At 59.1% G+C, this 56,879-nt stretch carries 55 protein-coding genes and 1 pseudogene (1 of these 56 running past the window's edge); 35 read left to right on the top strand and 21 right to left on the bottom strand.

Annotated elements, in window-relative coordinates:
- The 4 genes from DU29_RS0118545 to gap form a co-directional block, all read right to left on the bottom strand.
- The coding region annotated (locus tag DU29_RS0118545; protein WP_028623021.1) for a TonB-dependent receptor crosses the window boundary (this coding region is incomplete at its 3' end): on the bottom strand, positions 1-191 show 191 of its 1,308 nt. 1,117 nt of the annotated region lie to the left of the window's left edge.
- A 121-nt stretch (positions 192-312) separates the two neighbouring features.
- Positions 313-1,278 carry a FecR family protein gene (locus tag DU29_RS0118540; protein WP_028623020.1) on the bottom strand — a complete coding sequence of 322 codons (966 nt, stop codon included), beginning with the start codon at positions 1,276-1,278 and terminating at the stop codon, positions 313-315.
- A gap of 119 nt (positions 1,279-1,397) precedes the next feature.
- Positions 1,398-1,916: an RNA polymerase sigma factor gene (locus DU29_RS0118535; protein ID WP_028623019.1), complete on the bottom strand. Its 519-nt coding sequence runs from the start codon at positions 1,914-1,916 to the stop codon at positions 1,398-1,400.
- Positions 1,917-2,140: 224 nt separating this feature from the next.
- Positions 2,141-3,142, bottom strand: coding sequence for a type I glyceraldehyde-3-phosphate dehydrogenase (gene gap / locus DU29_RS0118530; RefSeq protein WP_028623018.1), 1,002 nt, complete (start codon positions 3,140-3,142; stop codon positions 2,141-2,143).
- Between the two features lie 220 nt (positions 3,143-3,362).
- On the opposite strand from gap, the gene edd reads away from it, so the two are divergent.
- The 11 genes from edd to DU29_RS0118475 all read left to right on the top strand — a co-directional run bounded on the left by edd (position 3,363) and on the right by DU29_RS0118475 (position 17,055).
- On the top strand, positions 3,363-5,189 hold the full coding sequence (edd, locus tag DU29_RS0118525; protein ID WP_028623017.1) for a phosphogluconate dehydratase: 1,827 nt from the start codon (positions 3,363-3,365) through the stop codon (positions 5,187-5,189).
- Entirely contained in the window at positions 5,186-6,145 is a 960-nt protein-coding gene (locus tag DU29_RS0118520) for a glucokinase (protein ID WP_028623016.1), read from the top strand. Before edd ends, DU29_RS0118520 begins: the two co-directional genes overlap by 4 nt.
- Before the next feature lie 179 nt (positions 6,146-6,324).
- On the top strand, positions 6,325-7,056 hold the full coding sequence (locus DU29_RS0118515; protein ID WP_028623015.1) for a response regulator: 732 nt from the start codon (positions 6,325-6,327) through the stop codon (positions 7,054-7,056).
- Complete coding sequence (locus tag DU29_RS0118510; RefSeq protein WP_028623014.1) at positions 7,046-8,515, top strand: ATP-binding protein; 1,470 nt, start codon at positions 7,046-7,048, stop codon at positions 8,513-8,515. The genes DU29_RS0118515 and DU29_RS0118510 overlap by 11 nt, the downstream gene beginning before the upstream one ends.
- Before the next feature lie 271 nt (positions 8,516-8,786).
- Entirely contained in the window at positions 8,787-10,046 is a 1,260-nt protein-coding gene (locus DU29_RS0118505; RefSeq protein WP_028623013.1) for a D-mannose isomerase, read from the top strand.
- A gap of 116 nt (positions 10,047-10,162) precedes the next feature.
- Positions 10,163-11,461 carry an ABC transporter substrate-binding protein gene (locus tag DU29_RS0118500; RefSeq protein WP_028623012.1) on the top strand — a complete coding sequence of 433 codons (1,299 nt, stop codon included), beginning with the start codon at positions 10,163-10,165 and terminating at the stop codon, positions 11,459-11,461.
- Between the two features lie 156 nt (positions 11,462-11,617).
- Positions 11,618-12,526: a carbohydrate ABC transporter permease gene (locus DU29_RS0118495; RefSeq protein WP_028623011.1), complete on the top strand. Its 909-nt coding sequence runs from the start codon at positions 11,618-11,620 to the stop codon at positions 12,524-12,526.
- A complete protein-coding gene (locus DU29_RS0118490) occupies positions 12,519-13,364 on the top strand; it encodes a carbohydrate ABC transporter permease (protein WP_028623010.1) in 846 nt (281 codons plus the stop codon). Before DU29_RS0118495 ends, DU29_RS0118490 begins: the two co-directional genes overlap by 8 nt.
- Positions 13,365-13,367: 3 nt before the next feature.
- Positions 13,368-14,528, top strand: coding sequence for an ABC transporter ATP-binding protein (locus tag DU29_RS0118485; protein ID WP_028623009.1), 1,161 nt, complete (start codon positions 13,368-13,370; stop codon positions 14,526-14,528).
- Positions 14,529-14,747: 219 nt separating this feature from the next.
- Positions 14,748-16,094: a carbohydrate porin gene (locus tag DU29_RS0118480; protein WP_028623008.1), complete on the top strand. Its 1,347-nt coding sequence runs from the start codon at positions 14,748-14,750 to the stop codon at positions 16,092-16,094.
- Between the two features lie 106 nt (positions 16,095-16,200).
- Positions 16,201-17,055 (top strand): D-hexose-6-phosphate mutarotase, encoded by an 855-nt coding sequence (locus tag DU29_RS0118475; RefSeq protein ID WP_028623007.1) that lies wholly within the window; start codon positions 16,201-16,203, stop codon positions 17,053-17,055.
- 1,423 nt (positions 17,056-18,478) lie between these two features.
- On the opposite strand, the gene DU29_RS0118460 is transcribed toward DU29_RS0118475, so the two are convergent.
- Complete coding sequence (locus DU29_RS0118460; RefSeq protein ID WP_175649041.1) at positions 18,479-19,339, bottom strand: MurR/RpiR family transcriptional regulator; 861 nt, start codon at positions 19,337-19,339, stop codon at positions 18,479-18,481.
- A gap of 225 nt (positions 19,340-19,564) precedes the next feature.
- Between DU29_RS0118460 and zwf the strand changes: the two genes are divergently transcribed.
- From zwf to DU29_RS0118440, 4 genes are all read left to right on the top strand, one after another.
- Positions 19,565-21,034 (top strand): glucose-6-phosphate dehydrogenase, encoded by a 1,470-nt coding sequence (zwf, locus tag DU29_RS0118455; protein WP_028623005.1) that lies wholly within the window; start codon positions 19,565-19,567, stop codon positions 21,032-21,034.
- Positions 21,021-21,734: a 6-phosphogluconolactonase gene (gene pgl / locus DU29_RS0118450; RefSeq protein WP_028623004.1), complete on the top strand. Its 714-nt coding sequence runs from the start codon at positions 21,021-21,023 to the stop codon at positions 21,732-21,734. The genes zwf and pgl overlap by 14 nt, the downstream gene beginning before the upstream one ends.
- Before the next feature lie 17 nt (positions 21,735-21,751).
- Positions 21,752-22,417 (top strand): bifunctional 4-hydroxy-2-oxoglutarate aldolase/2-dehydro-3-deoxy-phosphogluconate aldolase, encoded by a 666-nt coding sequence (locus DU29_RS0118445; protein WP_028623003.1) that lies wholly within the window; start codon positions 21,752-21,754, stop codon positions 22,415-22,417.
- A 183-nt stretch (positions 22,418-22,600) separates the two neighbouring features.
- Positions 22,601-23,326 (top strand): intradiol ring-cleavage dioxygenase, encoded by a 726-nt coding sequence (locus tag DU29_RS0118440; protein ID WP_028623002.1) that lies wholly within the window; start codon positions 22,601-22,603, stop codon positions 23,324-23,326.
- A gap of 2 nt (positions 23,327-23,328) precedes the next feature.
- On the opposite strand, the gene DU29_RS0118435 is transcribed toward DU29_RS0118440, so the two are convergent.
- Positions 23,329-24,510 carry an aminotransferase class V-fold PLP-dependent enzyme gene (locus DU29_RS0118435; RefSeq protein ID WP_028623001.1) on the bottom strand — a complete coding sequence of 394 codons (1,182 nt, stop codon included), beginning with the start codon at positions 24,508-24,510 and terminating at the stop codon, positions 23,329-23,331.
- 20 nt (positions 24,511-24,530) lie between these two features.
- Positions 24,531-24,767 (bottom strand): DUF3820 family protein, encoded by a 237-nt coding sequence (locus DU29_RS0118430; RefSeq protein ID WP_007949456.1) that lies wholly within the window; start codon positions 24,765-24,767, stop codon positions 24,531-24,533.
- A gap of 203 nt (positions 24,768-24,970) precedes the next feature.
- Here DU29_RS0118430 and DU29_RS0118425 point away from each other — a divergent pair, with 203 nt between their 5' ends.
- From DU29_RS0118425 to DU29_RS0118410, 4 genes are all read left to right on the top strand, one after another.
- Positions 24,971-25,438, top strand: a complete 468-nt coding sequence (locus DU29_RS0118425; protein ID WP_028623000.1) for a ferritin-like domain-containing protein — start codon at positions 24,971-24,973, stop codon at positions 25,436-25,438.
- Between the two features lie 157 nt (positions 25,439-25,595).
- Positions 25,596-27,584, top strand: a complete 1,989-nt coding sequence (locus DU29_RS0118420; RefSeq protein WP_028622999.1) for an FUSC family protein — start codon at positions 25,596-25,598, stop codon at positions 27,582-27,584.
- On the top strand, positions 27,571-27,777 hold the full coding sequence (locus DU29_RS0118415) for a DUF1656 domain-containing protein (RefSeq protein ID WP_028622998.1): 207 nt from the start codon (positions 27,571-27,573) through the stop codon (positions 27,775-27,777). Before DU29_RS0118420 ends, DU29_RS0118415 begins: the two co-directional genes overlap by 14 nt.
- Before the next feature lie 10 nt (positions 27,778-27,787).
- Positions 27,788-28,648 (top strand): efflux RND transporter periplasmic adaptor subunit, encoded by an 861-nt coding sequence (locus tag DU29_RS0118410; RefSeq protein WP_028622997.1) that lies wholly within the window; start codon positions 27,788-27,790, stop codon positions 28,646-28,648.
- A 53-nt stretch (positions 28,649-28,701) separates the two neighbouring features.
- Here DU29_RS0118410 and DU29_RS0118405 read toward each other — a convergent pair whose 3' ends face one another.
- Together DU29_RS0118405 and DU29_RS0118400 are read right to left on the bottom strand one after the other, a co-directional pair.
- Positions 28,702-29,172 carry a MaoC family dehydratase gene (locus tag DU29_RS0118405; protein ID WP_020295762.1) on the bottom strand — a complete coding sequence of 157 codons (471 nt, stop codon included), beginning with the start codon at positions 29,170-29,172 and terminating at the stop codon, positions 28,702-28,704.
- 42 nt (positions 29,173-29,214) lie between these two features.
- Complete coding sequence (locus DU29_RS0118400; RefSeq protein ID WP_028622996.1) at positions 29,215-30,159, bottom strand: alpha/beta hydrolase; 945 nt, start codon at positions 30,157-30,159, stop codon at positions 29,215-29,217.
- A 225-nt stretch (positions 30,160-30,384) separates the two neighbouring features.
- On the opposite strand from DU29_RS0118400, the gene fadD2 reads away from it, so the two are divergent.
- Both fadD2 and fadD1 read left to right on the top strand, forming a co-directional pair.
- Complete coding sequence (gene fadD2, locus DU29_RS0118395) at positions 30,385-32,073, top strand: long-chain-fatty-acid--CoA ligase FadD2 (protein ID WP_028622995.1); 1,689 nt, start codon at positions 30,385-30,387, stop codon at positions 32,071-32,073.
- 356 nt (positions 32,074-32,429) lie between these two features.
- Positions 32,430-34,127: a long-chain-fatty-acid--CoA ligase FadD1 gene (fadD1, locus tag DU29_RS0118385; protein ID WP_028622994.1), complete on the top strand. Its 1,698-nt coding sequence runs from the start codon at positions 32,430-32,432 to the stop codon at positions 34,125-34,127.
- A gap of 667 nt (positions 34,128-34,794) precedes the next feature.
- Here the strand turns inward: fadD1 and DU29_RS0118380 are convergent.
- Positions 34,795-35,172, bottom strand: coding sequence for a hypothetical protein (locus DU29_RS0118380; protein WP_028622993.1), 378 nt, complete (start codon positions 35,170-35,172; stop codon positions 34,795-34,797).
- Positions 35,173-35,370: 198 nt separating this feature from the next.
- Between DU29_RS0118380 and DU29_RS0118375 the strand changes: the two genes are divergently transcribed.
- The 3 genes from DU29_RS0118375 (at position 35,371) to def (ending at position 37,229) form a co-directional block, all read left to right on the top strand.
- Entirely contained in the window at positions 35,371-35,562 is a 192-nt protein-coding gene (locus DU29_RS0118375) for a CsbD family protein (RefSeq protein ID WP_028622992.1), read from the top strand.
- A 171-nt stretch (positions 35,563-35,733) separates the two neighbouring features.
- Positions 35,734-36,693, top strand: coding sequence for a YihY/virulence factor BrkB family protein (locus DU29_RS0118370; RefSeq protein ID WP_028622991.1), 960 nt, complete (start codon positions 35,734-35,736; stop codon positions 36,691-36,693).
- Positions 36,690-37,229, top strand: a complete 540-nt coding sequence (gene def, locus DU29_RS0118365; RefSeq protein ID WP_028622990.1) for a peptide deformylase — start codon at positions 36,690-36,692, stop codon at positions 37,227-37,229. The genes DU29_RS0118370 and def overlap by 4 nt, the downstream gene beginning before the upstream one ends.
- Before the next feature lie 62 nt (positions 37,230-37,291).
- Here the strand turns inward: def and DU29_RS0118360 are convergent, their stop codons facing one another.
- A complete protein-coding gene (locus DU29_RS0118360; RefSeq protein WP_028622989.1) occupies positions 37,292-37,708 on the bottom strand; it encodes a GNAT family N-acetyltransferase in 417 nt (138 codons plus the stop codon).
- A 726-nt stretch (positions 37,709-38,434) separates the two neighbouring features.
- On the opposite strand from DU29_RS0118360, the pseudogene DU29_RS1000000133795 reads away from it, so the two are divergent.
- Both DU29_RS1000000133795 and DU29_RS1000000133790 read left to right on the top strand, forming a co-directional pair.
- A pseudogene (locus DU29_RS1000000133795) lies at positions 38,435-39,205 on the top strand (PAS domain-containing protein); the annotation flags it as partial.
- Positions 39,182-39,754, top strand: a complete 573-nt coding sequence (locus DU29_RS1000000133790) for a methyl-accepting chemotaxis protein (RefSeq protein WP_442961316.1) — start codon at positions 39,182-39,184, stop codon at positions 39,752-39,754. The pseudogene DU29_RS1000000133795 and the gene DU29_RS1000000133790, both read left to right, overlap by 24 nt.
- Positions 39,755-39,973: 219 nt before the next feature.
- On the opposite strand, the gene DU29_RS0118345 is transcribed toward DU29_RS1000000133790, so the two are convergent.
- Entirely contained in the window at positions 39,974-40,606 is a 633-nt protein-coding gene (locus DU29_RS0118345) for a glutathione S-transferase family protein (RefSeq protein WP_028622987.1), read from the bottom strand.
- A gap of 63 nt (positions 40,607-40,669) precedes the next feature.
- The gene (locus tag DU29_RS0118340) at positions 40,670-41,101 is read right to left on the bottom strand and encodes a PACE efflux transporter (RefSeq protein ID WP_028622986.1); all 432 of its coding nucleotides are present in this window, start codon (positions 41,099-41,101) and stop codon (positions 40,670-40,672) included.
- 119 nt (positions 41,102-41,220) lie between these two features.
- Between DU29_RS0118340 and DU29_RS0118335 the strand changes: the two genes are divergently transcribed.
- Positions 41,221-42,090 carry a LysR family transcriptional regulator gene (locus tag DU29_RS0118335; protein ID WP_028622985.1) on the top strand — a complete coding sequence of 290 codons (870 nt, stop codon included), beginning with the start codon at positions 41,221-41,223 and terminating at the stop codon, positions 42,088-42,090.
- A gap of 48 nt (positions 42,091-42,138) precedes the next feature.
- Here DU29_RS0118335 and DU29_RS0118330 read toward each other — a convergent pair whose 3' ends face one another.
- Positions 42,139-43,170, bottom strand: coding sequence for a LacI family DNA-binding transcriptional regulator (locus tag DU29_RS0118330; RefSeq protein ID WP_028622984.1), 1,032 nt, complete (start codon positions 43,168-43,170; stop codon positions 42,139-42,141).
- A gap of 223 nt (positions 43,171-43,393) precedes the next feature.
- On the opposite strand from DU29_RS0118330, the gene DU29_RS0118325 reads away from it, so the two are divergent.
- Together DU29_RS0118325 and DU29_RS0118320 are read left to right on the top strand one after the other, a co-directional pair.
- Positions 43,394-43,924: a gluconokinase gene (locus DU29_RS0118325; protein WP_028622983.1), complete on the top strand. Its 531-nt coding sequence runs from the start codon at positions 43,394-43,396 to the stop codon at positions 43,922-43,924.
- A gap of 103 nt (positions 43,925-44,027) precedes the next feature.
- On the top strand, positions 44,028-45,380 hold the full coding sequence (locus DU29_RS0118320; protein WP_028622982.1) for a GntP family permease: 1,353 nt from the start codon (positions 44,028-44,030) through the stop codon (positions 45,378-45,380).
- A 113-nt stretch (positions 45,381-45,493) separates the two neighbouring features.
- Here DU29_RS0118320 and alaC read toward each other — a convergent pair whose 3' ends face one another.
- Positions 45,494-46,711 (bottom strand): alanine transaminase, encoded by a 1,218-nt coding sequence (gene alaC / locus DU29_RS0118315; RefSeq protein WP_028622981.1) that lies wholly within the window; start codon positions 46,709-46,711, stop codon positions 45,494-45,496.
- Between the two features lie 139 nt (positions 46,712-46,850).
- On the opposite strand from alaC, the gene DU29_RS0118310 reads away from it, so the two are divergent.
- Both DU29_RS0118310 and DU29_RS0118305 read left to right on the top strand, forming a co-directional pair.
- Positions 46,851-47,513, top strand: coding sequence for a LysE family translocator (locus DU29_RS0118310; RefSeq protein ID WP_028622980.1), 663 nt, complete (start codon positions 46,851-46,853; stop codon positions 47,511-47,513).
- Between the two features lie 68 nt (positions 47,514-47,581).
- Positions 47,582-48,067 carry a GyrI-like domain-containing protein gene (locus DU29_RS0118305; RefSeq protein ID WP_028622979.1) on the top strand — a complete coding sequence of 162 codons (486 nt, stop codon included), beginning with the start codon at positions 47,582-47,584 and terminating at the stop codon, positions 48,065-48,067.
- Here DU29_RS0118305 and DU29_RS0118300 read toward each other — a convergent pair.
- The 4 genes from DU29_RS0118300 to DU29_RS0118285 form a co-directional block, all read right to left on the bottom strand.
- Positions 48,064-48,672 (bottom strand): hypothetical protein, encoded by a 609-nt coding sequence (locus DU29_RS0118300; RefSeq protein ID WP_028622978.1) that lies wholly within the window; start codon positions 48,670-48,672, stop codon positions 48,064-48,066. The two genes, DU29_RS0118305 and DU29_RS0118300, sit on opposite strands and share 4 nt — an antisense overlap.
- A 183-nt stretch (positions 48,673-48,855) precedes the next feature.
- Entirely contained in the window at positions 48,856-49,905 is a 1,050-nt protein-coding gene (locus DU29_RS0118295) for an alkene reductase (RefSeq protein ID WP_028622977.1), read from the bottom strand.
- 21 nt (positions 49,906-49,926) lie between these two features.
- Positions 49,927-51,093 carry an MFS transporter gene (locus DU29_RS0118290; RefSeq protein ID WP_028622976.1) on the bottom strand — a complete coding sequence of 389 codons (1,167 nt, stop codon included), beginning with the start codon at positions 51,091-51,093 and terminating at the stop codon, positions 49,927-49,929.
- Between the two features lie 3 nt (positions 51,094-51,096).
- Positions 51,097-51,417 (bottom strand): ArsR/SmtB family transcription factor, encoded by a 321-nt coding sequence (locus DU29_RS0118285; protein ID WP_028622975.1) that lies wholly within the window; start codon positions 51,415-51,417, stop codon positions 51,097-51,099.
- Between the two features lie 156 nt (positions 51,418-51,573).
- On the opposite strand from DU29_RS0118285, the gene DU29_RS0118280 reads away from it, so the two are divergent.
- Positions 51,574-52,152, top strand: a complete 579-nt coding sequence (locus DU29_RS0118280; RefSeq protein WP_028622974.1) for an acyl carrier protein phosphodiesterase — start codon at positions 51,574-51,576, stop codon at positions 52,150-52,152.
- Positions 52,153-52,260: 108 nt separating this feature from the next.
- Here DU29_RS0118280 and DU29_RS0118275 read toward each other — a convergent pair whose 3' ends face one another.
- Both DU29_RS0118275 and olsB read right to left on the bottom strand, forming a co-directional pair.
- On the bottom strand, positions 52,261-53,052 hold the full coding sequence (locus DU29_RS0118275; protein WP_028622973.1) for a lysophospholipid acyltransferase family protein: 792 nt from the start codon (positions 53,050-53,052) through the stop codon (positions 52,261-52,263).
- Positions 53,052-53,807, bottom strand: coding sequence for an L-ornithine N(alpha)-acyltransferase (gene olsB, locus DU29_RS0118270; RefSeq protein WP_028622972.1), 756 nt, complete (start codon positions 53,805-53,807; stop codon positions 53,052-53,054). The genes DU29_RS0118275 and olsB overlap by 1 nt, the downstream gene beginning before the upstream one ends.
- Positions 53,808-53,961: 154 nt before the next feature.
- Here olsB and DU29_RS0118265 point away from each other — a divergent pair, with 154 nt between their 5' ends.
- From DU29_RS0118265 to DU29_RS0118255, 3 genes are all read left to right on the top strand, one after another.
- Positions 53,962-54,849, top strand: a complete 888-nt coding sequence (locus DU29_RS0118265) for an acyl-CoA dehydrogenase family protein (RefSeq protein ID WP_028622971.1) — start codon at positions 53,962-53,964, stop codon at positions 54,847-54,849.
- A gap of 435 nt (positions 54,850-55,284) precedes the next feature.
- Complete coding sequence (locus DU29_RS0118260) at positions 55,285-56,379, top strand: serine hydrolase domain-containing protein (protein WP_028622970.1); 1,095 nt, start codon at positions 55,285-55,287, stop codon at positions 56,377-56,379.
- Complete coding sequence (locus tag DU29_RS0118255) at positions 56,376-56,699, top strand: hypothetical protein (protein WP_028622969.1); 324 nt, start codon at positions 56,376-56,378, stop codon at positions 56,697-56,699. The genes DU29_RS0118260 and DU29_RS0118255 overlap by 4 nt, the downstream gene beginning before the upstream one ends.
- Positions 56,700-56,879 lie beyond the last annotated feature (180 nt).

The raw sequence follows: 56,879 nt of genomic DNA, 5'->3' as shown, positions 1-56,879 counted from the left end.
GTGAACGCGTTAAGTGCCGAGACCAATGATTGCTGGGGAATGGCAAATGCGTAGTCGCCCATGGAGCGTGTTGGTTGTCCCGCGGCGGTGGCTGCCAGGAGCGGCGCGCTGCCAGCCGTGAGAATGGCCGCAGTCAGCAGCGACAGCATGCGCGACGGTGAAGAAGAGTGGCGGGTGAGGCGAGAGGACATCGATAGCGCTCCGTGTCGCACGAATCTTTATAGGTGCTGATTGGCATGCGAGATGCGAATCAATTGCATTGGCTATAACGAGACGAACGAGCTTCAGCTATCGAGTAAAAATAATTCTCATTCAGTTCAGGATCACCAGCGCAGGAAATTCCTGCAGGCGCGCCGAGGTGATGTGCGCGAGCGAGCGAACCGCGTCCAGCGGCTGATCGAGGCGGTAATTGCCCGTCACGGCAACATTCGCCAACTGCTGGTTGTTATTGATGATCCAGCCAGGGTAGTAGCGGCGCAGCTCCGCCAGCACTTCGTGCAACGGGCAGTTCTCGAATATCAGGCGACCCTGGACCCAGGCCAGGTCTGTTGCCGCATCAAGTTTGCCAGGCCGGTCAAAACCGTTAGGGCCGATGCGGATGCTTTCGCCGGCGGACAAGCGTATGCGCGCGTCGTCGCGGGTTGCCTGCAAATCGATATCGCCGCGCTGCACCCGGACCTGCGCCACACCGTCGAGGTATCGCACGGCGAACGCTGTATCGCGGACACTGACCTTGACCGGGCCGGCATCGATTTGCAGGGGCCGGTCACGGCTGGCGGGCACGTCGAAAAAAGCCTCGCCCTGATACAGACGGGCAACACGCTGCTGGTTGTTGATGGTGCTTGAAAAGGCCGAGTCGGTGTTCAGCAGCACTTTCGAACCGTCCTCCAGCTGCAAGCGCTGGCGCTCGCCGACCACGGTCAGATGATCCGCCTGAAGGCGCAAGGGCACGTTGCTGAAACTGAACAAACCGAGGATCAGCACGGCGGCGGTGGCCAAAGGTTTCCAGTGCGGACGCAGTCGTGAAAGCACGCTGACTTTGGCCGGCAGGTCGGCCAGGCGTTGCGCGGATTGCGCCACTTGCGGGCCGTCCCAGATCGCCAGGGCCTTGGCGAAGGCTTGCTCATGCAGCGGATCGACGGCCAGCCAGGCGTGGAACTGTCGTGTCTGCTCCTCGTCGGGATTGCCCAGCACGATCAGCCAGTCCAGGGCCTCGTCCATCGCACGGGCAGTGTCTCGCGCCGCGTCAGGCGGAGGGGGGCGGTAGGGGTCCGTCACGGTGTTTCCTCGGCAGTGTCTATGCACGGCTGTTTTATAAGTGAAGCCCGGACTGAGCGGCAAGGGTAGCAAAGTAACCGGGCTGTCGACCCCGATCATTGGATAGCCCGCTTACAGACTCAGTCTCCGTTCAAACGTTCGGCGACGCCGACGCAGATGGCCATGATCAGTTTCAGTTCCTTCTGCACGGTGCTCAACGAGACATCGAGCTTGTCGGCAATCTCCAGATAACTGTGCCCGTGCAGCCGGCTGAGGATAAAAATCTGCTGCTGACGCTGGCTGAGTTCACTGAGGCTCACGTTCAAACGCTCCAGTAATCGCTCGGCATGGGCGGCGTCTTCGGCGCTGCTGACCGGCGCGGCAATACTTTCCACGACGTCCAGCGGCACATCGTCGAGCATCGTTCGCGACTGAATGCGCCGCGCACGCAGATGGTCCAGCGCGAGGTTGCGGGCGGTCTGGAAGACGAAGGGTTCAAGGTGATCGATGGCACGCTCGCTGAGGGCACGGGTGACCCGCAGGTAGGTTTCCTGGAGAAGATCTTCAGCGGTGCTGTGGTTGTTGACCATCCGCTCCAATGTTCGCAGCAGGGACATCCGCTGTGCGATGAAGACATGATTGAAGCGCGATTGACTCACGGTAAGACCTGATCCATTTCAAGCGAATGATAATGCTTATCATCTGCATGAGTGGTCAAGCGCTCAATTGTGAAAAACTGCGCAGTGCGATTATTCGGCGTCACACAACGCCCTGTAGGAGCGAGCCTGCTCGCGAAAGAGGTCTGAACTACGCGTTAATCCAGAAAGCACGCGTTATCGTTTACCGCTATCGCGAGCAGGCTCGCTCCTGCAGGGGAGGGTGTTTATTCGGCGTTGCACAGCGCCAGGCAGTTATCCAGCATGCGGTTGGAGAATCCCCATTCATTGTCGTACCACGCCAGCACTTTCAGCAGTTTGCCGCTGGACTTGGTGTGGTTGGCATCGAAGATCGATGACAGCGGGTTGTGGTTGAAGTCGCTCGAGACCAGCGGCAGGGTGTTGTAGCCGAGGATCTTTGAATGCTGGCTCGCTTCTTTGAGCAGCGCATTGACTTCATCGGCCGAGGCTTCGCGCTTGAGTTGCACGGTCAGGTCGACCAGCGAAACATTGATCACCGGCACGCGCACCGCCATCCCGGTCAGCTTGCCCGCCAGTTCCGGCAGGACCAGACCAACCGCTTCAGCGGCCCCTGTTTTGCTCGGGATCATGTTCTGCGTGGCCGAGCGCGCGCGGTAAGGGTCGGTGTGGTAGACGTCGGTCAGATTCTGATCATTGGTGTAGGCATGGATCGTGGTCATCAGACCGCTTTCGATGCCCAGCTCGCGGTGCAGCACCTGAGCGACCGGAGCCAGGCAATTGGTGGTGCACGACGCATTGGAAATAATTTGATGCGATTGACGCAGAATGTCGTGGTTGACCCCGTACACCACCGTGGCATCGGCGCCTTTGGCCGGGGCCGAGATGATCACTTTGCGTGCGCCGGCGGTAATGTGCGCAGCGGCCTTCGCGCGGTCGGTGAACAAACCGGTGCACTCGAACACGACGTCGATTTTTTCCGCTGCCCATGGCAGTTCGGCAGGGTTGCGAATGGCGCTGACAGCAATACGATCGCCATTGACGGTCAGGCTCTCCTGATCGTGCTGCACCTGGGCGTCGAAAGTGCCGTGAACGGTGTCGTATTTGAGCAGATGCGCATTGATGGCACTGTCGCCCAGGTCATTGATTGCAACAATCTGCAAATCCTGGCGGTAGCCTTGGGTATACAGTGCGCGCAGGACGTTGCGGCCGATACGGCCAAATCCATTGATTGCGATGCGAAGAGTCATTTAACTAGGCCGCCGTCGATTTGTTGTTGGAATTACAAGATTATTCGCATAAAAATAGAAAACAAGCCTTTTTAGTGGCAATATTTTGTTCAATCTACAACGAGTGACCTGAATCAACTGGTCCGACCGATCAAGTAAACCGTCCGTCATCTCATCGACAGGCGCCCTTGGTCAGCATAGACAATCAGGTCGCCACATCCGTTAGCCTGGAGTTCTACACATGCATCCCCGCGTCCTTGAGGTCACCGAACGGCTCATCGCCCGTAGCCGCGCAACTCGTGAGGCTTACCTTGCGCTTATTCGCGGGGCAGCCAGCGACGGTCCGATGCGCGGCAAGCTGCAATGCGCCAACTTTGCCCATGGCGTGGCCGGTTGCGGCAGCGATGACAAGCACAGCCTGCGGATGATGAACGCTGCGAACATCGCAATTGTTTCGTCATATAACGACATGCTCTCGGCGCACCAGCCGTACGAAGTTTTCCCTGAACAAATAAAGAATGCCCTGCGCGAAATCGGCTCGGTCGGGCAGTTTGCTGGTGGCACGCCGGCCATGTGCGATGGCGTGACCCAGGGCGAGCCGGGCATGGAGCTGAGCCTGCCGAGCCGTGAAGTGATCGCGATGTCTACCGCCGTCGCGCTCTCGCACAACATGTTCGACGGCGCGCTGATGCTCGGCATCTGCGACAAGATTGTCCCGGGGCTGATGATGGGCGCGTTGCGTTTCGGTCACCTGCCAACCATCTTCGTGCCGGGCGGGCCGATGGTCTCGGGAATTTCCAACAAACAGAAAGCCGATGTGCGCCAGCGCTACGCCGAGGGCAAGGCGACGCGCGAAGAGCTGCTTGAATCGGAGATGAACTCCTATCACAGCCCTGGCACGTGCACGTTTTACGGCACCGCCAACACCAATCAGTTGTTGATGGAAGTCATGGGCCTGCACTTGCCGGGCGCTTCTTTCGTCAACCCGAACACTCCGCTGCGTGATGCCCTGACCCGTGAAGCGGCGCAGCAAGTCACACGGCTGACCAAGCAGAACGGCAATTTCATGCCGATCGGTGAAATCGTCGACGAGCGCTCGCTGGTCAATTCCATCGTCGCGTTGCACGCCACCGGCGGCTCGACCAACCACACCCTGCACATGCCGGCCATCGCCATGGCGGCGGGCATTCAATTGACGTGGCAGGACATGGCTGACCTCTCCGAAGTCGTGCCGACCCTGAGCCACGTCTACCCGAACGGCAAGGCTGATATCAATCACTTCCAGGCGGCGGGCGGCATGTCTTTCCTGATCCGCGAACTGCTCGCGGCAGGGTTGCTGCACGAAAACGTCAACACCGTGCTTGGCCATGGCTTGAGCCGGTACACAAAGGAACCGTTCCTCGATAACGGCCAACTGGTCTGGCGCGAAGGCCCGGTCGACAGCCTCGACGAAGAAATTCTGCGTCCGGTTGCCCGCGCATTTTCACCAGAGGGCGGCTTGCGGGTGATGGAAGGCAACCTCGGTCGCGGGGTGATGAAGGTTTCCGCGGTGGCGCTGGAAAACCAGATTGTTGAGGCCCCGGCCATGGTGTTCCAGGATCAGCAGGATCTGGCCGATGCGTTCAAGGCCGGTCTGCTGGAGAAGGATTTTGTCGCGGTCATGCGTTTCCAGGGCCCGCGCTCCAACGGAATGCCGGAATTGCACAAGATGACGCCATTCCTCGGCGTGCTGCAGGACCGTGGTTTCAAAGTCGCTTTGGTGACGGACGGACGCATGTCCGGCGCATCGGGGAAAATCCCGGCGGCCATTCATGTCAGTCCCGAAGCTTATGTAGGTGGCGCTTTGGCGCGGGTGCAGGAGGGCGATATCATCCGCGTCGATGGCGTCGAAGGCACACTTGAGCTTAAGGTAGACGCCGACGAATTTGCAGCGCGCGAACCTGCCAAAGGGCTGTTGGGCAACAACATCGGCAGCGGTCGCGAACTGTTTGGTTTCATGCGCATGGCCTTCAGCTCCGCAGAGCAGGGCGCCAGCGCCTTTACTTCTGCCCTGGAGACGCTTAATTGAAACTGGCTTTGGTCGGGGACATCGGTGGGACCAACGCACGATTTGCGTTGTGGAAAAACCAGCAGCTGGAATCAATTCAGGTGCTGGCGACGGCAGACCATGTCAGCCCGGAGGAGGCCATTGCGGTCTACATGACCGGGCTGGGTCTGGAGCTGGGCTCGATCGGCTCGGTGTGCCTGTCGGTGGCCGGTCCGGTGGGCGGTGACGAGTTCAAGTTCACCAACAATCACTGGCGGCTCAGCCGCAAGAATTTCTGCCGGCTGCTGCAGGTTGATCACCTGACGTTGATCAATGATTTTTCGGCGATGGCGCTCGGCATGACCCGTCTGCAGCCGGACGAGTTTCGCGTGGTGTGCGAAGGCACGCCGGAACCGTTGCGGCCAGCGGCGGTGATTGGTCCGGGCACGGGGCTTGGCGTGGGCACGTTGCTTGACCTCGGCGATGGCCGTTTCGCAGCATTGCCGGGCGAGGGCGGGCATGTTGACCTGCCGCTGAGCAGTCCGCGTGAGACCCAGTTGTGGCAGCACATCTTTGACGAGATCGGCCACGTCAGCGCTGAAACGGCCTTGTGCGGCAGCGGTTTGCCGCGTGTCTACCGGGCTATCTGCGCGGTCGACGGTCATGAGCCGGTGCTCGATTCGCCGGAATCGGTGACGGCGGCCGGTCTGGCCGGCGACCCGATTGCGCTGGAAGTGCTGGAGCAGTTCTGCTGCTGGCTCGGGCGCGTGGCGGGCAATAACGTGCTGACCACGGGTGCGCGTGGTGGCGTGTACATCGTTGGTGGCGTGATTCCGCGATTTGCCGATTTTTTTGTCGAAAGCGGTTTCGCCAGGTGCTTCGCCGACAAGGGCTGCATGAGCGATTACTTCAAAGGCATTCCGGTGTGGCTGGTGACGGCGCCGTATTCCGGGTTGATGGGCGCGGGTGTGGCGCTCGAGCAATCCGTCCCCGCTTGAAATGCGATCAAAATGTAGGAGTGAGCCTGCTCGCGATGACGGTGTGTGCAGTCGACAGAAATGTTGAATGTAAAACCTCAATCGCGAGCAGGCTCACTCCTACAGTGGTTTTGTGGTGTTTGTAAAATCGGTGCTTAAGGCATAATCCGCCCCAATTCAAACAACAAGGACGCCGCCCCGTGAGCTCAGTCAACAAGTCGATTTTGTTGGTCGATGACGATCAGGAGATACGCGAGTTGCTGGACACCTACCTGACCCGCGCCGGTTTTCAGGTACGGACCACGCCCGACGGCGCAGGCTTTCGCCAGGCCCTGAACGAGGCACCGAGCGATCTGGTGATCCTCGACGTGATGCTGCCGGACGAAGATGGTTTCAGCTTGTGTCGCTGGGTTCGCCAGCACCCGCGTCAGGCACAAGTGCCGATCATTATGCTCACCGCCAGTTCCGACGAAGCCGACCGCGTCATCGGTCTTGAGCTGGGCGCCGATGATTACCTCGGTAAACCTTTCAGTCCGCGTGAACTGCAGGCGCGCATCAAGGCGCTGTTGCGCCGTGCCCAGTTCGGTCAGGAACGCTTCGGCGGGGAAGTACTTGCCTTTGACGACTGGCGCCTGGACATGGTCAGCCATCGACTGTTTCACACAGACGGCGAGGAAGTGATTCTCTCCGGCGCCGATTTTGCCCTGCTGAAACTGTTCCTTGATCACCCGCAGGAAATCCTCGACCGCGACACCATCGGCAATGCCACCCGTGGCCGCGACCTGATGCCGCTCGATCGTATCGTCGACATGGCCGTCAGCCGCTTGCGCCAACGCCTGCGCGACACCGATAAGCCGCCACGCCTGATCCGTACGGTGCGCGGCAGCGGCTATCAATTGGCAGCCAATGTGGTTGCCAGCAATGGTCACTGATTTTTTACGCAAACTTGCTGGCAAAGTGCCGGTGCCTCGCTCCCTGCTCGGACGGATGTTGCTGCTGACGCTGCTGGCGGTGCTGTTTGCCCAAGCACTGTCGAGCGTGATCTGGGTCTCGCAATTGCGCGCCACCCAGCTTGAGGGGTTGGTCACCAGCGCCCGCAGCCTGGCTCATTCGATGACCGCCAGCGTCAGTTATTTCCGATCGCTGCCGGTGGCCTTCCGGCCGCTGGTGCTCGATCAGTTGCGCAGCATGGGCGGCACCCGATTCGTGGTGACGCTCAACGACAAACCGCTGGGCATGGAAGTGCTGCCGACGACCCCGCGCAAAGCGGCGGTGCTCAAAGCTGTGGACGAAGTGCTGCGTCAGTCCCTGGGCCAGGACGCCGACATTTCCGTGACCTTCGTCAGCCCCGAGGACCTGCGGATATTCAACGGCGGATTGAAACTCGATGAACTGCCGCGCTCGTGGGCGCACTACGCGCTGACCCTGGAGCCGGTCAATCCGCCGGTGCTGGTCACGCAAATCCAGATGGCACCAGGGGAATGGCTGTACATCGCTTCGCTGCTGCCCGAACCCTACACCAGCCTTGAAGAGCAAGGCCTGCCCAAGCAACAAGTCTGGTTCATCATCCTCACCAGTGGTTTTTTGCTGTTGTTTATCGGCGTGCTGGTGCACTGGCAGAGCCGGCCGCTCAAGCGTCTGGCCCGTGCGGCGCGTGAGATGTCGCTGGGCGCCGACGTGCTGCCCGTGGCCGAGGGTGGTGGCAGTGAAGTGGTGGAAGTGGGGCGCGCGTTCAATGCCATGCGCGAACGCATCAGCCGTTATCTGACCGAGCGCAGTCAACTGTTCAGCGCGATTTCCCATGACCTGCGCACGCCGATCACGCGCCTGAGGTTGCGTGTCGAACTGCTGGAAGACGAGAAGCTGCAAGCCAAGTTCGGTCGCGATCTGGATGAGCTGGAACTGCTGGTGAAGGGCGCTCTGCAATGCGTCAAAGACACCGACATTCACGAAAACATCGAGCCGGTGGACCTCAATCATGTGCTCGATTGTCTGGTGGAGCCCTACCTGGCGCCCAATGGCAACGGCCGCGTCACCCAGCACGGGAGGGCACTGGCGGCGTATCCCGGCAAACCGCTGGCGCTGAAGCGTTGCATCGGTAACCTGATCGACAACGCGTTGAAGTACGGGCAAAACGCGCACCTGCATATTGATGATGACGAAAACGCCTTTGTCCTGCATGTCGACGACGAAGGCCCGGGGGTACCTGAGCAACGCATGGAGCAGGTGTTCGAACCGCATTTTCGCCTTGCCGGACAGCAGCAGGGTTACGGGTTGGGACTGGGCATTGCGCGCAACATTGCCCACAGTCATGGCGGCGAAGTCAGCCTGCAGAATTTGCGCGAAGGCGGGTTGCGGGTGACGTTGCAGTTGCCACGCTCCATCGACTGACGCCACTCTGTGGCGAGGGGGCTCGCCCCCGTTGGAGCGCGAAGCGGTCCCCAAAACCATCACCCACAGACTGCCTGTAAAAATCAGGTCGCAGATTTTACGACTGCTGCGCCACTCAACGGGGGCAAGCCCCTCGCCACAGGTCATCGCTCACTTAAGGATCGGGCTGAATGTCACAGGCCAGTGACAAAACCTGCCCGCTTCGTTACAAGCTCGCCACTGCCCGTTGTTTAGACTGCCCCTCAGTCATAACAACAAAAACAGGCACCTCATGGACTCCTTCAATCCGGACTTCAGCAGTTGGCTGAACGCACCTGCCCACCAGCAATGGCTCGCCATCGAGGGCTTGCGCCTGCTGGACTTCGCCAAGGCATCGAAGCTTGCGGAAGGCTTCGGCAATCTCGATGAAAAGGGCCGGCTCCCGCCCAACGCCCACGCCGAAACCATGAACACCGCGCGCATGACCCACAGCTTTGCCATGGCCCACATCCAGGGCTTGCCGGGTTTTGCCGGGCTGGTCGACCACGGCATTCAGGCCCTGCGCGGGCCGTTGCGCGACGCCGTACACGGGGGCTGGTTCGCCACCGCCGAGCACCGCGACGGCAACACCGGCAAGAATGCTTATCTGCACGCGTTCGTCGCACTCGCCGCGAGTTCCGCTGTGGTCGCGCAACGCCCCGGTGCCCAAGTGTTGCTGGATGACGCCATCGACATCATCGACACCTGGTTCTGGAGTGAAGAGGAGGGCGCGATGCGCGAATCCTTCAATCGTGACTGGAGTGAAGAAGAAAGCTACCGCGGCGCCAACAGCAACATGCACGCCACCGAAGCCTTTCTCGCTTTGGCCGATGTCACCGAAGACAATCACTGGCTGAGCCGTGCGCAACGTATCGTCGAGCGCGTGATCCACGGCCACGCCGCCGCCAATGATTACCTGGTGGTCGAACATTTCGACCGCGACTGGAACCCGTTGCGCGACTACAACCGCGACAACCCGGCCGACGGTTTCCGTCCCTACGGCACTACGCCGGGCCATGGTTTCGAATGGGCGCGGCTGTTGCTGCACCTCGAAGCGTCGCGGGTGCGGGCCGGCATGCTGACGCCCGGCTGGCTGGCCACCGACGCGCAAAAGCTGTTCGACAACAACTGCCGGCACGCCTGGAACATCGACGGCGCGCCGGGAATTGTCTACACCCTCGACTGGGACAATCGCGCGGTGGTTCGCCATCGTCTGCACTGGACCCATTGCGAAGCCAGCGCCGCAGCCAGCGCCTTATTGAAGCGTACAGGCGGTGCGCAATACGAATCCTGGTATCGCCTGTTCTGGGATTTCTGCGAACAATATTTCATCGACCGCTGCGATGGCAGCTGGCACCACGAACTCGATCCGCTCAACCGACCAAGTGATGATATCTGGCCGGGCAAGCCTGACCTGTATCACGCCTGGCAAGCGCTGTTGATCCCGCGTCTGCCATTGGCGCCGAGCATGGCCAGTGCCTTGGCAAGGTTGTCCCAGAGCGGTTCTATGTAACCATGCTGTGACATTCACGCGTCCCTTCGTTACCTGCGAGGGGATGACTCCTGTTTAGAATCCGTGCAGCGCAAGCACCAGACTTGCATGCATAACAACAAGAAAGGTACTTCCAGATGAACGCGATTTCTCGCCTCGCTACTGTCATTTCTCTCGCCTCCCTCTCTGCGCTTCCTCTCAGTGTGCTTGCCGCCGAATCCAAAGGATCCGTGGAAGTCGTTCACTGGTGGACATCGGGTGGTGAAAAAGCAGCGGTCGATGTGCTCAAGGCCCAGGTCGAAAAAGATGGCTTTACCTGGAAGGACGGCGCAGTGGCCGGCGGCGGTGGCTCCACGGCCATGACCGTATTGAAAAGCCGCGCAGTGGCCGGTAACCCGCCGGGCGTCGCCCAGATCAAAGGCCCGGACATCCAGGAATGGGGCAGCACCGGCCTGCTCAGCACCGATACCCTCACCGACGTCGCCAAGGCTGAAGGCTGGGATAACCTGCTGATCAAAAAAGTCTCCGATACCGTCAAGTACGAAGGCGATTACGTCGCTGTTCCGGTGAACATTCACCGCGTCAACTGGCTGTGGATCAACCCGCAAGTATTCAAGAAAGCCGGGATCGACAAAGCCCCGACCACCCTCGAAGAATTTTATGCCGCCGGCGACAAGCTGAAGGCTGCCGGTTTCATCGCTCTGGCCCACGGTGGCCAACCGTGGCAGGACAGCACTGTGTTTGAAGACATCGTGCTCTCGGTCATGGGCGCCGACGGTTACAAGAAAGCCTTGGTCGACCTCGATCAGAAAACCCTCTCCGGGCCGGAGATGACCAAAGCGTTCACCGAGCTGAAAAAACTCACCGGTTATATGGACCAGAACCGCGCCGGGCGTGACTGGAACATCGCTGCCGCCGACGTCATCAACGGCAAGGCCGGTATGCAGATGATGGGCGACTGGGCGAAAAGCGAATGGACCGCTGCCGGTAAAGTGGCCGGCAAGGATTACCAGTGCGTGCCATTCCCAGGCACCGAGAAAGCCTTCACCTACAACATCGATTCGCTGGCCGTGTTCAAGCTCAAGGCTGATCGCAAGGGCGATATCGCCGCTCAACAGGACCTGGCCAAGGTCGCTCTGGGCAAAGACTTCCAGAAAGTCTTCAGCATCAACAAAGGCTCGATCCCGGTGCGCACCGACATGCTTAACGACATGAGCGCACTTGGCTTCGATTCCTGCGCACAAACAGCTGCCAAGGACTTCCTGGCAGACGAGAAAACCGGCGGCCTGCAGCCAAGCATGGCGCACAACATGGCCACTTCCCTGGCCGTGCAAGGCGCGATCTTCGACGTGGTCACCAACTTCATGAACGATAAAGATGCAGACCCGGCCAAGGCCAGCGGTCAACTGGCGTCGGCTATCAAAGCTGCGCAGTAACCCGCGGCGTTGGTAATCCCTGTAGGAGCAAGCCTGCTCGCGAAAGCGGTCTGACATTCAGAAATGAAGTTGACGGATACACCGCCTTCGCGAGCAGGCTCGCTCCCACACCGGGTCTGCGTCGATATCACTTCCCTATTCACCTGGATTATCCCGATGAGCTCTGTGGCGGTTTTAAGCAAAGCCTCACCGTTCGATGCGCTGCAACGCTGGTTACCCAAGTTGGTACTCGCGCCAAGCATGCTCATCGTGTTGGTTGGTTTTTACGGTTACATCATCTGGACATTCGTCCTGTCCTTCACCAATTCCAGCTTCATGCCGAGCTACAAGTGGGTCGGCCTGCAGCAATACATGCGCCTGATGGACAACGATCGCTGGTGGGTCGCGAGCAAAAACCTCGCACTGTTCGGCGGCATGTTCATCGGCATCAGCCTGGTGCTGGGCGTATTCCTTGCCGTGCTGCTCGATCAGCGCATCCGCAAGGAAGGATTCATCCGCACGGTTTACCTGTACCCGATGGCGCTCTCGATGATCGTTACTGGTACCGCGTGGAAGTGGCTGCTCAACCCCGGCCTTGGCCTGGACAAAATGCTGCGCGACTGGGGCTGGGAAGGCTTCCGTCTCGACTGGCTGGTGGATCAGGATCGCGTGGTGTACTGCCTGGTGATCGCTGCCGTGTGGCAAGCCTCGGGCTTTGTCATGGCGATGTTCCTGGCCGGCCTGCGCGGGGTCGATCAATCGATCATCCGTGCCGCGCAGGTTGACGGCGCGAGTTTGCCGACCATCTACATGAAAATCGTGCTGCCGAGCCTACGTCCGGTGTTCTTCAGCGCTTTCATGATCCTCGCGCACATTGCGATCAAAAGCTTCGACCTGGTGGCGGCGATGACCGCAGGTGGTCCGGGTTATTCCTCCGACCTGCCGGCGATGTTCATGTATTCCTTCACTTTCAGTCGCGGCCAGATGGGCATCGGTTCAGCCAGCGCCATGATGATGCTCGGCGCGATCCTGGCGATTCTGGTGCCGTACCTGTACTCCGAGCTGCGGGGCAAACGACATGAGTAATCAACTCGGAAAACCGGCGCTCAGCTTCAGCCGCGTCGCGATCTACGCAACGTTGTTGCTGGCGGCGGCAATCTATCTGATCCCGCTGGTGGTCATGCTGCTGACCAGTTTCAAAACCCCGGATGACATCCGCACCGGCAACCTGCTGAGCTGGCCGCAAGTGATCGACGGCATCGGCTGGATCAAAGCCTGGGACACCGTAGGCGGCTACTTCTGGAACTCGGTAAAAATCACCGTGCCAGCCGTTCTGATCTCGACCTTCATCGGTGCAATGAACGGCTACGTGCTATCGATGTGGCGCTTCCGTGGTTCGCAATTGTTTTTCGGTCTGTTGCTGTTCGGCTGCTTCCTGCCGTTCCAGACCGTTCTGCTGCCGGCTTCATTCACCCTCGGCAAATTCGGTTTGGCCAACACCACCACCGGCCTGGTACTGGTCCACGTGGTTTACGGCCTGGCGTTCACCACGCTGTTTTTCCGCAACTACTACGTGAGCATTCCGGATGCGCTGGTCAAGGCGGCGCGTCTGGATGGCGCGGGCTTCTTCACGATTTTCTGGAAGATCCTGCTGCCGATGTCGATCCCGATCGTGATGGTCTGCCTGATCTGGCAGTTCACGCAAATCTGGAATGACTTTCTGTTCGGCGTGGTCTTCGCCAGTGGCGACGCCCAGCCAATTACCGTGGCCCTCAACAACTTGGTCAACACCAGCACCGGGGCCAAGGAATACAACGTTGATATGGCCGCCGCGATGATCGCCGGGCTGCCGACACTGCTGGTCTACATATTCGCTGGCAAGTATTTCCTGCGTGGGCTGACGGCCGGCGCGGTCAAGGGGTAGAACATGGCAACTCTCGAATTACGCAACGTCAACAAGACCTACGGCGCCGGTCTGCCGGACACCCTGAAAAACATCGAACTGAAAATCGACGACGGTGAATTCCTGATTCTGGTCGGCCCGTCCGGTTGCGGTAAATCGACACTGATGAACTGCATTGCCGGCCTGGAAACTATCAGTGGCGGCGCGATTCTGGTGGACGACGCCGACATCAGCGGCATGAGCCCGAAAGATCGTGACATCGCCATGGTGTTCCAGTCTTACGCGCTGTACCCGACCATGAGTGTGCGTGACAACATCGCGTTCGGCCTGAAGATCCGCAAGATGCCGGCCGCCGACATCGACGAAGAAGTCGCTCGTGTCGCCAAGCTGTTGCAGATCGAGCATCTGTTGAACCGTAAGCCGGGCCAGCTCTCCGGTGGTCAGCAACAGCGTGTGGCCATGGGCCGAGCGCTGGCGCGTCGACCAAAGATTTATCTGTTCGACGAACCGCTGTCCAACCTCGACGCCAAATTGCGCGTCGAGATGCGCACCGAAATGAAACTGATGCACCAGCGCCTTAAAACCACCACGGTTTATGTCACCCACGACCAGATCGAAGCGATGACGCTGGGCGACAAAGTGGCGGTGATGAAGGACGGAATCATTCAGCAGTTCGGCACCCCGAAAGACATCTACAACAACCCGGCCAACCTGTTCGTGGCGAGCTTCATCGGTTCGCCACCGATGAACTTCATTCCTCTGCGCCTGCAACGCAAGGAGGGTCGCCTGATGGCGCTGCTCGACAGTGGGCAGGCGCGATGCGAATTGCCGCTGGGCATGCAGGACGCCGGGCTCGAAGACCGCGAAGTGATTCTCGGCATGCGCCCGGAGCAGATCGTGCTCGCGGCTGGCGAGCCGAATGGTTTGCCGACCATTCGCGCGGAAGTGCAGGTCACCGAGCCGACCGGCCCCGACACGCTGGTGTTCGTCAATCTCAACGACACCAAGGTCTGCTGTCGCCTGGCGCCGGATGTGGCGCCGGCCGTGGGCGAGACGCTGACCTTGCAGTTCGACCCAGCGAAAGTGCTGCTGTTCGATGCCAAGACCGGGGAGCGTTTGGGCGTTGCGGGCCAAGCGCAACCTGAGATTCACGCTGCCAACGTGACCCAGTTCAAGGGCCGCTGAAGATCAAACAGGGTGGGCGGTCAATGTGGGAGCGAGCCTGCTCGCGAATACGGTCTGGCATTCAGCAAAGAAGTTGTCTGATACCCCGCTTTCGCGAGCAGGCTCGCTCCCACAAAGGGAATCGCCCAGAGAAATTCGTGGTGGATGGAAACACTGCCGCAACCGATGTAAACCGCGTTAGATAAAAACAGTTAATAACAATAAAACGAGGATGTAGGGATGAAGAAGAACAACAACGCCCAATTGATCTGCCAGTTGTCGGCGATTGCGGCAATGACACTGGCGGGCGGCGTGCACGCTGCAGAGGCGTTCAGTCCGGAATCGAAATGGATGACGGGCGATTGGGGTGGTGAACGGACCAAGCTGATTGATGCGGGTTATGACTTCCAGATCGAGTACGTCGGCGAAGTCGGCTCCAACCTCAAGGGCGGTTACAACGACGACACCACCGCGCGCTACAGCGACCAGTTTGCCTTCGGTGCAAAACTGGACCTGGAAAAAATCTTCGGCTGGAACGATGCCGAATTCAAACTGGCGATCACCGAACGTAGTGGTCGCAACATTTCCAACGACCGCATCGGCGATCCGCGTGCCGGCACTTTCAGTTCCTCGCAGGAAGTCTGGGGCCGTGGCCAGACCTGGCGTCTGACGCAGTTGTGGGTCAAACAGAAATACTTCGACGGCGCACTCGATGTGAAGGCCGGTTACTTCGGTGAAGGCGAAGACTTCAACAGCTTCCCGTGCGACTTCCAGAACCTGGCGTTCTGCGGCTCGCAAGTGGGTAACTGGGTCGGCGGTATCTGGTACAACTGGCCGGTCAGCCAGGCTGCGATCCGCGTGAAGTACAACATCAACGACGAGCTCTACGCGCAGATCGGTGCATACAACCAGAACCCCTCGCAGCTGGAAACCGGCAACGGCTTCAAGCTCAGCGGCAGCGGCACCAAAGGCACCATCATTCCGGTCGAGTTGGTCTGGTCGCCGAACGTCAACAGCCTGCCCGGTGAATACCGCGTTGGTTACTACAAAAGTACCGCCAAGGCCGATGACGTTCGTGAGGACGACAACGGCAATGATGCGGCTATCAGCGGCGACGCTTACCGCAGCCACAGCAGCAAATCCGGCTACTGGTTCGTTGCGCAGCAGCAGCTGACCGACCACAACGGCGACAAGAGCCGTGGTCTGAGCATCGCTGCCAACGCCACCTTCCATGACAAGGAAACCAACACGGTCGATAACTATCAGAACCTGATGTTGACCTACAAAGGTCCTTTCAACGCCCGTCCGAAAGACGACGTCGGCATCGGTATCGCACGGATTCACGTCAACGAAGATGCCCAGAAAAACCGCAAGCTGATCAACGGCGTAAACGGTATTGACGACTACGACAATCCAAGCTTCCTGCCGATCCAGGACACCGAGTACAACGCTGAAATCAACTATGGTTTCCACGTTACTAACTGGCTGACCGTGCGTCCCAACCTGCAATACGTGAAGCACCCGGGCGGGGTTGATCAGGTGGACGACGCGATCGTTGCCGGCCTGAAAATTCAGTCGGTGTTCTAACGCTGTTGCGATAAGCTCCTCTCTATGTGCGCATTTTTTGCGGACGGCCAAGGCTGTCCGCTTTTTTTTGGGCTGGCGCACCCGATGATTTTCAGGACAGTGGCACATGCATGAGCATCCGCTCCAACGCTTCTTCAAATCCTTGCGTGCACGTCCGGTGTTTGCGTGGGAGCGCTATCAGTTGCGCGATGTGCTGGTGATCGAGCATCCGCGGTGTCAGGCGGTGTTCAGTCGGCAGGGCGCGCAGTTGTTGCACTTCCAACCACGGGGTCAAAAGCCCTGGCTGTGGTGCGCGGCTAAATGGCCACATGTAGGCGCCATTCGCGGTGGCGTGCCGGTGTGTTGGCCGTGGTATGGCCGCCATCCGAGCGAAAACGCCTGGCCGTCCCATGGCTGGGCGCGGCTACTCGACTGGAAGCTGATGGACAGCAGCGAAGACGAGGAGGGCGTGCGCCTGCACTGGCAATTACAACTGTGTGATTGGCAGGTGGATCTGCATGCGCATCTTGGCGAACGCATGGAATTGCGCCTGAGCACCGAGCATCAGGACAGCCTGCCGTGCCAATTGAGTCAGGCCTTGCACGCCTATTGGCGTATTGGTGATGTCGGTGAGGTAGCGCTGTCTGGGCTCGACGGCGCGCAGGGTTACGACCAATTGAATCGGCAGGCGTGTCAGCAGGAAGGCGAGTTGCGGGTGGAGGGCGGATGTCAGCGGGTGTTCCAGCATGACGGTGAATTGCAGCTCAAGGATCATGCCTGGCAGCGCGAATTGTGTATCGATACCGGCGACGATGGCGACACGGTGGTCTGGCACCCCGGTACGCGGCCGTTGCTGGGAGTGAGCTGGAACGAGATTTCAGAGTTCGTCTGCGTGGAAGCGGCGAGCGGCGGGACTGACAGTCTGAGTCTGGCGCCGGGGCAGAAAGCGCATTTGAGTTTACAGGCGCGAGTTGGGGTTTAGCTCAGGATCAGCAGTGTCGTGCGGCCGCCATCGCGAGCAGGCTCGCTCCCACAAGGATTTGTGGTGGTCACAAATGTCGCGACCAATGGAGATCCACTGTGGGAGTGAGCCTGCTCGCGATGAGGTCAGGCAACGAAGGGGCTAGTCAGTCGGAGTCTGGCGCCGGGGCAGAAAGCGCATTTGAGCTTGCAGGCGCGGGTTGGTGTTTAGCTTAGGATCGGCAGTGTTGTAGCGGCTGCCATCGCGAGCAGGCTCGCTCCCACAAGGATTTGTGGTGGTCACAAATGTCGCGACCAATGGAGATCACTGTAGGAGCGAGCCTGCTCGCGATGAGGCCGGGTCAGGCAACGAAGGGGCTAGTCAGTTTGAGTCTGGCGCCGGGGCAGAAAGCGCATTTGAGTTTACAGGCGCGAGTTGGGGTTTAGCTCAGGATCAGCAGTGTCGTGCGGCCGCCATCGCGAGCAGGCTCGCTCCCACAAGGATTTTTGGTGGTCACAAATGTCGCGACCAATGGAGATCACTGTAGGAGCGAGCCTGCTCGCGATGAGGCCGGGTCAGGCAACGAAGGGGCTAGTCAGTTTGAGTCTGGCGCCGGGGCAGAAAGCGCATTTGAGCTTGCAGGCGCGGGTTGGCGTTTAGCTCAGGATCAGCAGTGTTGTAGCGGCTGCCATCGCGAGCAGGCTCGCTCCCACAAGGATTTGTGGTGGTCACAAATGTCGCGACCAATGGAGATCCACTTTGGGAGTGAGCCTGCTCGCGATGAGGTCAGGCAACGAAGGGGCTAGTCAGTCGGAGTCTGGCGCCGGGGCAGAAAGCGCATTTGAGCTTGCAGGCGCGGGTTGGTGTTTAGCTCAGGATCGGCAGTGTTGTAGCGGCTGCCATCGCGAGCAGGCTCGCTCCCACAAGGATTTGTGGTGGTCACAAATGTCGCGACCAATGGAGATCACTGTAGGAGCGAGCCTGCTCGCGATGAGGCCGGGTCAGGCAACGAAGGGGCTAGTCAGTTTGAGTCTGGCACCGGGGCAGAAAGCGCATTTGAGCTTGCAGGCGCGGGTTGGTGTTTAGCTTAGGATCGGCAGTGTTGTAGCGGCTGCCATCGCGAGCAGGCTCGCTCCCACAAGGATTTGTGGTGGTCACAAATGTCGCGACCAATGGAGATCCACTGTGGGAGTGAGCCTGCTCGCGATGAGGTCAGGCAACGAAGGGGCTAGTCAGTTTGAGTCTGGCACCGGGGCAGAAAGCGCATTTGAGCTTGCAGGCGCGGGTTGGCGTTTAGCTCAGGATCAGCAGTGTTGTAGCGGCTGCCATCGCGAGCAGGCTCGCTCCCACAAGGATTTGTGGTGGTCACAAATGTCGCGACCAATGGAGATCCACTGTGGGAGCGAGCCTGCTCGCGATGAGGCCGGGTCAGGCAACGAAGGTGCTAGTTAAACTCATCCCCCACCGGATACCGGCTGGCATTCAGACTCTCTTTGATCTTGCGCAGATGCGGCTGGAAATCCACGCCACGGCGCAAGGTCATGCCGGTCGCGAGTACGTCGAGCACCGTCAGCTGAATAATCCGCGAGGTCATCGGCATATAAATGTCGGTGTCTTCCGGCAGCGGAATGTTCAGGCTGAGCGTACTGGCTTTGGCCAGCGGTGATCCCTCGGCGGTCAAACCCAGCACCGAAGCGCCGTTCTCCCGGGCGATGCGCGCCACTTCCACCAGTTCGCGGGTGCGTCCGGTGTAGGAAATGATCACGAACAATTCGCCGGTATGCGCGACCGACGCAATCATGCGCTGCATCAGCACGTCGGCATGGGCGGTGACGGCCAGGTTGAAGCGGAAGAATTTGTGCTGCGCATCCAGTGCTACCGGGGCTGAGGCGCCGAGGCCGAAAAAGTGAATCTGGCGCGCCTGGATCAACAGGTCGACGGCGCGGCTGATCAGGTTCGGGTCCAGCGCCTGCAAGGCACTGTCCAGGGAAGCGATGGCACTGCCGAAAATTTTCTTGGTGTACGCTTCCGGATTGTCATCAGCCTCGACCGCACGGCTGACATAGGCCGCACCACTGGCCAGACTCTGCGCCAGTTGCAACTTGAGTTCCGGGTAGCCGCTCACACCGAATGAACGGCAGAAACGGTTGACCGTCGGCTCGCTGACTTTCGACGCCTGGGCGAGGGCGGCGATGCTGAACCGGGTAGCCTGCTGCGGGTTGAGCAGGATGACTTCGGCGACTTTGCGTTCAGCCTTGTTCAGGTCTTCAAGGCGATTCTGGATCTGTTCCAGGAGATTTCGCACGCGGTCCATAGTTGTTCCTTGATTCACCGACAAAAAAGACGCCCTGCTATGCAAATTGGGCCTTTGATGTGGCCCGTGGCGGTGGCCTATCCTACTGATGGCTCCGACCGACCACCACTCGGAATCTGCATATTGGGTAAATGTTGTGTTTATTACTACATTTCCCCTTGAGTGATGCCTTGAAAAAAGGTATTTGTAGCTTAACTTGATAAAAGAACAAACATCATGCCCTCGATTACGGTTGAACCGTGCACATTTGCCTTGTTCGGCGCGCTCGGCGATCTCGCTTTGCGCAAGCTGTTTCCTGCGCTTTACCAGCTTGATGGCGCAGGCCTGCTTCATGAGGACACGCGTGTTATTGCGCTGGCCCGTGAGCCTGGCAGCGAGCAGGAGCATCTGGCGTTCATCACCTCCGAGCTGCGCCGCTATGTCGGTGAAAAGGAGCTGGACGAAGCAATACTCGACCGTTTCCTCGGTCGCCTGAGCTATCTGCACGTCGACTTTCTCAAGGCCGATGATTATGTTGCGCTGGCCGAAGCGGCCGGATCTGCCCAGCGGGTGATCGCCTACTTCGCGACCCCGGCGGCGGTATACGGCGCGATCTGCGAAAACCTGTCGAAGGTCGGCCTCGCTGAAAATACCCGGGTTGTGCTGGAGAAACCGATCGGTTCGGACCTGGAGTCTTCGCGCACGGTCAACGACGCCGTGGCGCAGTTCTTCCCGGAAAACCGCACTTATCGAATCGACCATTACCTGGGCAAGGAAACCGTTCAGAACCTGATCGCCCTGCGATTTGCCAACAGCCTGTTCGAAACCCAGTGGAACCAGAATTACATTTCCCACGTGGAAATCACCGTGGCCGAGAAGGTTGGCATCGAAGGTCGCTGGGGCTATTTCGACAAGGCCGGCCAGCTGCGCGACATGATCCAGAATCACCTGCTGCAGCTGCTTTGCCTGATCGCCATGGACCCGCCGGCCGACCTTTCTGCCGACAGCATTCGTGACGAGAAAGTCAAAGTGCTCAAGGCACTGGCGCCAATCAGCCCGGAAGGCTTGACTACACAAGTGGTGCGCGGCCAGTACATCGCCGGTTACAGCGAAGGCAAAGCGGTGCCGGGCTACCTCGACGAGCCAAATTCAAACACTCAGAGCGACACCGAAACCTTCGTCGCCCTGCGTGCCGATATTCGCAACTGGCGTTGGGCCGGCGTGCCGTTTTACCTGCGTACTGGCAAGCGCATGCCGCAGAAGCTGTCGCAGATCGTCATCCACTTCAAGGAACCGTCGCACTACATTTTCGCCCCTGAGCAGCGCCTGCAGATCAGCAACAAGCTGATCATCCGCCTGCAACCGGACGAAGGCATTTCCTTGCGCGTGATGACCAAAGAACAAGGCCTGGACAAAGGCATGCAGCTGCGCAGCGGTCCGTTGCAGCTGAATTTTTCCGACACCTGGCGTAGCGCGCGGATCCCCGATGCCTACGAGCGTTTGTTGCTGGAAGTGATGCGCGGCAATCAGAACCTGTTTGTCCGTAAAGATGAAATCGAAGCCGCGTGGAAGTGGTGTGACCAGTTGATTGCCGGGTGGAAAAAATCCGGCGATGCGCCCAAGCCGTATGCGGCCGGGTCCTGGGGACCGATGAGTTCCATTGCACTGATCACGCGGGATGGGAGGTCGTGGTATGGCGATATCTGAATTGAAATTACCGCTGGGCGTTAGTGCTCATGCGTTCAAGAGCCCGGTGTTGTTGGCCGAAGGCCTGGCGCTCACTGTGGCCAAGCAACTGAGCGATGCAATCGACGCCCAAGGCACTGCCACCCTGGTGGTGTCCGGTGGACGCAGCCCGGTAGCGTTTTTTCAGCATCTGGCGAAACAGACACTGGATTGGTCCAACGTGGTCATCAGCCTGGCCGATGAGCGCTGGGTACCGGTTGAACACGCCGACAGCAATGCCGGCCTGATCAAACGCTACCTGTTGCAAGGTCCGGCTGCCAAAGCACAGTTTTTGAGCTTGTACAGCGCCACCGCCAATGTCGATCAGGCTGCCGAACAGGCAGATCGCTTGCTCGGCGAATTGCCACCGATCGACGTGCTGATTCTCGGCATGGGCGACGACGGTCACACGGCTTCGCTGTTTCCCGACAGCCCGAACCTGGCCGACGCGTTGAAGGCTGATGGCAGCCGTCGTTGCTACCCGATGCTCGCGCCGACCGTGCCGCACCAGCGACTGAGCATGAGCCGCGCACTGCTGGCTTCGGCGAAGCACAAGGTTCTGTCGATTTCCGGTCAGTCCAAGCTGACCACCCTGAGCGCCGCTCTGGCCGGCAACGACGTCGCTGCCATGCCGATTCGCGCGTTTCTGCAACCTACGTTAGAGATTTACTGGTGCCCATGAGCCAAGGATCAGCCGCTATGACAAACCCATCCCCGACCGTTTCCATGGCGGATAAAGTTGCCCTGATCGACAGCCTCTGTGACAAGGCGCGGATTCTGCCGGTGATCACCATCGCCCGTGAGCAGGACATTCTGCCGCTGGCCGATGCCCTGGCGGCCGGAGGCCTGACTGCGCTGGAAGTGACGTTGCGTTCGCAGTACGGGCTCAAGGCGATTCAGATTCTGCGCGAGCAACGTCCGGAACTGATCACCGGTGCCGGCACCGTGCTCGACCGCAACATGTTGGCAGCAGCCGAAGCGGCCGGTTCGCAGTTTATCGTCACGCCGGGCATCACCCGTGATCTGCTCGAAGCCAGTGTCGACAGCCCGATTCCGCTGTTGCCGGGGATCAGCAATGCATCCGGCATCATGGAAGGCTACGGTCTGGGCTATCGCCGCTTCAAGTTGTTCCCGGCGGAAGTCAGCGGTGGCGTCGCAGCCATCAAGGCACTGGGCGGCCCGTTCGGCGAAGTAAAATTCTGCCCGACCGGTGGCGTCAGCCCGGCCAACATCAAAAGCTACATGGCGCTGAAAAACGTCATGTGCGTGGGTGGTAGCTGGATGCTTGATCCGGACTGGATCAAGAACGGCGACTGGGCCCGCATTCAGGAATGCACCGCCGAGGCTTTGGCGCTGCTGGACTGATCGCTTCACCCGATACTTCGTTGTGTGTTCTACGGCTTTAGCGGTGCACTTGGTCGGTGCGCCGTTTTTTTTTGCCCGCAGATCTAACGACCTGCAAAAATCGACATTTTGCGATACACAGTTAACGCCCCCCGCCCGCCGTGCAGCGCTAATCTGCTTCCATCTTATGGAAGAGATCAACTCATGAACGCTATCAATTCTTCACCCACCGCACTTCCCGCTTATCTGCTGTCACCCGAGCAAATCGCCGGCCCTTACTTTCGAAATTCCAAACTCATCAGACGCAACATCAGCGAAGGCATGGATGGCATCCCGCTCGTGCTGCGCCTGAAAATCGTCGATGCGATGACGGGCCAGCCTGTCACCGGCGCGATCGTCGATATCTGGCATTGCAACGCCCGCGGCGCGTATTCCGGCTGGAGCAAGATCAATCCGGACGAGGAAGTCGACGTCGAGGCCATCGGCTCCATCCCGCGCACCGATGACGATACCTACCTGCGTGGCGGGCAGTTCACCGACAGCGATGGCATCGTACGCTTCACCACCATCTACCCCGGTTTTTATGCCGGCCGGGCGCTGCACATACACGTCGCCGTGCGCATCACCGCCGGCAACAACTATCTGGAAGAACGTCACGTGGCCTGGGTCGGGCAGTTGTATTTTCCGGAGGTGGCGTCCAGGTCGGTGCTCAACACTCGGGAGTACAGCGGTCGCGGCGTTGCCCCACTCAATAACGCGCAAGACTTCTTCTACGCCGCCATGGGCGGAGAAGCGTCGACCTTGAACATTCACACGCTCGGCCGCGACTCCAGCGACGATGGCTTCTTCGGGCACACGACCATTGGCATCGACACGTTCGCGGTGTCATCGCAGATCCGGCCCGAAGACTTCGACAAATACACCGTCTGAACTCAGCGCAGTTCGTCGAGCGCTTTGCTCAGCCGCTGCATATCGTCAGCGCTGCTGATGAGCCCCGGCGTGATGCGGATACACGGCCCACAGGCTGCACCGCTGCGCACGATGGTAAACAGGTTGTAGTCCTTGAGCAGTCGCTCGACCATGACCTGCTGATCGTCATGCCGGGTGAAGCGCATGGCGGTGATGCCGCAATACAGGCGCGGGTCATCCGGCGTGAGGACTTCGATGCCCGGCAACTCACGGACCGCGCTGACCCATAGATCACGCAGGTAGTTGAGCCTTGCGCCCTTCGCCGTTGCAGCGCCCATGGCCCGATGTTCTTCGAGCACTAACGGCAGGGTCAGCAACGCCGGGATGTTGGGGGTGCTGTGGGGTGTGCGGGCGCGAATATCGCTGATCGGGTAATGCGTCTCTGCCATGTCCGGGTCGATGTCGGCGAGGCGCTCGCGGGCGATGTAAATAAATCCCAGGGTCAGTGGCGACCCGATCCATTTGTGCAGATTAAAACCGGCGAACGCGATACCCAGCTCATCGAGTTTGAATTCGATCTGGCCCAATGCGTGCGCACCGTCGAGGATCACATCGATGCCGTGCTCTTTGGCGGCCGCGGCAATGGCCTGCACCGGCATGACCAGCCCGGTGCGATGCGTGACGTGGGTCAGCGCCATCAATTTAAGGCGCGGATGACGCGCGAAGATGTCGCGGTACGTATTCAGCAGGCCGTCGTAGGTGGCGGGATGGGCGTGCTCGATTTCGATGATATCGGCGCCACGGTTGCGCGCCAGCCAGCGCATGGCGCTCTTGACCGTGTCGTATTCCAGATCGCAGATCAGCACCTGATCGCCTGGCTTGAGCAGGTTGTAATTGCGGATCAGCGATTGCAGGCCGTCGGTAGCGTTGCGGGTGAGGGCGACGGTGTCGTCAGGCACCTTGATCAATTCGGCAACCGCCGCGCGAATCGTCAGGCCTTCATGCTGCTCGAAGCGCTGGCGCACATAGACCGAGTTGCTGCGATTGATGAACTCGATGTTGCGCTGATATTCCTCGACCACCGTGCGCGACATGCGTCCGAAGTAGCCGTTTTCCAGATTGACCGGGCCGGGTTCCAGGTCGTAGCGGTCGGCGAATGTCTGCCAGAAAGATTCATCACGGGCACGTCGGGTGTTCTCAGGCATGGAGGACTCGATCAAGGGGTTCAGTGGCGAGGGGCGGGTTTGCCATGTTTGGCGCGCAGCGGTTCCAGCAATTCCGATAATCCGTTGTGATCGATTTCCTGCATGAGGGCCAGCAACCCGCCCAGTTCGCCATGGGGAAATCCTTCGCGGGCGAACCAGTTGAGGTATTGGCCAGGAAGGTCGGCAATGATCCGGCCTTTGTATTTGCCGAAGGGCATTTCACGGGTGATCAGTAATTCGAGCTTTTCGGGGTTCATCTGTCGGCCACTTGCATTCAGTCAGGATGAAAATACAGGCATTCTGCATGCAGGCCAAATGACAGATCATGCAAAAAAAGCGGATACAGTTTTTGACAGAAATTATAAGTGATTGAAATATAACAATTTATTGTTCAATCCAAAACTGGCATGCAGGGTGCAATAGCTATTACATCTTTCATCAACCCCGTGAGGAATTGAAAATGACTGACATCAATAAAGAATCCATCTCCGTCCTGAACGACCTGATCGAAACCAGCAAAGATGGTCAAGAAGGCTTCAAGACCTGCGCAGAAGACATCAAGCATCCAGAACTGAAAGCTCTGTTTGTGAAGCGTTCCGCCGATTGCGCTGCCGCTGCTGCTGAACTGCAGGCTGCTGTACGTTCGATGGGTGGCGACCCGGAAACTTCTACCAGCGTCAGCGGTGACTTGCACCGTCGCTGGGTAGACGTCAAAGCCGTGTTCACCGGCAAAGACGAAGAAGCCGTTCTGAATGAAGCAGAGCGCGGTGAAGACCACGCACTGAAGGCTTACAAAGAAGCGATGGAAAAAATCAACAAGCACAATCTGGTCGGCATCCGTGATTTGGTTGAAAAGCAGTTCCACGGTGTGCAACGTAACCACGACCAGGTGAAAGCCCTGCGTAACCAGGCTCGCGCACGCTCGTAAGCGTTCGTAGCCTGTCAAAAACGCCAGCCAGTCTGGCGTTTTTTTGTGTCTGTAAATAAGTGCTGGACTGTACATAGTTAGCTAGCTAATAATTTGTCTGCCCGTTGTCCCCGCGCATTACGTCTATCGTTAAACCGTGCCCTTCAGAGTTTTCCCTGTGCCCATCACTTTCCAGGCGTTATTCCTGCCTGACCGCCGTGCTTTGCAATTCGCAATCAAGACCGTGCTCGGCGGCGGCCTGGCGCTGTGGCTGGCGATGCGCTGGGGGCTTGAGCAACCGGCGTGGGCGTTGATGACAGCGTTTATCGTTGCGCAGCCACTGTCGGGGATGGTGGTGCAGAAAGGCTTGGCGCGACTGTTGGGAACGATCGTCGGCACCATCATGTCGGTGGTCTTCATGGGGTTGTTTGCGCAGACGCCCTGGCTGTTTCTGTTGGCGCTGGCCCTGTGGCTCGGGCTGTGCACGGCGAGCTCGACGTTGTTGCGCAGTGCCTGGTCCTACTCCTTCGTGCTGGCCGGTTACACGGTGGCGATCATCGCGTTGCCGGCCATCAGCCATCCGCTCACGGTGTTCGATCAAGCTGTGGCGCGCTGCACGGAAATCTCCCTGGGCATTATCTGCGCCACCGCCGCGAGTGCGTTGCTGTGGCCAATGCGCGTCGAACAGCAACTGGCGGATCAGGCACGTGCCGCCTGGCAAAGCGGTATGAAGGCCGCACAGGCAACATTGGCGGGCGATGGCCAGGCGCGTAAAGGTTTGCTGGAAATCCTCGGCAGGATCGTCGCGGTCGATGCGCAGCGCGAACATGCCTGGTTCGAAGGCAGTCTGGGGCGGCAGCGTGCGCGTTCAATCAGTGGCCTGAGCCAGAAGCTGTTGATGTTGCTGCGCATCGCGCGCTCAGTGCGTCGGCAGTGGAAGCAGCTGGAACCGCAGGAAGCCGAGCCATTGCAACCGTGGATGAACGAAGTGCTGGAGGCGCTGGACCATTCCGATCCGGCTGCCCTGCAAGCGTTGCGCCCGCGATTGCTCGATGCCTCGCACGATGCGCAAATCAGCTCGGCGCAAAGTTACTGCCTGGCGCGTCTGGCCCTGCTGCTCGACAGCGCCATGGCGGCAAGCGCGGCACTGCAGGCGGTGGAGGAGGGCAGGGAAACGGTCGACCCGCCGCGCACGCTCGCGTCGCATCGCGACCTGTCATTGGCATTGGTCTTCGGCGCGCGCAGTGCCTTGGCTTTTCTGGTGGTGTCATGCTTCTGGCTGGCCACCGCCTGGCCGGCTGCTTCGGGCGCTTTGCTGCTGACCTGCGTGGTGTGCAGCCTGTTCGCCAGTCGCGAAAACGGCGCGCAAATCGGTATGAGTTTCATGCGCGGTATTTTTCTGGCAATTCCATCAGCGTTTATCGTCGGGCAGATTCTGCTGCCGCAATGGAGCAGCTTTGCCTTGCTCTGCCTCGGCATGGGCGTGCCGTTATTCTTCGGTGCGCTGGGCATGGCCAAGCCGCAGATAGGCGCCACAGCGACCTCGTTCTGCCTGCACTTTATCGTGCTGATATCGCCGCTCAACGCGATGAAATTCGATGTCGCGAACTTTTTCAACAGTGCTCAAGCGATTGTCATCGGCGTGGGCGCGGCGGTGCTGGCGTTCCGGTTATTGATGCTGCGCGATCCGGCATGGCACAGCCGACGCTTGTTAACCGCGACCCTGCACGACCTGGTGCGCCTGACCCGACGCAATCTGCGCGGTGCCGAAAGCTGGTTCGGCGGGCGCATGGCCGATCGCCTGTTGCAGTTGGCGCGGCACTATCCCGAGTTGCCGGAGCCAGCACGCAGCCGCTGGGACGATGGCTTGCCGGGCCTGGACATCGGCGACGAGTTGCTGCATTTGCGCTTGAGTCTCGCCGTGGCGCAGGCGCCGGTCGGTGTGCCTCAGCGTCGGTATCTCGATCAGTTGGAAAAACTTCTGCAGCAAGGTCCGGCCGCCAGTCGCGCCGATGCGTTGCAACAACCGAGTGAAGAATTTTTGCAGACGTTATACGCATTACCGCCCAGCGATGCCGTGAAACTGGCGCAGGGCGCGGTGCTGCAATTGCACAACAGCTGGCGCGCCTGGTGTCGTCAGCAGGAGGTCAGCCATGGGCTTGCGTGAATGGTCAGTGGGCGGCGTCCTGCTCAGTCCTTTTCTGATTTATGTGGTGCTGGCGCTGCTGGTCACCGGCGGTTTGCGCATGCTGCTGCAACTGACCCCGGTCGGGCGCTGGATCTGGCACGAAGCGTTATTCGATTGCGCCTTGTACGTCTGCGTATTGACACTGATCACCGTCGTCCTCGGACCTTTATAAGGAGTTGAACATGCGTACATCCGTACGTGTCGCGGTAACCCTGACCCTGGTGGCGCTGGCGATTTTTGCCGGTTTCCATCTATGGCAGTACTACATGCTGACCCCGTGGACCCGCGATGCGCGAATCCGTGCCGACGTGGTGGTGATCGCCCCCGACGTGTCGGGCTGGGTACGCGAACTGAAGACCTTCGACAACCAGCGGGTCAAGGCCGGGGATTTGTTGCTGAGCATTGATCGAGATCGTTTCGAAGCCGCGCTGGAGAAAGCGCAGGCGGTGGTGCAAACCCGTCAGCAGCAGCTGAAATTGCGTGAACGCGAGGCCAGTCGCCGCGCCGCGCTGGGTCCGCAAGCGATCAGCGCCGAGCTGCGCGAAAACGCGCAAATCAATGCCGGCATTGCCCGAGGCGAACTGCGCGAAGCTCAGGCCGAAGCCAAGGTCGCCGAACTCAACCTGGCGCGCAGTCAGGTACATGCGCCCCGCAGCGGGCATGTCACCAACCTGCAACTGGCGCAGGGCAATTTTGTAAACGCCGGGCAACCGGTGATGGCGCTGATCGATGATTCGACGTTTTACGTGCAGGCGTATTTCGAGGAAACCAAACTGCCGAGAATTCGCATGGGCGATCCGGTCAAGGTCTGGCTGATGAGTGTCGGCACGCCGTTGCATGGGCATGTCGAGAGCATCAGTCGCGGTATCACCGACCGCAACACCACACCCGACGGGCAGTTGCTGGCGGAGGTGGAACCGACCTTCAACTGGGTGCGGCTGGCGCAGCGGATTCCAGTGCGGATCAAGCTGGATGAGGTGCCGGAGGGGGTGAATTTGAGTTCAGGGATGACCGCGAGCGTGCAGGTGCAGGAAGCGCCATAAGATCAAAACATCGTCCGAACGCGGCCCGAGCCTTCGGACGATCTTTTTAACCATCACCCAATACTGATCGCCGGCAATGTCGGCAACGTCACAGTCTGCTGCTTGCGTGGTGCGAGGATCTCGGCCTCGCCGTCGACCACCAGTTCATCGCGCTGATTGAACACCCGGGTGGCAATCCGTACACGGAATTTCGGCAGTTTTTCGAGGATTTCCAGGCGCACTGTCAGCGTGTCGCCAATCTTCACGGGCTTCTGAAAGCTCATTTGCTGACCGATATAGATCGTCCCCGGCCCAGGCAACTCGCAGGCAACGGCCGCACTGATCAACGCGCCGCTGAACATGCCATGGGCGATGCGCTCCTTGAACATGGTGGCGGCGGCGAATTCGGCGTCCAGGTGCACCGGGTTGTGGTCACCCGACATCGCGGCGAACAGCTGGATGTCGCGCTCTTCGACGGTCTTGCTGTAACTGGCGGTCTGGCCAACTTCGAGGGCTTCGTAAGGGGTGTTGGTAACCTGGGTCATCTGTCTCAATTCCTGTGACGAATAAAAAAATCCACAAAAAAACTATTCGGACCGGGCCGGGCGGCGATGGCTCAGCGCTCCGGCGATCCAGCTCAGCACATCGGCGGTGACTGCATCGCGGTTTGTTTCGTTGAACAGCTCATGCCGTGCGTGCGGGTAAACAGTCAGTTGCAGGTTCTGGCTGCCGGCGGCGCGCAATGCGTGAGCCAGGTCTGTCAGACGCTTGCCTTCACTCACCGGATCACATTCGCCGCCCATTACCAGCAACGGCAGGCCCGGATCGATCTGCGCGAGATTGGACGCTTTGCTGATTTGCTGCAAGCCGCCGAGCAAATCGATCCACAACTGATTGGTGCAGCGAAACCCGCAAAGCGGGTCGGCAGCATACTTGTCGACTTCAGCCGGGTCGCGACTGAGCCAGTCGAACGGCGTGCGCACCGGTTTGAATTGCTTGTTGAACGAGCCAAACGACAACCATTCGATCAAGGCGCTGCGCCCGGTCCGCCCCTGACGCACGCGTTCCAGGCGGGCAATCTGCCGCGCCGCACGGTAAAGCGCCACAGGCTGAAAATTCGAGCCGCTAAGGATCGCGCCATGCAGGCTGGCACTGTGGTGCAGCAGATACGCCTGGGCCAGATAACTGCCCATGCTGTGACCGAGCAGCACGATCGGCACACCGGGATGTTGTTGGCCGATGTGCTGGTTGAGGCTCGCCAGATCGCCGACCACCTTGCACCAACCGTCATCGTCGGCGAAGTGGCCGAGCGTCGCGGTTTCGGCCGTTTTGCCATGCCCGCGCAAGTCCGGCGCGTAAACGCCGTAGCCATTCTCGCAACATTTTTCCGCCAGGCGAGCGTACCGGCCACTGTGTTCCGCCATGCCATGGGCCACCAGAATCACCGCCTTCAACGGCGTCTCAGGCAGCCACTGGTTGACGAAGAGGCGGCTGCGGTCACTCACGGTCAGCCAGAAAGTGTCATGGATCATGGCGATTCCTTTGCATGGGCTCGGTGCATTGTATAGCGCATCCCGACGTTGACGTCTGATCAGCCCACGCCACGGCAGGAAGATTCACACGATCTATGACGGCTACTGGCATATTTGCCTGATTCGCCATAGCTGCTAACGTCCGGGAAGCTCCGCTTTTTGTTTATTCGGCAACGAAGGAAAAAAAAGCGGCCCGGATAGGCTCAGGTAAAGAGGACAAGAACAATGCAACCTGATTTCTGGAATGACAAACGCCCGGCCGGCGTGCCCCTGGACATTGAACACGGGGCCTACAAGTCGGTGATCGAGGTGTTCGAGCGTTCCTGCAAGAAATTTGCTGACCGCCCGGCCTTCAGCAACATGGGCGTCACCCTGACCTACGCCGAACTGGAACGCTACAGCGCCGCGTTCGCCGGTTACCTGCAAGCTCATACCGACCTGGCACCGGGCGACCGTATCGCGGTGCAGATGCCCAACGTCCTGCAATACCCGATTGCCGTGTTTGGCGCGTTGCGCGCCGGGCTGATCGTGGTCAACACCAACCCGCTGTACACCGCGCGGGAGATGCGCCATCAGTTCAAGGATTCCGGCGCACGGGCGCTGGTCTACCTGAACATGTTCGGGCAGAGAGTCCAGGAAGTGCTGGCCGACACCGACATTCAGTACCTGATCGAAGCGAAGATGGGCGACATGATGCCTGCCGCCAAAGGCTGGCTGGTCAACACCATGGTCAGCAAAGTGAAGAAAATGGTTCCGGACTATGCCTTGCCGCAGGCCATTTCTTTCAAGACCGCGTTGCGCCAAGGCCGGGGGCAGGGCATCAAGCCGTTGAACGCCGGGCTCGATGACATCGCGGTGCTGCAATACACCGGCGGCACCACCGGCCTGGCCAAGGGCGCAATGCTGACCCACGGCAATCTCGTCGCCAATATGCAGCAGGCGAGGGCGTGCCTGGGGCAGATCGGCGATGACGGCCAGCCACTGCTGCGGGAAGGTCAGGAAGTGATGATCGCGCCGCTGCCGCTGTACCACATCTATGCATTCACGGCGAACTGCATGTGCATGATGGTAACCGGCAACCACAACGTGCTGATTACCAATCCAAGGGATATCGGCGGTTTCATCAAGGAACTGAAAAACTGGCGGTTTTCCTGTCTGCTGGGGCTGAATACGCTGTTCGTTGCGTTGATGGAGCATCCGGATTTCAAGACCCTGGATTTCTCCAGCCTGAAGGTCACCAACTCCGGCGGCACCGCGCTGGTCAAGGCGACTGCCGAGCGCTGGGAGCAACTGACCGGTTGCCGCATCACCGAAGGCTACGGCCTGACCGAAACCTCACCGGTCGCCTGCACCAATCCTTATGGCGGCCAGTCGCGTATCGGCACGGTAGGCCTGCCGGTGCCGGGCACCACGTTGAAGATCATCAACGATGAAGGTATTGAGCAGCCGCTGGGCGAGCGCGGCGAGTTGTGCATCAAAGGCCCGCAGATCATGAAAGGCTATTGGCAAAAACCGGAAGCCACTGCGGAAGTGCTGGATGCCGAGGGCTGGTTCAAGTCCGGCGACATCGGCGTGATCGACCCGGACGGTTTTGTGCGCATTGTCGATCGCAAGAAGGACATGATCATCGTCTCCGGTTTCAACGTGTACCCGAACGAGATCGAAGATGTGGTAATGGCTCACCCGAAAGTCGCCAACTGTGCGGTCATCGGTGTGCCGGACGAGCGCTCGGGGGAGGCGGTGAAGCTGTTTGTCGTGGCCCGCGAGACGGGTGTCAGCCTCGAAGAACTGAAGGCCTACTGCAAGGAAAACTTCACCGCGTACAAAGTGCCGAAACACATCGTGTTGCGCGAGTCGTTGCCGATGACGCCGGTGGGCAAGATTCTGCGACGGGAGTTGCGTGATATCGCCTGACCGGTGAATGGCCGCGCTTCGCACGATCGCGAGCAAGCCTCGCTCCCACAAGAACGACGATGATCCTGTGGGAGCGAGCCTGCTCGCGAATTTTTTCTGGATGCGCCCGGTTCTGAAGGCCTTTCACAGCGCTATAGAATTTTTGCTCTAAAACTGACCATTGCATATTCAAGAGTCACTAACGTGACTGTAGAGCCCGCTTTGGCTCTAGGCGACCTTTGGCAAAGCTGCTACTCTCGGCGCGCTTTGGGACCTCTCGGCCTGCTTTAACCGCCAGATGCACCCATAATCAAACACCAATAATAATCGCATCAAAATGCGGTATTCGAATTCGCGTCGCTGAGGAGTGGGCTTCCATGATCGAAGACTTTTGGAAGGATAAGTACCCTGCCGGGATTGCTGCCGAGATCAATCCGGACGAGTATCCGAATATTCAGGCAGTGTTGAAGCAGTCCTGCCAACGCTTCGCCGACAAGCCGGCATTCAGTAACCTGGGCAAGACAATCACCTACGGTGAATTGTACGAATTGTCCGGTGCATTTGCCGCGTACCTGCAACAGCATACCGACTTGCAGCCAGGCGATCGAATCGCCGTGCAATTGCCCAACGTTCTGCAGTACCCGGTCGCCGTGTTCGGGGCGATTCGCGCAGGGCTGATCGTGGTCAACACCAACCCGCTGTACACCACGCGGGAAATGGAACACCAATTCAACGACTCCGGCGCGAAAGCGCTGGTGTGCCTGGCGAACATGGCGCACCTGGCCCAGACCGTCGTGCCGAAAACCGGCGTCAAGCACGTGATTGTCACCGAAGTGGCTGACTTGCTGCCGCCGCTCAAGCGTCTGCTGATCAACAGCGTCATTAAATACGTGAAGAAAATGGTCCCGGCTTATCACTTGCCGAAGGCGATCAAGTTCAACGATGTGTTGAGCAAGGGTCATGGCCAGCCAGTGACCGAAGCCAATCCAGCCAGCAGCGACGTGGCCGTGTTGCAATACACCGGTGGCACCACCGGCGTGGCCAAGGGCGCAATGCTGACCCATCGCAACCTTGTGGCGAACATGCTGCAGTGCAAGGCACTGATGGGCTCCAATCTGAATGAAGGCTGCGAGATCCTGATCACGCCGCTGCCGCTTTACCACATCTATGCCTTCACCTTTCATTGCATGGCGATGATGCTGATCGGTAACCATAACGTCCTGATCAGCAACCCGCGCGACCTGTCGGCAATGGTCAAGGAGTTGTCGAAGTGGAAGTTCAGCGGCTTTGTCGGCCTCAACACGCTGTTTGTGGCCCTGTGCAATAACGAAGCGTTCCGCAAGCTCGACTTCTCGGCGCTGAAAGTCACGCTGTCCGGCGGCATGGCCCTGCAACTGGCCGCCGCCGAGCGCTGGAAAGCGGTCACCGGCTGCGCCATCTGCGAAGGCTACGGCATGACGGAAACCAGCCCGGTTGCGACGGTCAATCCGATTCAGCATATTCAGATCGGCACCATTGGTATTCCGGTACCTTCAACGCTGTGCAAAATCATTGACGATGCCGGTGTGGAATTGCCCTTGGGCGAGATCGGCGAATTGTGCGTCAAAGGTCCGCAGGTCATGAAAGGTTACTGGCAGCGTCAGGACGCCACTGATGAAATGCTCGATAGCGAAGGCTGGCTGAAAACCGGCGATATCGCGGTGATCCAGCCTGACGGTTACATGCGCATCGTCGATCGCAAGAAAGACATGATTCTGGTGTCGGGCTTCAACGTTTACCCGAACGAACTGGAAGACGTGCTGGCGACCCTGCCGGGTGTGTTGCAGTGCGCAGCCATTGGTGTGCCGGACGAGAAGTCGGGCGAGGCGATCAAGATTTTCATCGTGGCCAAACCGGGCGTCACCCTGACCAAAGAACAGGTGATGGAGCACATGCGCGCCAACGTCACCGGGTACAAAGTGCCTCGTTCGGTGGAATTCCGCGATGCGCTGCCGACCACGAACGTCGGCAAGATTCTGCGTCGCGAGTTGCGTGATGAAGAGTTGAAGAAGATCAAGGCGAAGACCGCCGCCTAAACAAAAAAACCCGCCGATGCGGGGTTTTTTGTGGGCTGTGAAATAAGCGGGCTTCTGTGGCAAGGGGCTTCTGTGGTGACGGAGCTTCTGTGGCGAGGGTGCTTCTGGGGCCAGGGGCTTCTGTGGCGAGGGGGTTTACCTGTGGCGAGGGGGTTTACCCCCGTTGGGCTGCGCAGCAGCCCCCTAACCATCACCCGCAACCCAATTCCCCAGGAATATCGTGATCGCCATCTTACGAGGGTACTTCTGTGGTGGCGGAGCTTCTGTGGCCAGGGGCTTCTGTGGCGAGGGGGTTTACCCCCGTTGGGCTGCGCAGCAGCCCCCTAACCATCACCCGCAACCCAATTCCCCAGGAATATCGTGATCGCCATCTTACGAGGGTACTTCTGTGGTGACGGAGCTTCTGTGGCAAGTGGCTTCTGTGGCGAGGGGGTTTACCCCCGTTGGGCTGCGCAGCAGCCCCCTAACCATCACCCGCAACCCGATTCCCCAAGAATATCGTGATCGCCATCTTACGACTGCTGCGCAGCCGAACGGGGCGGTGCGACGTTTCGCTAAACCCCCTCACCACAAGTAAACCCCCTGGCCACAGATGGATCCCTGGTCACAAATGATTCACCGTGCGGCAAGCAAACTTCTCACAACAGTCCATCACTCAGAATCTGCCTTACAACCGAAACTGCGCGAAATTGACGTTGGTGCCCGCCGGACGCATGTCCTGCAGATACGAATCCTTGTCGGCGCTCAATTCCAGGCTCAACGCGGCTTTGCGCTTGCCCTCATTACGCACGACCAGCCCTTCAAGCTTCTCGCGCAGGAACACCGTTGGCACTTTCAAGTGCAGCAGTTCGTCTGTGTCCGGGGTGTGCATCAGCAGGTGAATCCATTCGTACTGACCAATCGCCAGACGCGCTACCGGGATGTCGAACCACCAAATGTTGCGGTTGCGGTTCAATTCGGTGAAATGGCAGTTGTTGACGCCAAGCACAGCACCGCCAAGTTCCTGATTTCTGCGGGCAATGGCCTGCGGTTTATCGAGTTTCATAGCATTCCTACGGGATTGGATCTTCAGCACCAGTGGCCTGAATACGTTGCACATTCTCGGGGGTTGCCGGGCAAACATAAAGCCTAACCTGCGCTCTCTGATGAAAAGCGCGCGAAAAAAATGAAACTCCCTGCAAATCCCTCCGGTCAATTCTTGTGTAACCACTTACCTCGTTCAATTTGTCACAGGAGAAACACCATGAGCAGCACTGGCGATAAAGTAAAAGGCATGGCTAACGAAGCAGTCGGCAACGTCAAGCAAGGCGTCGGCAAAGCCACTGGTAACGATAAGGTACGCGCTGAAGGGGTTGTGCAGGAAAAGAAAGGCGAAGCTCAGCAAGCTGTGGGCGACGCCAAAGACGCCGTCAAGAAAGGCGTCGACAAAGCGTAACATTGGCTTTGTGCGCAACCGAAACGGCCATCCGCGGATGGCCGTTTTCGTGTCAGCCTGAATAGTATCAACACGCTAACTGTTTCAAAGTCGCCACTTAGGCTACTTTGATGTAAAAACGGCCCCTGAGTCGCCACGACTTCAACTAATTTGCGGCGAAAGGAGACGCTCATGATTTTCCCTGACATGAAGGGTATGCCCATCCATCGTGTGATGGTGCGCACCGTCAAAGAGTTTATTGACGACGAGATGTCGACCTACGCGTCGGCGTTGGCGTATCAAATGCTGTTCTCGTTGTTCCCCTTCATTCTGTTTCTGATCGCGCTGATCGGTTTCCTGCACCTGCCGGATTTTTTCTCGTGGTTGCGTCTGCAATCTGAGCTGGTGCTGCCGCCCCAGGCACTGGAGCAGGTCAACCCGGTAATTGACCAGCTGCAGCAGTCCAAGGGCGGTCTGTTGTCGGTCGGTATTGTCATCGCCCTGTGGACCGCTTCCGCCGGTGTCCGATTGATGATGAGCGCGATGAACGCCGCCTACGATGTGGTTGAAGGCCGGCCAGCGTGGAAGCTCATCCCGCTGTCGATCGTCTACACCGTGGGCATTGCGGGCATGATGCTGATTGCCGCTGCGTTAATGGTGCTCGGCCCGCAAGTGATGGGCTGGATCGCGTCGCAAGTCGGCATGGAGGAATTCATCGTTACCTTGTGGACCATCGCACGCTGGCCGGTCGTGGTAATTCTGTTGATGGTTGCCGTGGCGCTGATTTATTACGTGATGCCGGACGTCAAACAGGATTTCCGCTTCATTACGCCAGGTTCGGTATTGGCCGTGGTGGTCTGGATCATGGCATCGCTGGGCTTCGGTTATTACGTCAAGGAATTCGCCAATTACAACGCCATGTACGGCAGTATCGGTGCGATCATCGTGCTCTTGCTGTATTTCTATATTTCTTCTGCCGTGTTGTTGCTCGGGGCAGAAATGAATGCGGTAATCGAACACATGTCGTCCGAAGGCAAGGACCCGGGCGAGAAGGTCCCCGGAGAAGGCCCGGACCCGGAAACCAAACAACATGTCTCGGGACTGGGTCGGGATCACTCGATCAAGCCGGACACTGACGAAGTCACCAAATGATCCGTGAAATCCTGAAAATGGGCGATGAACGCTTGCTGCGTATCGCCTCGCCAGTCCCCGTGGAAATGTTCGACAGCCCGGAGCTCTGGGAACTAATCGATGACATGTTCCAGACCATGGAAAGCGTCGGCGGCGTTGGCCTTGCGGCGCCGCAGATCGGCGTCGATCTGCAGCTGGTCATCTTTGGCTTCGAGCACAGCGATCGCTATCCCGAAGCCGAAGCAGTGCCGCAAACCATTCTGATCAATCCGCTGATCACGCCGTTGAGCGCGGCGGTCGAGGAGGGGTTTGAGGGCTGCTTGTCGGTGCCGGGCCTACGTGGCGCGGTGGATCGCTATCAACAGATCCGCTATGAAGGTTTCGACCCGAAGGGTGAGCCAATCGAGCGTATTGCCGAAGGGTTTCATGCGCGCGTGGTGCAGCACGAATGCGATCATTTGATCGGTCGGTTGTACCCCTCCAGGATTACCGATTTCAGCAAGTTCGGGTTTACCGAGGTAATGTTTCCCGAGCTTGATCCAAACGCCGACGAGTGACCCTATCCAGCGGGCAACAATGCGGGAGCGCGCTTGCTCTCTCCCGCATTGTTGTCGTTGCATCAAACTCGCGCCGCCAGCCCCATCGCAATCATCGGCTTGCTGCGCGTATAGCGGCTCAGCCGTTCGACCATCGCAAACGGCATTGGCGGATCGAAAGAAAACCCGCAGCGCTCATAAAATCCGCGCAAATCAGGATGGCAGAACAACCATACCGGTTCTTCGACATTGGCAACTGCTTGCCCGATCAGCGCCGCCGCGATGCCCAGCCCACGGCACGCCGGGTCAATGAACAACCCCGTCAGCCAATGCCCGCCCGAGACGGGTCGCAAACACAACGCGCCGACAATCTCCTCGCGCCTGGCCACCCAGAGCCGAGCTTCGCGCACGGCTTTCATCGGCGATTGGTGGGCACGGTAAAACTTGTTCATCAACGGCCATAGCGGCTCGGCGAGCAAGGTGTACTGAGTCTCGGGCATGGTTTGATCTGTGGCTGCGCAAAGCGGGCGATTATAAAAGAACGCTTGCGCATGGATAGGTGTATACCTGAACTCACATCCCGTATGAGTGGAGTACGTATCATGGCCAAAGGCATGGATTCAAAAAAAGCGGCAAAGAAAAAACCGGCAAAAACGGCCGACGAGAAACGCGCGGACAAGAAGGCCAAGAAGGTGGACGTGTTCGGCCATTGATCCAGCGTTAATGGAGCCCTGTTCTCGGGCTCCAGTTTTATCTCCCCGCATGACCCCCGACAGCGCTTGTATGCCCTCGCCAATTTCCGGCCAACCATGGCCCGCTTTTCGTGCCACCTGAAATTTCATGATGCTGAAACGTTTTTGTCCTCAGTGGTGGCCTAATAGTGGCCTTGATTCTCGTTTTCTCCGGTCTATGCTGTCGTTACTAACAGGTCGGTCAGAATGTGATGCCCGACTTTAGAGTGCGCGAGCAGCGCACCTGTTAAAACGGAGCGGTCCGGTAAAGGGAGTTATTTATGAATTCATCAGGGTTGGCCCGGTCCCGGGCTATCAAGAGAAGGATGTCTTGATACGAGCGTTGCGCCATGGACACTCCGATTAAACATCATTGATCACCTGACATGCCCTCCCGTGGAGGGGTGCGTGTGCCTGTTTCAAAGAACGTGGATCCGTTGAAAGACCAAAGAACTTTCATCAATTCAAAAAAACGCGCTCAGGGTGATTACGACCATGTTCAACTTACATCACAAGGCTGATCTGCTGGAGATCGAACGCTTAAAGTGCGCGCTGGCCGAAGCCAACGCGAAGCTGGCGGCTGTCAGCCGTTCGATGGCGATGATTGAATTCACGCCTAAAGGCATCGTGCTCGATGCCAACGAAAACTTTTGTGCCGCCATGGGCTACAGCGCCGAGGAGGTGCGCGGCAAACACCACCGGATATTTTGCGAAGAAGCGTTCCATCGCAGCGACGCGTACGCCAAACTCTGGCGTGACCTGGCGCGTGGCGAGCCAATCAGCGGTACGTTTTTACGGCTGGACAAAAGCGGCCGGGAAATCTGGCTTGAAGCCAGCTACATGCCGGTATTGGGTCCCGACCGGCAGGTTCGCAGTGTGATCAAGGTGGCCACGGATATTTCCGCGAGAGTCTGCAAGGAACACGAAGAAGAAAGCATGCTGGCGGCTATTGGCCGGTCGATGGCGGTCATCGAATTCACTCCGGATGGTCATGTGATCACGGCCAACGACAACTTTCTGAAGACCACTCAGTACTCGCTCAACGAAGTAGCCGGTCAGCACCACAGCCTGTTTTGCCATCGCGCTGAAGCCGAATCTTCAGGGTACAAGGCGTTTTGGGCTTCGCTGAATCGTGGCGAATACCACTCGCGCCGTTTCGAACGCAGAGACAAGCACGGTCGGGCGATTTATCTGGAAGCTTCCTACAACCCGTTGTTCGACGCCAAAGGGCGTCTATACAAAGTGGTGAAGTTTGCCAGTGACATCACCGAACAAGTCTCCTCCTTGCAATCCGCTGCCGAGTCGGCTCATAGCACCTCTGTGCAAAACGACGCCTGTGCGCAGAAGGGCTCGCAGGTAGTGCAGCAAACGGTGCAAATCATTCAGGACATTTCGAAGGATTTAAATGAGGCGGCCCAGAGCATTGATGCGGTTAGCCAACAGTCAGACATCATCGGCACCATCGTCCAGACCATTCGTGGGATTGCCGATCAAACCAACTTGCTCGCGCTCAATGCCGCGATCGAAGCTGCGCGCGCCGGTGAGCATGGACGAGGGTTTGCTGTGGTGGCCGATGAGGTTCGCAGCCTTGCGGCGCGTACCAGTCAGGCGACCCTGGAGATTGTCGATGTGGTGCGAAAAAACCACGATTTGTCGTTGAGCGCGGTGTCGAGCATGCAGTCAAGTCTGAGTCGCACCGGCCTTGGCGTGGAGTTGGCGAACGAGGCGGGCGAAGTGATTCTGGAAATCCAGCAAGGCTCTCGGCATGTGGTGGACGCGATCAGCCAGTTCAATTCCACCCTGCAGCTGAATTGACCCGGCCAAACGCCGAGCCCTCGTAGCAGCTGGCGAAACCTGCGTCCGGCTGCGCAGCAGTCGTGGGCGTCAATGCTGAGCAGAGAAACCGCGCTGGCCGATTTACGACTGCTGCGCAGCCGGACGCAGGCTTCGCCAGCTGCTACAGGGGGCGCCGGTAATGAGAGTTTCGCCAACAGGGCACTGCTGTCTCCAGCCGCTGCTGCTGACCACCACCCATCATGGCAAACCGTTGCAGCCATGTTTGAGAAAGCCGGGACGTTGCGCCAGGCGCTGGAAATATTCGTCAATGGCCGAAAACTCCGGACGGTCCATCGGCGTCATCAGCCAACGGTTGACCGACAGCCCGATGACGACATCTGCCAACGTGAACCGCGGACCGGCCACATAAGCTCCGGTCGCCGCGAGCTGTTTTTCGAGTATGGCCATTTTCTGATTCCAGTTGCGCAGGCCGCTGGCGATGCGGTGTGGGTCCTGACATTCCGGGTCTTTGCGCACCAGCGCTGTGAACGCATAGCCCCACGAACGGTTGAGTTCGGCGCTCTGCCAGTCCATCCACTGTTCCACCCGGGCGCGCGCCGCCGGTTCGTGGGGGAGCAATTCAGCGTTGCGGTGTTTGCCGACCAGATAGCGGCAGATGGTGTTGGATTCCCACAGTACGCCGGCGTCGTCGATAATCACCGGCACCTGGGCGTTGGGGTTCAGTTTGAGAAATTCCGGGCTGTGCGTCGAGGCAAAGCCACTGCCCCAGTCCTCGCGTTCGTAGGAAACGCCGAGCTCTTCGCAGGTCCACAGGACTTTTCTGACGTTGATCGACGACGCTTTACCAAGAATTTTCAATGCATGTTCCATGGAGCTACTCCTTTAGCGATTAAACGCTTCGGGAATCTGACAGGCTGTCGGCCCGCGTGCAACTCAAGCAGGGTCGGGCAGTGCGGAGGCCGGCAAACCAAACGTACGGTCAAACAACCAGTTGAACGCAAACGTGTAGCAGGGGATGAAGATGATTAGCGCGAGGTCCAGCAGAAAAGCTTGCACCAGGCTGATGTTCATCCACCAAGCGATCAGCGGAATCAGAAACACTATCAAGGTTAGTTGAAAACCTACGGCATGAGCGATGCGCCGTTTGACGGTGCGAGTGCGCGACGGCTGGCGGCTTTCCCAGCGCTCGAACAACGTCGTGTATATAAAATTCCAGGTGACGGCGATGGTGGTAATGATCACCGCCAGGGGCCCGGTGCTGCCCGGCGACGTGCCGGACAGCAGCGCCAGGCCGAGGGCAGAGAAAGTCATGCCAATCACTTCGTAGAGCGATACATAAACGAGTTTGCGTTTGACGCCTTGCATTGAAAATTGCCTCTGTTTTGCGATTCCATGCCAGCAGTACTGGCTAAGTGGGTGCAAGATAGCTTCAATAGGAGTGACAGGAAAAGTCAGAAGCTTTCAACTAAATTGACAGGAAGGGCATGAATTTCAACAGCGACAGCATCGAGTTGTTTCTCGCCGTGATTGAGCGTGGTTCGTTTTCTGCGGCGGCCCGTGCCTTGGGCAAGGTGCCGTCGGCGGTGAGCATGGGCATCGCCAACCTGGAGGCAGAACTCGGCTATCCCTTGTTCGATCGAAGCCACCGCGAGCCAGTGCCCACGGCGATGGCGAGCGCACTGGTGCCGCACGCACGGCTTATTTCAGGGCAGCTCAAACAGCTGCAAGTGCATGCGATCGAATTGTCATTGGGCCTCGAGAGCACGCTGTCGATTGGCGTGGTCGCCGACATCGACAGAGTTCGATTGATGGCCGCGATCAAGGTGGTTGCGCAGCGTTATCCGCTGCTCGATATTGAAGTGCTGACGGCGCCGCAAGATGACGTGCTGGCCATGCTGCATGATGGGCGCGTCAGCGTGTGCCTGGCGTTCGCGGGGTTGCGCGTGAATGTGCTGGAGCGCTTTCAGTTTGTCGGCACGGAACGGTTCATCGCTACGCTGGCGGCGGACCATCCGTTGTTGCAGGGGCAGGATCTGTTTCTGGAAGATTTGGTGCATGTGCGCCAGATCATCGTCGCCAGCCGTGATTTGCCGATCAGTGAAACCCGTCCCGTGCTGGCCGAGTCTTGTTGGCGCACCGATACGCTGGCAACGGCGCTGGAGATGGTCGAAGCAGGTTTGGGCTGGGGGAATTTTCCGCTGTCGGTGGTACAACCGTTGCTCGACGCAGGAAGGCTCAAGTCCTTGAGTTTTCGCAACGTCGAGAACGGGTTGGTGTTGCCGGTGCACGCGGTGTGGCTCAAGAGTCAGCCTCTGCAGAAAGGCGCGTCGGCGCTTGTGGAGTTGATGGGGTGAACTGATTGTCTCTGCTCTCTGCGTGGGAACGATCAACAGGCGGAGGATCTATGTACTTTCGCGAATCTTCAACTCAAACCCCAGGTCCTGCACCGGCCGCGCCACGGTGTTGCCGGCCATCAGCGTCAACATCTGCTCCGCCGCACGCCGGCCGATGGCCTCGCGTGGCGTGTTGATGCTGCTCAGGCGCGGGACCATGTGCGCTGAAGCCGGCAAATCATTGAAACCGAGAATCGACACCTGCTCAGGGATCCTGATGCCGCAACGCATCGCTTCCAGTAGAGCGCCCTGGGCCAGGTCATCGTTACCGAAGAAAATCGCATCGACGTCCGGATGGCTTGCCATCAACTGCAGAAACAGCTCGCCGCCAAGGCCGACGGAGGAGGCGCGCGGGGTCAGCACTTCCAGGTCCGGGTCATACCGCCCGGCCTTCTGCAGTGCCTTGCGAAAACCTTCGCCGCGCAGCAGGGTGCGTTGATCAAGCTGCGCACCGATATAGGCCAGGCGCTTGCGACCGCGCGAGAGCAAATGCTCGGCCGCCGTTTCACCCGCCGCCAGTTGCGAAAAGCCCACGCAATTGAGCCCCGCGGCGCTGTCGAGCTCCATCATGTAGACACAGGGAATGTTGCTCGCCTCGATCATTCGCCGCGAACTTTCCGTGCGGTCAAAGCCGGTGAGCAGCAAACCGCGTGGCTGATAGGCCATGTAATTGCGCAGCAGGTTTTCTTCTTCATCACGGGAATAGTGGAAGTTGCCGATCAGCACTTCAAATCCCTTGGGGCGCAAAACCTGATGAATGGCTTCCAGTGTGTCGATGAACAGCAAGTTGGACAACGACGGCACCAAAACCACCACCGAATGGCTCTGCGCCGAGGCCAGCGCGCGTGCGGCAGGGTTGACTACATAGTTGAGATCGAGCGCCGCTTTCTGCACTTTTTCCACCAGTTCGGTGGCAACCGTACTGACGCCGCGCAAGGCGCGGGACGCGGTGATGGGGCTGACGCCGGCCAGGCGGGCTACTTCGTTAAGGGTAGGGCGGCCGGTGGTGCGAGTATTTTTATCGTTTTTAGGAGTGGTCATCGGGCGGCTTGCCAAACAAAATTCAAGGCACTAAGGTAGCGCTGTCCCGAAGCAGCTGCAAATGCGTGAGCGAGTTTTGCCTGAACCTCGCTTTTTGGCATTGGGAACAAACGTGCTGCAACCCACAAAAAAATCACAAGAAGGCGTCGGCAACTTCTGCTTTTGCTTATGTTCTATAGCTTGAACTTGCAAAGGTAGCGCTGTCTGCGCGCTGAGGTGTTACATGAATCATCCCATCACCGCCCTGGTCATCATGGGCGTTGCCGGTTGCGGCAAGACATGCGTCAGCGAGGCCTTGTGCCAGCTCAGCGGCGCCACTGCCATTGAAGGCGATACGTTTCACCCTGCCGCCAATATCGAAAAGATGAGCGCCGGCATTCCCCTGAACGACGACGACCGTGCCGGCTGGCTCGACAGCCTGTGCGATGAACTGCGCCGCGTTGATTCACAAGGTGCGCGTCCGGTGCTGACCTGTTCGGCGCTCAAACTGATTTATCGCGAACGCCTGCGCAGCGCCTTGCCGGGCCTGGGCTTCATTTTCCTCGAACTGACGCCTGAAGTCGCCGCAGACCGTGTCTCCCACCGGCCGGGCCATTTCATGCCGTCGACCTTGATCGACAGTCAGTTCGCCACGCTGGAATCGCCAGTCGGCGAGCCGCTGACGCTGGCGCTTGATGCGTCCAACCACAGCGTTGATGAGCTGGCCATTCAGGCTCACCGCTGGTGGCAGGAAAATGGTCTGCGTGCGGTATGAGATTTGCTGCGAAAGATAGCGCTGTCCAGATGCCCTGCGAAGCTTTCCCTATGACCTGCGAATTAGCCGCTTTAATAACAACAACAACCAGGAGACACCCCTAATGTTCGGCATGTCCCACGAGACGTTCCTGCTGCTCGATGCAGTGGTCACGGTGATCGGACTCATCGTCCTGATTACCAAGTTCAAGTTTCACCCCTTCATTGCCCTGATCATCGCCGCCGCTTTTCTCGGGCTCACCTCCGGCATGCCGATCGGCACCGTTATCAAGGCGTTCCAGGACGGCTTCGGTGGGGTGCTCGGCTTTGTCGGGATCATCCTTGCGCTGGGCACCATGCTCGGCAAAATGATGGCTGAGTCGGGTGGCGCGGACCAGATTGCGCAGACGCTGATTCGCGCGTTCGGCAAGGACAAAGTGCAGTGGGCGATGATGTTCGCGGCCTTCCTGGTCGGCATTCCGCTGTTCTTCGAAATCGGCTTCGTGCTGCTGATCCCGCTGGTGTTCATCGTCGCCCGGCGTACCGGCGTGTCGATCATCAAGATCGGTATTCCGTTGCTCGCCGGTCTGTCTGCCGTGCACGGTCTGGTGCCTCCGCACCCGGGCCCGTTGCTGGCCATCGGCGTGTTCGGTGCCGACATCGGCAAAACCATTTTGTACGGCCTGATCGTCGCGCTGCCGACGGCCATCATTGCCGGCCCGATCTACGGCACGTTCATCGCCAAATACATCCCCGGTCATCCTAACCAGGAACTGGTAGATCAATTGGCGCGTGAATCCGATTCGGCCGATCTGCCGAGCTTCAGCATTACCCTGATCACCGTGTTACTGCCGGTGTTCCTGATGCTGCTCAAGACCTTTGCCGATGTGGTGCTGCCTGAAGGCAACGTCGCGCGTTCCTTCATGGACCTGGTCGGTCACCCGATCTCGGCGCTGTTGCTGGCGTTGCTGCTGTCGCTGTACACCTTCGGCCACAAGCAGGGCATGGGCTCGAACAAGATTCTGAAGTTGCTCGACGCCAGCCTCGCGCCGACCGCCGCGATCATTCTGATCATCGGTGCCGGTGGTGGCTTCAAGCAGATGCTGGTCACCAGCGGCGTGGGCGACGTGATCGGCCACATGGCGGTGAACGCACAGATTTCGCCAATTCTGCTGGCGTGGCTGGTGGCAGCGGTGATCCGTATCGCAACCGGTTCGGCCACTGTGGCAACCATTACTGGCGCGGGCATCGTGGTGCCGGTGGTGGGGATGATTCCGGGCGTCAACCGTGAGTTGCTGGTGTTGGCGACCGGTGCCGGTTCGCTGATCCTGTCGCACGTGAACGACGCCGGTTTCTGGCTGGTGAAGCAGTACTTCAACATGACTGTTGCAGAGACGTTTAAGACCTGGACGGCGATGGAAACCATCCTGTCCATCGTGGCACTGGGCTTTATTCTGCTGTTGTCGATGTTCGTATAAGTAACACCGCAACGCTTTTGTAGGAGCCGGCTTGCCGGCGATGCAGACGACTCGGTTTAACTGCTGACCAAGTCGATGCAATCGCCAGCAAGCCGGCTCCTACAGGTTCGGGCTCATGTGTTGGATTTACTGACTACCCCATCCGCCCGAAACATCCCGCGAATGCCGCGCACCGCCTGGCGAATCCGGTCCTGGTTTTCGATCAGCGCAAAGCGCACATGATCGTCTCCATACTCACCAAATCCCACGCCTGGCGACACGCAAACCTTGGCTTCAGCCAACAGCTTTTTGGCGAACTCCAGCGAACCCATGTGCGCATACGCCTCGGGAATTTTTGCCCAGACGTACATCGAGGCTTTCGGGTTTTCGACCATCCAGCCCAGTTCGTGCAAACCTTTGACCAGCACGTTGCGTCGTTGCCGATACTGCTCGGCAATGTCCTTGACGCATTGCTGATCGCCTTCCAGTGCGGCAATCGCCGCGACTTGCAGCGGAGTGAACGTGCCGTAGTCGTGGTAGCTCTTGATCCGCGCCAGCGCGTTGACCAGCTCCGGATTGCCGACCATGAAACCGATGCGCCAACCCGCCATGTTGTAGCTCTTGGACAGGGTGAAGAACTCTACCGCGATGTCCTTCGCGCCCGGCACCTGCATGATCGACGGGGCTTTCCAGCCGTCGTAAACGATGTCGGCATAGGCCAGGTCATGCACCACCAGCACGTCATATTGCTTGGCGAGGGCGATCACCCGCTCGAAGAAATCCAGCTCTACACACTGAGCGGTCGGATTGGAGGGGAAGCCGAGAATCATCATTTTCGGTTTCGGGATAGACCCGCGAATCGCACGCTCGAGCTCGTCAAAGAAATCCACACCGGGAATCAGCGGCACCGAACGGACCTGGGCGCCGGCAATCACGGCACCGTAGATGTGGATCGGATAACTGGGGTTCGGCACCAGCACGGTGTCGCCCTGATCGAGCGTCGCCAGCATCAAATGCGCCAGGCCTTCCTTGGAACCGATGGTGACAATGGCTTCGTTTTCCGGGTCGATGTCGACCTCGTAACGCTGCTTGTACCAATTGGAAATCGCCCGACGCAGGCGCGGAATGCCTTTGGACGTGGAGTAACCGTGAGTGTCTTCGCGTTGTGCAACCGTCACCAGTTTTTCGACAATGTGCGGCGGCGTAGGGCCGTCGGGGTTGCCCATGCTGAGGTCGATGATGTCTTCGCCACGACGTCGCGCGGCCATCTTCAGTTCGGCGGTGATGTTGAAAACGTAAGGAGGGAGTCGATCTATGCGCGCAAAGCGGCGCGGCGAACCTTGTTCGGCCATTGTTGCCTCGGATAACGTAAGCGCCCGGAACCGTCCGAGCGACGCTGGCCACTGCGGTGGCCTGTGGCGGAATGTAAGGGCAGCTGTGGCAGACTGTCCAGCCTCTATGTAAACAAATTTGTCCGAAGGATGGGCGTTGATGGAATTTACCAGTGGCTTCTTGCTGAGCCTTTCGTTGTGCCTGGACATTGGCGTCGCCAATATCGCGATGATCACCTTGGCGATGCAGCGGGGCTATTTCCAGGGTTTCGCGCTGGGCCTGGGAACCTGCGTCGGCGACTTGATCTACGCCGTGCTGGCGCTGGCCGGCATGACCGTGTTGCTGCAATACGAGACCGTACGCTGGGTACTATGGATCGGCGGTTCGGCGTTGCTGATGTACTTTGCCGCGAAGATGATCTATTCGGCCATTCATCATGAAGCGGTACTGGCGCAGAGTGCTGAAGTCGGGCACAACTCGCACAGTAAAGAGTTTATTCGCGGGATCTTTCTGGCGATGTCTTCGCCCAGCGCGATTCTCTGGTTTGCAGCGGTTGGCGGCACTCTGATCGCGCGCTCCGGTGCGGCAGGGCCTGTCAGCTCGGCGTTATTTCTCAGCGGGTTTTTTTCTGCCGGTTTGCTCTGGAGTGCAGGACTCTGCTTTGCCGCAAGCCATGGCGGCAAATTGCTTGGGGACAAATTGCTGCGTTATTCGTACATGGCATCTGCTGCGATCTTCTGCTATTTCGCGGTGTACGTGATCCTTTCCGGCTACAACGAGTTTATTGGTTCAGGTGCCGCCGAGCAGTTGCATGGCCCGTAGCTGGGCGAATCGGGTTTGCCTTCTATACTCCCAGCCAAACCCCATTTTTTTGATTGAGGACTCGCGTCATGGATGAGCAAAAACCGACAGAGCCGCGCTTCGAAAAAGGCCCCTTCATGCTGATCGCGGGCTACGGTGGGCGTTTTACCGCAGAGACCACCCGGGATATTCCCGAACTGTGGGAGAAACTCATTCCAGAGATCGACAGCATTCCCGGGCATAAAAACGAAGTAACCTACGGCATTTGCTGCAATCCGGATGGCCAGGGCAGTTTTGAATACATCGCTGGCGTTGAAATCGACAAGCTCGACGATCTGCCGGAAAAATTCCGCTGGGTCGAAGTGCAACCCCAACAGTACGCGGTGTTTGAGCACAAAGGTTCGTTGAAAACCCTCCCCGAGACGTTCCAGTACATCTGGAAAACCTGGCTGCCGCACTCTGGCCGAGAGGCCGCCGACGCGCCGGAATTCGAGCGTTACAGCGAGGATTTCAATCCAAAGCTCAACACCGGCGTGCTGGAGATCTGGTTGCCGCTCAAGGCCGACAAGCCTTAGTAATTCCCACCGAGGCTGATCACAATGCCGTAGCTATACGGACCGTTCTTCATTGTTCGAGTGATCCGCGAGGTGCACTGCAGCGGCTTTTTGCCGATGGATTTGATGTTGTGTTCGCGCAGAGGAATGGTGGGTGGGTCAAAGGACAATGCCGAGTATTCCTTTCTGACCCACAACTTCGTGGAGAACTCAAAAGCGTAATTGTCGCTTTCAAAAATGAAGCTGTGTTTTGCCTGGGTGGAAACCCTGCCTCTGGCAAAGTACGGGATGTCTTCGCGAGGCACGAATAGCCAGTAATCCCATGGTTCAACTGGATAGTCTTTTGCCTCTGCTACATTGCCGGAACTTGCCGAGGAAAGTACAAACTTCTCCGACGTTCCATTGTAAATATAGATCATGACGTGGCTGTGTGAACTGGCACGTTGAACGTTGTTCCAGACGCCAGGCTCTTCTTCTTTCGCGTCTTTCAGCGTTTCCCGGAATTCGCTCTCAGGTGATGCGTGGGCCTCCGCCTGTTCTTCGTAGCTGGATATAGGTCGGCCGCTTTCATGATGATTTTCAGAAGACCCCAAGTAGGAAGTGTCATCAATGTCGTAGTTATTCATATCAATTCCCTTTGATTGTTTGCGGTGTTGGTTGTTGTTTGTGCTGCCGGCTGAGTATCTATTTGACAATTGTTGATGAATAGCGAATGTATTTTGCTGGATGTGAAAGTTTACCGGGCCAGCACCCCTGAATAAAAAAACCCCGAATCTTCCGATGCGGGGTTTTTTGTTATTTCGGTGAAATTACATCACCGGATAATCAATGTAACCGACCGGGCCTTTTGCATAAAACAATTCAGGCCGCGGCTCGTTCAGCGGAGCATCGGCCTTCAGACGAGCAGGCAGGTCCGGGTTGGCAATAAATGGCACACCGAAAGCCACTGCATCGGCTTTGCCGCTGGACAGCCAGGCATTGGCGCTGTCCTTGGTGAAACGTTCGTTGGCGATGTAGGGGCCGCCGAAGGCTTCCTTCAGTTGTGGACCGAGGCTGTCGGCGCCTTCTTTCTCACGCGAGCAGATGAAGGCGATGCCGCGTTTGCCCAGTTCACGTGCGACGTAGGTGAAGGTTTCGGCCAGGTTGTCGTCGCCCATGTCGTGGGAATCGGCGCGCGGTGCAAGGTGCACACCCACACGGCCAGCGCCCCAGACATCGATCGCTGCGTCAGTCACTTCCAGCAGCAGGCGCGCACGGTTCTCCAGAGAGCCGCCGTATTGGTCAGTACGCTGGTTGGTGCTGCTTTGCAGGAACTGGTCGAGCAGGTAACCGTTGGCGCCGTGGATTTCCACGCCGTCAAAACCGGCCGCCTTGGCGTTCTCGGCACCGGTGCGGTAAGCGTCGACGATGTCGGCGATTTCAGCGGTTTCCAGCGCACGTGGCGTCGGGTAGTCGGCCAGTGGACGAACCAGGCTGACGTGACCTTTTGGCTGGATGGCGCTCGGCGCGACCGGCGCTTCGCCGTTCAGGTACGAGTCGTGGGAGATGCGGCCGACGTGCCACAACTGCAGGAAAATCTTGCCGCCCGCGCCGTGGATCGCTTTGGTCACGTTGGCCCAGCCGCGCACCTGGTCGTTGGACCATATGCCCGGGGTGTCCGGGTAGCCGACGCCCATCGGCGTAACCGAGGTGGCTTCGCTGAGGATCAGGCCGGCGGAGGCGCGCTGCACGTAGTATTCGGCCATCAGCGCGTTCGGCACACGGCCTTCGTCGGCGCGGCAGCGGGTCAGTGGGGCCATGATGATGCGGTTGGCCAGTTCGACGTCGCCGAGTTTGATAGGGTCAAAAATAGTCGTCATGAAAGGTCTCTCTTTTGAAGATCAGTGAGTCGCAGTGGCCAGTTCGGGCGTGCCGCCCTGGCGGAAAGTAATCAGCGTTACGAGCAAGGCGAGCACTGCCAGGGCAGCTGCCGCGAGTGGCACGCTGGTCAGGCCGAAACCGTGGGCGATGACGCTGCCGCCAACCCAGGCACCGAGAGCGTTGCCGACGTTGAACGCGCCGATGTTCAGCGTTGAAACCAGGTTCGGCGCCGCCTTGCCGTAGGTCACGACGTTGATTTGCAGTGCAGGCACCGCAGCGAACGACGCGGTGGCCCAGAGGAACAGGGTGATCTCGGTCGGGATCAGCGCGACGCTGGTCCAGGTCAGTGCGGTGGAGACCACGGCCATCGAGATGAAGACGCCGATCAACGTCGCCGACAGGCGTTTATCCGCCAGTTTGCCGCCGATGATGTTGCCGACGGTCAAGCCCAGGCCGATCAGCAGCAGAGTCCAGGTCACGCCGCTTGGCGAAACACCGGTGACATCGCCGAGCAGCGGGGCGACGTAGGTGAACAGGGTGAACATCGAGGCCGAGAACAGCGCCGTCATGCTCAATGACAGCCAGATACCGGCGCCTTTGAGGGCGCGCAGTTCGGCGCGCATGTCGAGTTTTTCTTCATCGCGTTTGGCCGGCAGGAAACGGATCAGGCCGATCAGTGCGATCACACCGATGACGGTCACGGCCCAGAAGGTCGAGCGCCAGCCCGCTTGCTGACCGAGCGCGGTGCCGAGTGGCACACCGAGGACGTTGGCCAGGGTCAGGCCGGTGAACATCAATGCCACCGCAGACGCGCGTTTGTTGGCCGGGACCAGACCTGCCGCCACCACCGAGCCGATGCCGAAGAAGGCGCCGTGGCACAGGGCAGTCACTACCCGGGCAAACATCAGCACGTTGTAGTCACTGGCCACTGCGCAGAGCAGGTTGCCGATGATGAAGATCACCATCAACGCTACCAAAGCGGCCTTGCGCGGCAGTTTGGCGGTGGCCAGTGCCATGAACGGGGCACCGATGGCCACGCCCAGTGCATAACCGGTCACCAGCCAGCCGGCGCCGGGAATCGACACACCGAGATCGGCGGCCACTTCGGGCAACAGGCCCATGATGACGAACTCGGTGGTGCCGATGGCAAAAGCGCTCAAGGCCAGAATGAGTAGCGAGAGGGGCATTGGTTAATTCCTTGTCGGAGCGCTGAGCTCCTTGACGATGGCGTCGAGGGCCGCCTGAATCACGTCCTCGTTGCGTCTGAAAAAGTGCCATTGACCGGCTTTCTGGCTGCTGATCAGTCCCGCCCGTTGCAGGGTTGCCAAATGCGCAGACACGGTCGACTGCGAGAGACCGCAGCGTTGATCGATCTGTCCGGCGCAGATGCCGTACTCATGGTTGTGGAGCTGCTCGGGAAACTGGGTCTTGGGGTCTTTCAGCCAGATGAGGATGTCTCGGCGTACTGGGTGTGCCAGCGCTTTTATTATTTCGTCGAGGTCGATGGTCATGGGTTTGGGCTCGTGATGAGTAAAACGCTATATCGCGATGAGACGAACTTTAAATCGTTACTTCGCGATACACCAATATGATTTTGCTCTGACGACCGCATAAATCGGTATATCGGGTTATAACGATGCATGTGTAGCAGTGCTAAGCTGCGCAGCATGAATTATCTCGCACATCTTCACCTTGGTGGTCAGCGCCCCGGTCAATGGCTCGGCAGCCTGTATGGCGATTTCGTCAAGGGACGGCTGCAAGGGCAGTTCGACCCGGAGATCGAAGCGGCCATCCAGTTGCATCGCAGCATCGACGTATTCACCGACCGCCACCCGTTGGTGGACATCGCCCTGGCTCGCTTCTCCGTCACTCGAAGGCGTTATGCCGGGATTGTGCTCGACGTGTTTTTCGACCATTGCCTGGCGCGGGATTGGGCGACCTACGCCGATCAGCCGTTGCAGCAATTCACCTCGGACGTGTACCGGGTGCTGTCCGCCGAGCCGCAGTTGCCAGAGCGCCTAGCGAAGATCGCGCCGCACATGGTGGCCAACGACTGGCTGGGTTCATATCGCGAGTTCGAGGTGCTGGAGCAGGTGCTGCGAGGGATTTCCCGGCGATTGACTCGGCCGGAGGAGTTGGCGGGGGCGATGCAGGAATTGCGGGTGTTGTATGAACCATTAAGCGAGGATTTCCGGTTGTTCTATCCGCATGTGCAGGCTTTTGCGCGAAACTATCCAGCGACCTAGATTCCCTGTAGGAGCGAGCCTGCTCGCGATAACGGTGTGTCGTCCAAAGAATGTGTCGACTGTCAGTCCGTCATCGCGAGCAGGCTCGCTCCCACAGGAAATACATGTTTAGGCAGCAATCGCGGGCCGCATCGGCACGTGCTGCTTCTCCGGAATCGCCCCAAACAATGCTCTCTGCACCGCCTGCTGCGCTTCAAACGCCAGCGCCGCACGTTCCCGGCCTTCGCAGGCAATCGGCTTGAGCAAGTGAATCTCCACTTCGCCGCGATCATTGGCGAACAGTCGCATCAGGTGCGAGAGCAGATCATCTTCACCAATGAACGGCGCCAGCGAATCGATCTGGCCATCGCGCAGATAACGAATCGCCACCGGCTGCAACGGCACTTCGGAATCAATCGCCGCTGAAAGCAGACGGCCATGGAAGGTGCGCAACGAACGGCCATCGGTGGTGGTGCCTTCCGGGAACATCAGCAGCGGATGCTCCTGCTGCAGATGGCGGGTCATCTGCTTGCGAATCAATTGGCTGTCGCCCGCGCCACGACGAATGAACAGGCTGCCAGCCTTGGCCGCCAACCAGCCCGCCACCGGCCAGGTGCGCACTTCGGCTTTGGACAGAAACGACATCGGCGTGAGCATGCCGAGCAACGGGATGTCGGTCCACGACACATGATTGCTGACCCAGAGCATCGGCGCTTTCGGCAATTCGCCGTGCACGGTCATGCGAAAGGGCAGGGCATTGGCCAGCCGCGCCATGAAAAACCGCGACCAGCGCTGCCGGCGCACCATCGAATGGGCGAAGCCGAAGCGCTCGAACAGGCCGAACACACTGGCCATGCTCAACCCCAGCGACACCACCACCAGCACTCGCGCAATCCGCGCGTACACCCGGAGGCGGCTCATCACATGGCCGCCTTGAAGTGGCGAGCGTAACGCGGGCAGAGTTCGTCGCGTTTGAGCAGGATGAACACGTCGGCCACCTGGAAGTCTTCGTCCCAGCACGGCTCGCCGCAGATCTTCGCGCCGAGGCGCATATAGGCCTTGAGCAATGGCGGCATTTCGGCGATGACGTTGGAAGGGATGTCCAGCACCGGCAGCGGCTTTTTCGGTTCTGCACGCAGGTGTTCGGTGCACAAGTAACGTTCGCGCAGCCGCTGCATGATGGCGTGCGCCTGAATGCCGCCGTCCTGCATCGGAATGCTCGCGCAACCCATCAGATAGCTGTAGCCGCCCTGATTGAGGACTTCGGCCAGTTCGCCCCAGAGCACGGCGATGGTGCCACCGTTGCGGTAGGCCGGGTCGACGCAAGTGCGACCGATTTCCAGGATCGGGCCCTGCAGATGGACCAGGCCATGCAGGCTGAATTCTTCTTCGCTGTAAAACTTGCCGAGGCTGCTAGCCGCGGTGTGATCGAGCAAGCGCGTAGTTGCCACAAGACGCCCGGTGTTTAAATCACGCACGCCAATGTGGGCGCAGTGAACATCATAGTCATCCATGTCCAGACCCAGCTCTGCGCCTTTCAGTTTGGCGTTGAATTCGCCGCTGAACACGTTGAAGCGCAAAGCCTGGGCTTCCTGCAAGGCCTGGGCGCCCACCAGGCGTTCGGCTTGCAGACGGCGTTCATTGCCGGTGTCGCTGATGCGGGCGATCTGAGTCATTGCGTCTCTCCGTGCGGGTTGCTCACCCGTCTTGGTTAACAGCCGATCGACTTTCTTTATGCAGCCGTGTTGTGCAAAGTCAGGCTATGTAGCCCCGGTGTCATCGCCATGAAGCTTTGGTGATGCTTATATGACAGCCCACGAGGAGCCTCTAATGCCTTGGCAAACCCTGTTGAATCGCCGCGATCGCCTGCCCGCCGAGCCGAACCTGGGCGACGGTTTTGCGACGCTGTTGCAGCACCTCGGCACGGTGACGCCGTTCGAGCTGGCAGTGTTGGGCGGACGCCTGATGGCCACGCCGGGGCTGGCATTTCTGGTGGGGTATCAGGCGGCGTTGCGCATGCTCTGGCCGAGCGCGCCACTGAGCCTTGGCGCGTTGTGTGCGACCGAGCAGCGCAGCTTGCGCGCGGCGGACATGCAAACGCGTTTAAGTGGACTGCGTCTCAGCGGGCGCAAGGATTTTGTCACCGCCGGCGATGCCGCCGACTGGCTGCTGGTCGCCGCTCGCAGCGAGGCCCCGGGAGAGGTCGCGCGTTTGAGCCTGGCCGTGGTGTATCCCGACGAACCAGGCGTGCAGGTGGAGAAACTGCCGCCGATCCCGCTGATGCCGGACATTAGCCACGGTCGCCTGATTTTGGAAAATGCCCATTGCGAACTGCTGGCCGGGGATGGATGGGATGCCTACGTCAAACCGTTTCGCACCCTCGAAGACGTCTATGTACTGAGCGCAATGACGGCGTGGCTGCATGGCGTCGGACAGGATTGCGACTGGTCGCAGACGTTGCAGTTGCGCTTGCTGGCGCTGCTGGCCGGGTGCGCGGAAGTGAGCCGGCAAGCGCCGAACAATCCGGCGGGGCACGTGTTACTGGGCGGACTGTTTGCGCAATTCGACGGGATCAATGCCGACGTCGGGCAGGCCATGGCCGATGGCCCGCAGGAATGGGCAGCGATGTGGCAGCGCGATCAGGCGGTGATCGATCTGGCCTCAGCTGCCAGAGGGAAGCGGCTGGCGAAGGCACTGGCTGGCACCTCAAGGCATTGACGGCCGCCATCGCTGGCAAGCCAGCTCCTACAGATGTTCTATCGTGCACGCTTACTCTGTAGGAGCTGGCTTGCCAGCGATGGGGCCCGCAGCTCCTACAGATGTTCTATCGTGCACGCTTACTCTGTAGGAGCTGGCTTGCCAGCGATGGGCCCGCAGCTCCTACAGATGTTCTATCGTGCACGCTTACTCTGTAGGAGCTGGCTTGCCAGCGATAGGGCCCGCAGCTCCTACAGATGTTCTATCGTGCACGCTTACTCTGTAGGAGCTGGCTTGCCAGCGATAGGCCCGCAGCTCCTACAGATGTTCTATCGTGCACGCTTACTCTGTAGGAGCTGGCTTGCCAGCGATAGGGCCCGCACCGACGCCGCAAATCCTATTACTGTCATCAACCTCGACTACTCTCATGCGGCCGATTCCCGCCGAGCACCGATCATGTTCAAAGGCTTGTCTCTGATTTGCATGCTGCTGACGAGCTTCGCGGCTCACGCAGAGCATTGGCCCGCTGAGCAATGGTCAACCGGCCCGGCCATTACCGGTCCCGACCTGCAAACCCTGGAAACCTACGCCTTCGCGCCCCGCGACGACGCTACCCGCCAAGGCATCCGCACCGACGCCTTGCTGGTGATCCGCGACGGTCAATTGATCTACGAACGCTATGCCGGTCCGACCCGCGCCGAAACGCCCCACCTGACCTGGTCCATCAGCAAAAGCCTGCTGGCAAGCCTTCTGGGTGTGGCCTATGGCGAAGGCCTGTTCAAACTCGACGACCCCGCGCAGAAATTTTATCCACCACTGGCCAAGCACCCGGCGATCAGCATGGCCGACCTGCTGCACTGGGCCTCGGGCCTGGACTGGCAGGAAGATTATGAATACGCCCCGCTGAAATCCTCGGTGGTGGCGATGCTCTACACCCGAGGCCGCGCGGACATGGCGGCGTTCACCGCCGACCACGCCGAGTACGCCAAGCCCGGTCAAGCCTTTCGCTATTCCAGCGGCGACAGCAACCTGTTGTCGGCCGCCTTGAAAAACATCGTCGGGCCTGCGCGTTATACGGACTATCCGTGGACCGCGCTGTTCGAGCCGTTGGGTATCCGCGACGCCGTGTGGGAAACCGACGCCACCGGCACGTTCGTTGGCTCGTCATACGCCTACCTGACCGCGCGGGATCTGGCGCGAATCGGTTTGTTGATGGCCCGCGACGGTCGTTGGCGGGATCGACAATTGCTGCCGCGAGACTGGGTGGCGTTCAATCGCGAGCCGTTCGCCGGCTATCAGGCCCATCAGGATGAAGCCGTTCCCGGCGGCCACTGGTGGCTCAATCGCTCGGCGGACGGTGGCGCAAAACCCTGGCCGGATGCTCCCGCCGACACCTTCGCTGCACTGGGCCATTGGGGCCAGGCGATGTACGTGATGCCCGGCGAACGGCTGATCATCGTGCGCTACGGCGATGATCGCGACGGCACCTATCAACACAATGAATTACTCAAACTCGCGCTGAAAGCCTTTGCGCAGCCGGTGCAGCCATGAACCGTTTCGTCCGGCGTCGACCGTTCAGCACGCTGGGGCTTATCCTGCTGATCGCCTTGCTCGGCTGGGTCTGGCATGAGCGCGTGGCGCTGTGGGCGTTTCCCGACATCATCAGCGCCTACACGGCGAAAGAGTATTGCTCGTGCCGCTACGTGATGAATAACGACGCCGAGTATTGCCACGCCTATGTCAAACAATGGCTGCCCACCAGCGGGTTTAGCGACGACTCTGCGAGCAAGCGCATCACTGTCAGCGGCATGGGCCGCAGCAACAGCGCGGTGTGGATTGATCAGCGCCAAGGCTGCCGACTGGATCCCTGATCGCCCCGAATAATCATTGCAAATGCGCTTTTGTGGCGAGGGGATTTATCCCCGCTGCGCTGCGAAGCAGGGCCAAAACCTGCAACGGTGTTTTATTTGGCTCATTGAGGTTGCTGAGTTTGCGACTCCTGCGCAGCCGAACGGGGATAAATCCCCTCGCCACAAAGGGCGGGTGTCAGT

The organism is Pseudomonas sp. Ant30-3, from assembly GCF_000690905.1.
Lineage (GTDB): Bacteria > Pseudomonadota > Gammaproteobacteria > Pseudomonadales > Pseudomonadaceae > Aquipseudomonas.
This window is presented reverse-complemented; position numbering and strand designations above follow the sequence as displayed.

Coding starts and splice junctions, on each gene's coding strand:
- DU29_RS0118495 (WP_028623011.1), top strand. CDS start 11,618: ATGAGCTCTGTGGCGGTTTTAAGCAAAGCCTCACCGTTCGATGCGCTG.
- DU29_RS0118265 (WP_028622971.1), top strand. CDS start 53,962: ATGCCTTGGCAAACCCTGTTGAATCGCCGCGATCGCCTGCCCGCCGAG.
- DU29_RS0118255 (WP_028622969.1), top strand. CDS start 56,376: ATGAACCGTTTCGTCCGGCGTCGACCGTTCAGCACGCTGGGGCTTATC.
- DU29_RS0118305 (WP_028622979.1), top strand. CDS start 47,582: ATGGATGAGCAAAAACCGACAGAGCCGCGCTTCGAAAAAGGCCCCTTC.
- fadD2 (WP_028622995.1), top strand. CDS start 30,385: ATGCAACCTGATTTCTGGAATGACAAACGCCCGGCCGGCGTGCCCCTG.
- DU29_RS0118290 (WP_028622976.1), bottom strand. CDS start 51,093: ATGCCCCTCTCGCTACTCATTCTGGCCTTGAGCGCTTTTGCCATCGGC.
- fadD1 (WP_028622994.1), top strand. CDS start 32,430: ATGATCGAAGACTTTTGGAAGGATAAGTACCCTGCCGGGATTGCTGCC.
- DU29_RS0118490 (WP_028623010.1), top strand. CDS start 12,519: ATGAGTAATCAACTCGGAAAACCGGCGCTCAGCTTCAGCCGCGTCGCG.
- DU29_RS0118400 (WP_028622996.1), bottom strand. CDS start 30,159: ATGATCCATGACACTTTCTGGCTGACCGTGAGTGACCGCAGCCGCCTC.
- DU29_RS0118310 (WP_028622980.1), top strand. CDS start 46,851: ATGGAATTTACCAGTGGCTTCTTGCTGAGCCTTTCGTTGTGCCTGGAC.
- DU29_RS0118330 (WP_028622984.1), bottom strand. CDS start 43,170: ATGACCACTCCTAAAAACGATAAAAATACTCGCACCACCGGCCGCCCT.
- DU29_RS0118295 (WP_028622977.1), bottom strand. CDS start 49,905: ATGACGACTATTTTTGACCCTATCAAACTCGGCGACGTCGAACTGGCC.
- DU29_RS0118510 (WP_028623014.1), top strand. CDS start 7,046: ATGGTCACTGATTTTTTACGCAAACTTGCTGGCAAAGTGCCGGTGCCT.
- DU29_RS0118480 (WP_028623008.1), top strand. CDS start 14,748: ATGAAGAAGAACAACAACGCCCAATTGATCTGCCAGTTGTCGGCGATT.
- def (WP_028622990.1), top strand. CDS start 36,690: ATGATCCGTGAAATCCTGAAAATGGGCGATGAACGCTTGCTGCGTATC.
- DU29_RS0118430 (WP_007949456.1), bottom strand. CDS start 24,767: ATGAACCCCGAAAAGCTCGAATTACTGATCACCCGTGAAATGCCCTTC.
- DU29_RS0118360 (WP_028622989.1), bottom strand. CDS start 37,708: ATGCCCGAGACTCAGTACACCTTGCTCGCCGAGCCGCTATGGCCGTTG.
- DU29_RS0118300 (WP_028622978.1), bottom strand. CDS start 48,672: ATGAATAACTACGACATTGATGACACTTCCTACTTGGGGTCTTCTGAA.
- DU29_RS0118285 (WP_028622975.1), bottom strand. CDS start 51,417: ATGACCATCGACCTCGACGAAATAATAAAAGCGCTGGCACACCCAGTA.
- gap (WP_028623018.1), bottom strand. CDS start 3,142: ATGACTCTTCGCATCGCAATCAATGGATTTGGCCGTATCGGCCGCAAC.
- DU29_RS0118380 (WP_028622993.1), bottom strand. CDS start 35,172: ATGAAACTCGATAAACCGCAGGCCATTGCCCGCAGAAATCAGGAACTT.
- DU29_RS0118505 (WP_028623013.1), top strand. CDS start 8,787: ATGGACTCCTTCAATCCGGACTTCAGCAGTTGGCTGAACGCACCTGCC.
- DU29_RS0118445 (WP_028623003.1), top strand. CDS start 21,752: ATGACAAACCCATCCCCGACCGTTTCCATGGCGGATAAAGTTGCCCTG.
- DU29_RS0118440 (WP_028623002.1), top strand. CDS start 22,601: ATGAACGCTATCAATTCTTCACCCACCGCACTTCCCGCTTATCTGCTG.
- DU29_RS0118280 (WP_028622974.1), top strand. CDS start 51,574: ATGAATTATCTCGCACATCTTCACCTTGGTGGTCAGCGCCCCGGTCAA.
- DU29_RS0118370 (WP_028622991.1), top strand. CDS start 35,734: ATGATTTTCCCTGACATGAAGGGTATGCCCATCCATCGTGTGATGGTG.
- zwf (WP_028623005.1), top strand. CDS start 19,565: ATGCCCTCGATTACGGTTGAACCGTGCACATTTGCCTTGTTCGGCGCG.
- pgl (WP_028623004.1), top strand. CDS start 21,021: ATGGCGATATCTGAATTGAAATTACCGCTGGGCGTTAGTGCTCATGCG.
- DU29_RS0118375 (WP_028622992.1), top strand. CDS start 35,371: ATGAGCAGCACTGGCGATAAAGTAAAAGGCATGGCTAACGAAGCAGTC.
- alaC (WP_028622981.1), bottom strand. CDS start 46,711: ATGGCCGAACAAGGTTCGCCGCGCCGCTTTGCGCGCATAGATCGACTC.
- DU29_RS0118340 (WP_028622986.1), bottom strand. CDS start 41,101: ATGCAAGGCGTCAAACGCAAACTCGTTTATGTATCGCTCTACGAAGTG.
- DU29_RS0118335 (WP_028622985.1), top strand. CDS start 41,221: ATGAATTTCAACAGCGACAGCATCGAGTTGTTTCTCGCCGTGATTGAG.
- edd (WP_028623017.1), top strand. CDS start 3,363: ATGCATCCCCGCGTCCTTGAGGTCACCGAACGGCTCATCGCCCGTAGC.
- DU29_RS0118425 (WP_028623000.1), top strand. CDS start 24,971: ATGACTGACATCAATAAAGAATCCATCTCCGTCCTGAACGACCTGATC.
- DU29_RS0118475 (WP_028623007.1), top strand. CDS start 16,201: ATGCATGAGCATCCGCTCCAACGCTTCTTCAAATCCTTGCGTGCACGT.
- DU29_RS0118325 (WP_028622983.1), top strand. CDS start 43,394: ATGAATCATCCCATCACCGCCCTGGTCATCATGGGCGTTGCCGGTTGC.
- DU29_RS0118415 (WP_028622998.1), top strand. CDS start 27,571: ATGGGCTTGCGTGAATGGTCAGTGGGCGGCGTCCTGCTCAGTCCTTTT.
- DU29_RS0118345 (WP_028622987.1), bottom strand. CDS start 40,606: ATGGAACATGCATTGAAAATTCTTGGTAAAGCGTCGTCGATCAACGTC.
- DU29_RS0118320 (WP_028622982.1), top strand. CDS start 44,028: ATGTTCGGCATGTCCCACGAGACGTTCCTGCTGCTCGATGCAGTGGTC.
- DU29_RS0118485 (WP_028623009.1), top strand. CDS start 13,368: ATGGCAACTCTCGAATTACGCAACGTCAACAAGACCTACGGCGCCGGT.
- DU29_RS0118260 (WP_028622970.1), top strand. CDS start 55,285: ATGTTCAAAGGCTTGTCTCTGATTTGCATGCTGCTGACGAGCTTCGCG.
- DU29_RS0118500 (WP_028623012.1), top strand. CDS start 10,163: ATGAACGCGATTTCTCGCCTCGCTACTGTCATTTCTCTCGCCTCCCTC.
- DU29_RS0118435 (WP_028623001.1), bottom strand. CDS start 24,510: ATGCCTGAGAACACCCGACGTGCCCGTGATGAATCTTTCTGGCAGACA.
- olsB (WP_028622972.1), bottom strand. CDS start 53,807: ATGACTCAGATCGCCCGCATCAGCGACACCGGCAATGAACGCCGTCTG.
- DU29_RS0118410 (WP_028622997.1), top strand. CDS start 27,788: ATGCGTACATCCGTACGTGTCGCGGTAACCCTGACCCTGGTGGCGCTG.
- DU29_RS0118275 (WP_028622973.1), bottom strand. CDS start 53,052: ATGAGCCGCCTCCGGGTGTACGCGCGGATTGCGCGAGTGCTGGTGGTG.
- DU29_RS0118405 (WP_020295762.1), bottom strand. CDS start 29,172: ATGACCCAGGTTACCAACACCCCTTACGAAGCCCTCGAAGTTGGCCAG.